Raw genomic sequence first — 56,226 nt, 5'->3', positions numbered from 1 at the left:
CCCAAGGCTCCTTCAGCAAACAGCCTTGTTCAGTCATGGACGTTCTTGGCCGGGACGATCCGCTCCTGCCGGGGACAGGAAGAACCGAGCGCGACGCTGGGACGCCGGATCTTCCCACGCCGCGGACCCGGTCATCAGGGCCGTTGTGCGACGCACTACACGCGACGGCGGCGCTTCGCAAGAAAGCGGCACCATTCGCGTGGCAGCGGAATGAAATCGCGTTCAGGCTTCGGACAGTATGACCGGCGCATCCATCTTTCGTTGAGGAACGCTGCTGCCTTGCGCAGAAGCTCTTCTGCCATGCCGCAGCGCACTCAACCAGCCGGTTACTTCAAGCCTGTCATGTGCCAGACAGAATGACTTTCAGGCAGCCCTGCCCCGCTGATTTAGCGTTCCTCCTTGCGGAACGGGAGAAGAAGGGCGGCCGGTGCCCGCGCATTGCGGGAGAACAGCGCCATCGCCACGATGGTCAGCAGGAAGGGCAGCATCAGCAGCACCTCATAAGGTAGGTGCAGCAGGCTGCTCGCCTGCAGCCGCAGCTGCAGCGTCTCCAGCGCGGCGAAGAGCAGCGCCGCCCCCGCGCTGCGCCAGGGCTGCCAATGGCCGAACACCACCAGCGCGATGCACACCCAGCCGCGCCCGGAGATCACCCCGAAGGTGAAGGCGTTGAACTGCGCCAGCGAGAGATAGGCCCCCGCCACCCCCATCAGCGCGCCCGAGAGCAGCAGCGCCTGGGTGCGCAGGCCCGCCACCCCCACCCCGGCGGCATCGGCGGCGCGCGGGTTCTCCCCCACCGTGCGCAGGTTCAGCCCCCAGCGCGTCCGGTACAGCGCCCAGGCCGCCACCGGCACCGCCAGCAGCGCCAGCCAGGTGAGCGCGGCCTGCCGGAACAGCGGACCCACCCCCGGCATCTCCGACAGCCAGGGCAGCGCGACCGGCGCGAAAGGCACCACCGAGGGCGGCACCGCCGGTTGCCCGAAGATCAGCCGGTAGAGAAAAAAGGCCAGCCCCGTGGCCAGCATGGTCAGCCCGATGCCCGCCACATGCTGGCTGACGCCCAGCCCCACCGTCAGCAGCGCCATCAGCAGCCCGGCCGCGGCGCCCGCCAGCGCCGCCGCCAGCACGCCCAGCCAGAGATCGCCGCTCAGATACCCCACCGTGAAACCCAGCATGGCGCCGAGCAGCATGGTGCCCTCGATGCCGAGATTGAGCACCCCCGCCCGCTCGGCGAACAATTCCCCGAGCGTGGCGAGCAGCAGCGGCGTGGCGATGCGCAGCAGCGCCGCCAGGAAACCGATATCGAGCAGGCCGAGATCGCCCAGGCCAGAGAGGGTGCCAGAAAACAGGTCAGCCATGGCGGCGCCACTCCAGCCGCAGGCGGTAGCTGGCGAAGAGCCGCAGCGACACCATGCAGAGCAGCGCCATGCCCTGGATGACATGCGCCAGATAGACCGGCACGCCCGTCGCCCGCGCCATCGCCTCCGCCCCCGTCAGCACCAGCGCGAAGAACAGCGCCGCCGGCACGACGCCGAGCGGGCTCAGCTCCGCCAGCGTGGCGATGACGATGCCGGCATAGCCATAGCCCGGCGAGATCTCGGCGGTGACGAGGAAATGCACGCCCCCCACCTCCCCCGCCCCGGCCAGCCCGGCCAGCGCGCCGGACAGCGCCGCGGCGGCCAGCAGGCTGCCCTCGACGCGGATGCCGGCATAGCGCGCCGCCTCCGCCCCCGCCCCCGTGGCGCGCAGCGCGAAGCCCAGCGTGGTGCGCGCCATCACCCAGGCCAGCAGCAGCGCCGCCGCCAGCGCCAGCGGCACCCCCAGATGCAGGCTGTTGCCCAGCAGCACCGGCAGTTCCGCCTCCGGCCGGATCGGCGCGGAATTGGGGTAGCCGCTCGCCGGGTCCTTCCACGGCCCGCCCAGCAGCGCCATCAGCCCGTAGAGCATGATGGCGTTGAGCAGCAGGCTGCTCACCACGTCATCCACCCTCAGCCGCACCCGCAGCAGGGCGGGCAGCAGCGCCCAGGCCGCCCCCGCCGCCGCCGCCGCCGCCAGCATCAGCGGCACCAGCAGCGGCCCCGGCAGGATCGCCCGCTGGCCGATGAAGCCGGCCGCCATGGCCCCGGCCAGCAGCTGCCCCTCGGCCCCGATATTCCAGAACCGCGCACGGAAGGCGACGGCCACGGCCAGCCCCGTCAGCACCAGCGGCGCCGTCTTCACCAGCGTCTCCTGCAGGGCGAAGCCGCTTTCCAGCCCGCTCAGCAGCAGCCGCTCATAGGCCAGGCCGACCGGCGCCCCGGCCAGCCGCACCAGCCCGGCGCAGAGCAGCAGCGCCAGCCCCACCGCCGCCAGCGGCAGGGCGAATTGCAGCCAGGAGGCGGCGCCCCGCCCCTCCATCCGGCGCTCCAGGCGCAGCGCGATCATGCCACCTCCCTCTGCCCGGCCATCAGCAGGCCAACCCGCTCGATGCTCGCCTGCGCCGCCGGCAGGATGTCCAGGATGCGCCCGCCCGACATCACCGCGATGCGGTCGGAAAGGGCGAAGATCTCCTCCAGGTCCTCGCTGATCAGCAGCACCGCCCCCCCGGCGCGGCGCAGCGCCAGGAAGGCCTCATGCACCGTCTGCGCCGCCCCCACATCGATGCCGCGCGTCGGCTGCGCCACCAGCAGCACGCGCGGGTCCCAGGCCAGTTCCCGCGCCAGCAGCGCCTTCTGCAGATTGCCGCCGGAGAGCGTGCCGCTGCGCGCCTGCGGCCCGCTGGCGCGGATGTCGAAACGCCGCATCTGCGCCTCGGCGAAGCGGCGGATGGCGCGGCGGTCCAGCAGCCCGTGGCGGCTGAACGGCGCCTCGCGGATGCGCGGCATGGCCATGCAGTCCTCCAGCGGCAGGCTGGCGATCATGCCCGTGCCCAGCCGGTCCTCCGGCACGCGGCCGAGGCCCAGCGCCTGCATCCGCCGGGGCTCCGGCACGGGCACGGGCTGATCCTCCACGCGGATCTCGCCGGCCTGCAGCGGCAGCACCCCGGCGATGACATCGGCCAGCTCCCGCTGGCCATTGCCGGAGACCCCGGCGATGCCGAGGATCTCCCCCGCCCGCAGCACCAGCGAGGCCTCGCGCAGCACCGCGCCGCCGCGCCGGGCGGAGACGCCGCGCAGCTCCAGCAGGGGGCGGCCCGGCGTCATCGGCTCGCGCCGGGGCGGGCGCGGTTCCTCGCCGCACATCAGCCGGGCGATCTCGCGGCGGGAGAGGCTGCCATCCGTGGCACGCTCCGCCACCACCCGGCCCTGCCGCAGCACGGTGATGCGGTCGGTGATCTCCAGCACCTCGCCCAGCTTGTGGCTGATGAAGATCACGCCCAGGCCGCGCGCCCGCATCGCCCGCAGCGCGGTGAAGAGGCCGGCGGCCTCGTCCGGCGTCAGCGTTGCCGTCGGCTCGTCCAGCACCAGCAGCCGGGCGCCGCGCACCAGCGCCTTGGCGATCTCCACCCGCTGCTGCTGGCCGACGGAGAGGTCCGCGACGCGCGCCGCCGGGTCCAGCGCCAGGCCATAGTCGCGGCCGATGGCGGCCAGCCGCTCCAGCACCACCGCGCGCGGCAGGGCGCCCCGGCGCGGGCCGACCATCAGGTTCTCCAGCACCGTGTGGCGCGGCACCAGCTGGAAATGCTGCTGCACCATGCCGATGCCCAGCGCCAGAGCATCGGCGGCGCTGCGGATGCGCACCGGGCGGCCCTCCACCAGGATGCGGCCGGCATCGGCGGCATAGGTGCCGAAGAGCACATTCATCAGGCTGGTCTTGCCAGCGCCATTCTCGCCCAGCAGGCCCAGCACCTCGCCCGCCGCGACATGCAGGTCCACGCCGTCGCAGGCGGTGACAGGGCCGAAGCGCTTCGTGATGCCCTGGAGGGCGATCAAAGGGGAGGACATCAAGCTTCTCCTGGGATGCGGTGGAGAGGGCGCAGCCCTCTCCACGCCGCACCCGCCGGGGTGGCGGGGCCACCCCATGCTCCCTGCGGGGAACCCGCCATCCGTCCGGCGCGCTTATTCGGAGCGCGGCGTGGTCTCGATGACGGGGACGCGGAAATCACCCGCCAGAATCGCCTCGCGCTTCTTCAGGACGAGGTCCCTCACCTCGGCGGGCAGCTTCTGCTCCCAGCCATGCAGCGGGGCGAGATCGGCGCCGCCCTTGGCCATGAAGGAGAAACTGCCCAGATCCTGCGCCGTGTAGACCCCGGCCTTCACCATCTTGATGGCGACATCGACCGTCGGCCACATATCCCAGACCGGGCCGGTGATCACCGTCTCCGGCGCCAGCGCGGACTGGTCGGACATGTTGGAAATGACCAGCCTGCCGCGCTCCTTCGCCGCCTCGATGACGCCGAACCGCTCGGCGAAGAGCACATCCGCCCCCGCCTCGATCTGCGCCAGCGCCGCCTCCTTCGCCTTCGGCGGGTCGAAGAAGCTGCCGATGAAGGTGACCTTGCCGCGCACCGCCGGGTTCACCTCCCGGGCGCCGGCGAAGAAGGCATTCACCAGCCGCGCCACCTCCGGAATGTCCATCGCCGCCACGGCGCCCACCACATTGGATTTGGTGAGCTTGCCGGCGATCATGCCGGAGAGATAGGCGGGCTCGTGAATCCAGTTGTCAAAGACGCTGAAATTGGGGTTGGCCGGGCCCTGGCCGGAGCCAAAGACGAAGGCCGTGCGCGGATATTGCCGCGCCACGCGGCGCGCCACGGTCTCGGCGGCGAAGGCATCGCCAAAGATCAGCGGCACGCCCTTCTCGGCATATTCGCGCAGCACACGGCCATAATCGGCGGCGGCCACATGCTCGGACCAGGTGTAGTCGATGCCGTGTTCCGCCTTGGCCTTGAGCAGCGCGTGGTGGATCTGCGTCACCCACGGCTCCTCGATCGGCGTCGAGAAGATGGCGGCGACCTTCATCGCCTCCGCCGCCCGCGCGCCGCGGGGGCCAGGCAGCCCGGCCGAGGCCAGCAGCCCCAGCGCGCCAAGACCCAGCGCGCGGCGGCCCAAGGCATGGCAGCCCATTGGCGCCGCGCCCGGCATCAGGGCGGGTTCGGAATCGGACATGGCGGTGCTCCCCTCGTCATGCGCGCCTCGCGCGGCATGGCCGAAACGAAGCAAACGGCATGCCACCCCCTGCCCCACGCGGCGCTCCCCCACCGAAACGCCTTGCCACGCCGCCGCCGCCGCCGCAGGCTCCGCGCGGATCGCGAGGGGAGCCGGACTTGGCCTTTGACCTGCTGCTGCGCAACGCCAGCCTGCCCGATGGCCGGCAGGGCATCGACATCGCCTGCCAGGGTGGCCGCATCGCCGCCGTGGAGGCGGGCATCACCGCCCCCGCCGGGTGGGTGATCGAGGCCGGCGGGCTGCTGGTCTCGCCCCCCTTCGTCGACAGCCATTTCCATATGGATGCCACCCTCTCCCTCGGCCTGCCGCGCCTCAACCGCTCCGGCACGCTGCTGGAGGGCATCGCGCTCTGGGGTGAGCTGAAGCCGCTGCTGACGCGCGCGGCGGTGGTGGAGCGCGCGTTGCGCTATTGCGACCTGGCCGTGGCGCAGGGGCTGCTGGCCATCCGCAGCCATGTCGATATCTGCGATGACCGCCTGCTGGCCGTCGAGGCGCTGCTGGAGGTGCGGGAGCGGGTGCGGCCCTATCTCGACCTGCAATTGGTGGCCTTCCCGCAGGATGGCTATCTGCGCGCGCCGGGCGCCGTGCGCAACCTGGAGCGCGCGCTGGATGCCGGGGTGGATGTCGTCGGCGGCATCCCGCATTTCGAGCGCAGCATGGCCGATGGCGCCACCTCGGTGCGCATGCTCTGCGAGATCGCCGCCGCGCGCGGCCTGCGCGTGGACATGCATTGCGACGAGAGCGACGACCCGCTCTCCCGCCATGTCGAGACACTGGCGTATGAGACGCAGCGCCTCGGCCTGCACGGGCGGGTGGCAGGCTCGCACCTGACCTCGATGCATTCGATGGACAATTACTACGTCTCCAAGCTGATCGCGCTGATGGCGGAGGCGGGGCTGGCGGCCATCGCCAATCCCCTCATCAACATCACCCTCCAGGGCCGGCACGACACCTATCCGAAGCGGCGCGGCATGACGCGGGTGCCGGAGCTGCGCGCGGCGGGGCTGACGGTCGCCTTCGGCCAGGATTGCGTGATGGACCCGTGGTATCCGCTGGGCGGGGCGGACATGCTGGATGTCGCCCATATGGGGCTGCATGTGGCGCAGATGACGGGCCTCGACGCCATGCGCGCCTGCTTCGACGCCGTCACCACCGATGCCGCGCGCATCCTGGGGCTGGAGGGCTATGGCCTGCACCCCGGCGCCCATGCGGATTTCGTGCTGCTGGAGGCACGCACGCCGGTCGAGGCCATCCGCCTGCGCGCCACCCGGCTGGCGGTGGTGCGGCGTGGCCGGGTGGTGGCCGAGACGGCGCCGCGCACCACGCGCCTCACCCTGCCCGGCCGGCCGGAGGCGCTCTCCCCCGCCGCCTATGCCCCGCCGGGTTAAAGACGACACGCGATCTTGAGAGGGGCTTCGCCCCTCTCAAACTCTCCCCACCAAAGGCCTGAGGCCTTTGGAAACCCATATGCCGGGCTTCTGGTACTGAAAGCGGGTGCTTCACGCACGCGCTGGCACACCGGTGGCAGGCAGCGGGCATTTACGCGAATTTCACCGCGCCTCGCCATATCAGCAGGGATATGCGCGAGGATCGAAGCATGCGGTCTGCCTGGAATCGTGTCGGGCTGACAGCCCGGCTCATCCTGACCAGTTCAGTGCTGATGCTGCTCAGCCTGCTGGTGACGCAGTTCATCTCCGTGCGGCACACCAGCACCGCCCTGCGCGCGCAGATCGAGACGGAGACGCGGCGCGAACTGGCCCTGCTGTTCGACCACATCCAGCGCGCCGGGCCGGTCCGCCGCCAGGGCACGGAGGTGATGGTGGGCAGCCTGCGGCTGCAGGATTTCAACGAGGTCCTGGACAATTACACGCGGGTGACGGGGGGCGGGGCGGCGCTGCTGGTGGGCGATGTCCGCGTGGCGACCAGCGCGCGCACGCCGGATGGGCAGCGCGCCGTGGGCGCCCGCCTGCCCGGCCCCTGGACCGGCCCGGTGCTCGGCCAGGGCCAGGAGTACATGCAGGAGATCGTGGCCGCCAGCGGGCGGGTGAACCTCGCCCTCTTCAAGCCGCTGCGCGACGAGGGCGGGCAGGTGGTGGCGGCCCTGGTGGTGGGCCGGGTGCTGGACGAGATCGATGCGCTGGTGGGCGATCAGCAGCGCATCGTGCTGATGATCGCGCCGGTGGTGGCGGTGTTCGGCGCGGTGCTGCTGTGGCTGCTGATCGGGCGGGCCATGCGGCCCTTGCTGGCGATGGCGCGGCTGCTGGAGCGGCTGGCCGGCGGGGATTGCAACATCCAGGTGCCGGGGCTGGAGCGGCGGGACCAGATCGGCATCATCGCGCGCGCCGTGCTGGCGCTGCGCGGGGCCTTGCAGCATAGCCAGGACCTGGAAGAGGAAGCGCGCCAGGCGCGCACCCAGGCCGAACAGGTCCGCCGCGCCGAGGCTGACCGGCTGACCGCCCTGTTCGAGCAGCGCATGCGCCAGGAGGTGGCCGCGCTGCAACAGGCCGCTGAAAGCCTCGCCGCTGCCGCGCGCAGCATTTCCGGCGCGGTGGACAGCACCTCGCGCGAGGCGCAGGGGGCGCTGGGCACGGCGGAAGGTGCCTCGCAGGCGGTGCAGACGGTCGCCGCGGCGGCGGAGGAGCTGATTGCCTCGGTCGGCGAGATCAACCGGCAGGTCAGTGCCTCAGCGAGCATCGCGCGCAGCGTCGCCGATTCCTCGCGCCGCTCGGACCAGGCGGTGGAGGCGCTCTCCGGCGCCGCGGTGCGCATCGGCGATGTGGTGAAGCTGATCGGCCAGATTGCCGGCCAGACCAACCTCCTCGCCCTCAATGCCACCATCGAGGCCGCGCGTGCCGGCGAGGCGGGCAAGGGCTTCGCCGTGGTGGCGTCCGAGGTCAAGAACCTCGCCAGCCAGACCGCCAAGGCCACCGAGGAAATCAGCGAGCAGATCGGGCAGATCCAGCAGGCGACGCGGGTGGTGGTGGATGCCATTCGCGGCATTGGCCAGCAGATCGAGGAGATGTCCGCCATGACCACCACCGTCTCCGCCGCGGTGGAGGAGCAGGGCATCGCGACGCGCGAGATCGTCGCCAGCGTGCAGCGCGCGGCGAGTGGCACGCAGGAGGTCTGTGCCTCCTTCGGCCGCGTCACTGGCGCGGCGGATCAGGCCGGCCATGCTGGCGAAGCCGTCCGTGGCGCCGCCGGCAGCATTGCCGAGCGCGCCACGAGCCTGCGCGCCGCCGCCGATGGCTTCGTGGCCGATATGCGCGCGGCATGAAAAAGCCCCGCCCAGCGGGCGGGGCTTCCGGACAAAGTCTTTTTGCTTCTTTTTCTTCAGAAAAAGAAGACTCTCCCCTCCCCTCTCCCGACGATGCCGGCCGGCCTGCCGATGGCCAGCCCTGGTGCGCACGCGGCGCAGCCATGGATTTCCTGGATAGGTCGGATCAGAAAAACAAACGTGACATCCTCCATTCGCGCGTTTTTATATTCAAAACGTCAAAACAATAATACCGAATAAAACGCCCCGATGGAGGATGTCCAATGAAGAAGAAATGGCGCGCTCCGCGCGCCTTTGCGCTGGGCTGCGCCCTGGTGCTGGCGCCGCTGCCGCTCCGGGCGGCGGAGAATGCCACCACCAATTACCCGCTCGGGACGGCCTCGGGCATGGTCCTTGCCGCCTTCCCGCCGATGCCGGGCCTGTTCGCGCTCAGCCAGAGCAATGTCACCACCTCCGCCGGGCTTTACGACGGCAGCGGCAACAAGGCCGCCAATCCGAGCTTCCGCCTGACGGGAGTGAGCGAGACGGTGCGTCTGCTGGCGAGTTGGCCGGCCGAGGCGCTGGGCGCACATCTCTATTCGATGCTGGTGGTGCCTTATGTCCATCTCGACAGCAAGGTTGCCGGCCATGGCGATTCCTCGACCGGCTTCAGCAACATCACCCTCACCCCGCTGCTGCTGAACTGGCGTCCCGCGGCCGGGCATTCCATCGGGCTGGGCTTCGATATCGCCACCCGCACGGGCCGCTACAAGGCCAGTGACGGGCTGAACACCGGCACCAACTACACCACCTACATGCCTGTCCTCACCTATCGCTACCGCGACCCTCAGGGGCCGGAAATGGCTGTGGGCGCGCGCTATCTCGTCAACAGCACGAATGATGACTCGCGCGACTTCCTCGGCAACCGGCAGAGCTACCGCAGCGGGCAGGCGCTGATGGTGGAATTCGACCTCGGCTATAATTTCGGGCGCTTCCGGCCGGCGCTGGCCGGCGGCTATCTGCGCCAGACGACGGGGGACCGCATCACCAATGCGGTGCTCGGCGATGGCCCGGCCTTTGGCATTTCCGGCCAGCGCGACGGCAACAAACTCGAGGAGCTGCGCCTCGGCCCCTCGCTCACCTATGATGCCGGCCCCTTCGCGGTGAACCTGAACTACCAGCGCACGGCCTATGTGCGCAATGGCAGCGAGGCGAATGCCTTCTGGTTCAACATCGCGCTGCCGCTGTGGGTGCCTGGCCATGCCGCGCCCTGACGCCACGCCCGGCCGCCGCGCCGATCTCGCGCGCGGCATCTTCCTGTGCCTGCTCTCCACGCTGTCGGTCGCGGCGGCGCTGCTGATCGCGCCGGTGCTGCCGCGCATCGTCGCGCATTTCGCGGGGCAGCCGCATGCGCAGGAGCTGGCCCTGCTTGCGCTGACGGCGCCGGCGCTGGTGGTGGCGCTCAGCGCGCCGCTGCTGGGCCGGCTGGCGGACCGCGCGGGGCGGCGGCCGCTGCTGCTGGCGGGGCTGCTGCTCTACGGCCTCTGCGGCGTGCTGCCGATGGTGCTGGATGATCTGGGCCTCATCCTGCTCTCGCGCCTCGGCGTCGGGCTGGCGGAAGCGGCGGTCATCACCGCCAGCACGACGCTGATCGGCGACCACTACCAGGGCGCCGAGCGGGAGGCGTGGCTGGTGCGGCAGACGGGGACGGCCTCGCTCTCCTCCATCCTCTTCCTGCTGCTGGGCGGTCTGCTCGGGGAAGAGAACTGGCGCCTGCCTTTCGCGCTCTATGCGCTGGCGCTGCCGGCCATTCCCGTGGCGCTGCTGCTGCTGCGCGAGCCTGCCGCGCCGCAGGCCGGCAAGCCGGCGCTGGCCGCACCGGTCGAAGGCCTGCCCTGGCGGCAGCTTGGCCCGCTTTATGGCGTGGCGCTGTTCGCCGCCATCCTGTTCTTCATGGCGCCGATCCAGTTGCCTTTCCTGCTGGCGGCACGGGGCGAGTCCTCGCCGCAGGTGGTCGGGCTGATGAATGCCGCCGGGGCTTTTGCCGTGCCGCTCGGCGGGCTGCTGTTCCGCTGGCTGGGCTGGTCCTCGCTGCGGGCGGTGCTGGGGCTGGCCTTCGCGCTGGCGGCGGCCGGGCTCGGGCTGCTGGCCGGGCCGGGCGGCATGGCGGTGCTGCTGGCGGGCGTGCTGGCCGCCGGGCTGGGCTGCGGCATCCTGCTGCCGGCGCTGCTCACCGCCATCATGGCGCTGCTGCCCTTTGCCCAGCGCGGGCGTGGGACGGGCGCATGGCAGACCGCCTTCTTCGCCGGAAATTTCCTCAGCCCCGTGCTGGTGATCGCCCTGACGGGCGCGCTGGGCGGGCTGGCCTCGGCCCTGCTGGCCGTGGCGGGGCTCAGCGCCCTGGCCGCGCTGCTGGGCCTGGTTCCCTTCTGGATCGCCCGCCCGCGGCCTGGCGCCGCGCGGGGCGAACCCTCCTGATCCACGTGCCGCGCGCCGCGGCCTCATGCTGGCGCGCCATGGAGAGATTGACGCATGTTCCGCTACTTCCCCACCAACTACATCTGGAATCTCTCGGTCGACCTGGCGATCGAGATGGGCGCCCGCATCGGCGAGATCGAGGTGATGTGCGCGCCGCTGCAAGAGGCGGCGAAGGCCCCTGACGCGGCGGGCACGGCGGCTTTCCGCGACACATGGTCGCATATGGCGGAGCGGCTGATCACCCTGGCGGAGGAGGATGAGGCGCAGGGCCGCCTGCTCTCGGCCGGGGAGAAGCTCAATCGCGCCGCGACCTATCTGATCACCTGCGAGCGGTTGCAGGGGCATGGGGCGCCGGGGCGGCTGGAGTTGTATCGCCGCTTCCTGTCCGTCTTCGAGAAGGGCCTGCGGCTCAGTGGCGAGAATGGCCAGCGCGTCGAGATCCCTTACGAAGGCAAGCATCTCTCGGCCCTCTATGTGGCGGCTGAGGGGGTGGAGGGTCCGGCGCCGTTGCTCGTGCAGGTCAATGGCCTGGATTCGACGAAGGAGATGAAATACCGCGTCGGGCTGCCGCACTGGCTGGCGCGGCGGGGCGTGGCCTCGCTGGTGGTGGACCAGCCCGGCACGGGCGAGGCGCTGCGCCTGCACGGCATGACCGCGCGCGTGGATTCCGAGCACTGGGCCAGCGCCATTCTCGACTGGCTGGAGCAGCAGCCGGGGATCGACCCGCGGCGCATCGGGCTGGAGGGGGTTTCGCTCGGCGGCTATTACTGCCCGCGCGCGGTGGCCTTCGAGCCGCGCTTCGCCTGCGGCGTGGTGTGGGGCGCGAATCACGACTGGCGCGCCGTGCAGAAGAAACGGCTGGAGCGCGAGGGCAACTTCCCTGTTCCTCACTACTGGGACCATGTCTGCTGGGTCTGGGGCGCGCGCGACATCCCGGACTTCATGCGCATCGCCGAGCAGGTGCATCTGGATGGCATCCTGGACCGTATCCGCGTGCCCTTTTTGGTCACGCATGGGGAGAAGGACAGCCAGATCCCCCTCGCCTATGCGCAGCGCACCTATGATCAGCTCACCAATAGCCCGAAGCGCACGCTGAAGATCTTCACCGACCGCGAAGGCGGCGTGCAGCACTCGAGCTTCGACAACAGCGCCAATGCCGGTCACTACATCGCCGACTGGGTCGCCGAGACCCTGGGCGGGCGTGTCTCCTGAGCCGGCGAGAAGGAAACACCTCCATGGATATCGTTGGACTCGACAGCCTGGTCTTCGGTGTCGATGACATCGGCGCCTGCGCCACCTTCCTGACGGATTTCGGCCTGACGGCGACTGCGGAGGCGGGCGTCTTCGAGGCGCTGGACGGCACCGCGATCCGTCTGCACCGTCGTGACGACCCGGCCCTGCCGCCCGCGCTGCCGAGCGGCTCGATGCTGCGCGAGACGGTCTATGCGGTTTCCTCCGCCGCCGTGCTGGAGGATATCCGCGCCGAGATATCGCGCGACCGGGTGGTGAGCGAAGGGGCGGATGGCAGCATCGGCTTCACTGACGATGCGGGCTTCGCGCTGCGCTTCCGCACCGACCGGCGCCGCCCCGTGACCCTGCCGGGGGAGCGGGTGAATATTCCCGGCCAGCCGCCGCTGCGCGGCGTGAACGAGCTGGGCGTTTCGCCTGAGGCCGATCTGACGCCGCGCACGCTCTCCCATGTCGTCTACTTCGTCCCGGATTTCGCGCGGGCCGAGGCGTTTTATGCCGAGCGGCTCGGCTTCCGGACGGTGGACCGCTTCACCGATGTCGGCCCCTTCATGCGGCCGGCGGGGACGACGGAGCACCACACGCTGTTCCTGATCCAGACGCCGCCGCAGATGACGGGCATCGAGCATTTCTCGTTCCACATGGCGGGGCCGACGGGCCTGATGCAGGCGGGCGCGCGGCTATCGGCCCGGGGATACCAGACCTTCTGGGGTCCGGGGCGGCACAATATGGGCAGCAACTGGTTCTGGTACTTCAACTGCCCGATGGGCTGCCATGCCGAGTATGACGCGGATATGGACCAGCATGACGACCAGTGGGTGCCGCGAGAGATGCCGCCCGGCCCGGAATCCTCGCAATCCTTCCTGATGCAGCTGCGGCAGAAATGGGCGCCGATGGGGCCGCGCCCGGCGCCGCGCGGCGAGGCCGGGGCAACGGCCCCGGCCGGGGCGGTGGCATGAGCCTGCGCCCGCTCTGCCATATCGGCGATCTCCCGGAAGGCGGCGCGCGGGGTTTCCTCGCCGATTCCATCGGGCAGGACAGCATCTTCCTGCTCCGGCTGGAGGAAAAGGTGGTCGCCTACCGCGATTCCTGCCCGCATATCGAGGGCGCGCGCATGGCGTGGCGCCGGCATGAATATCTCGACGCCGAAGGGCGCCATATCGTCTGCCACGGCCATGGCGCGCTGTTCGATCCGGCCAGCGGCCTCTGCCTGAAAGGCCCCTGCGAGGGCGCCTTTCTGTCGGCCGTGCCGCTCCACATCACCGAGGCGGGCGAGATCCTCGTGGACGCCAGCCATCTCGCCGAGGAGGTTCCATGACGCAGGTTCTCCGCAATGTCCTGATCATCGGCGGCGGCTTCTCCGGCATGGCCGCCGCGCTGGAACTGTCACGCATCGGCGTGGCGGTCGATCTGGTCGAGCTGGACCCGTCCTGGCGGCCCTATGGCGCGGGGATCAGCCTGGGCGGCGCGGCGCTGCGCGCCCTGGCGCGGCTCGGCGTGCTGGAGGATTTCCTGGCGCGGGCCCATGCCGCCGATGGGGTGGAACTGCGCGCGCCCCATGGCACGCCGCTGGCGATGCTGCCGACGCCCCGCCTCGCCGGGCCGGGCGTCCCGGGCGGGGCGGGGGTGATGCGGCCGGTGCTGGCCGGCATCCTGGCCGATGCCCTGCGCCGCAGCACGACGCGCCTCCGCCTCGGCTGCAGCTTCACCGCGCTGGAGGAAGAGGAGGATGGCGTACGGGTCCGCTTCACCGACGGCAGCACGGGCAAATATGATCTCGTGATCGGCGCGGACGGGCTTTACTCGGCGGTCCGCCAGGCGGTGTTCCCCGATGCGCCGAAGCCGCTCTATAGCGGCCAGGGTGTCTGGCGCGCGCTGCTGCCGCGCCTGCCCGGCATCGAGACCACGACGATGTGGATCGGCCCCCGCATCAAGCCGGGCGTGAACCCGGTCTCCGGTACGGAGATGTATCTCTTCATCACCGAGGACCGGGCCACGAATGCGTGGATGGAGCCACAGGGCTTTGTCGCGCATGTCCGTGGACTGCTCGGCGATTTTCCGGACCCCGTGCTGCAGGAGATCCGCGCGCGCCTGGACGAGAAGGCCCAGATCATCTACCGCCCGCTGGAAGGGCTGCTGATGCGCGGGCCCTGGCACAGGGGCCGGGTGGTGCTGATCGGCGATGCGGTGCATGCGACGACGCCGCATCTGGCCTCCGGCGCCTGCATCGGCCTGGAGGATGCCATCGTGCTGGCGGAGGAGGTCGGCCGGGGCGGCCCCCTGACAGAGCTTCTGGCGCGCTTCCAGGCGCGGCGCTGGGAACGCTGCCGCATGGTGGTGGAGAATTCCGCGCGCCTTGGCGAAATCGAGAAGACGGGCGGCGACAAGGCCGAGCATGCGCGCATCATGCGCGAAAGCCTGCACGCCCTGGCGGAGCCGATCTGAGATGGACTTCCCTTCCCCGCGCCGCTTCGTCGATCTCTCCATCTATCTGGAGAACGACATCCTCTCCGACCCCCCGCCCCTGGCGCCGCTCATCCGCTACCAGAGCCATGCCGAGACGGTGCCGGAATTCATGGCCCTGCTGCCCGGCACGAAGCCGGAGGACTTCCCCGAGGGCCAGGCGGCGGCCTCCGAGATCCTCCAGATCACCACGCATAACGGCACGCATCTGGACGCGCCGTATCACTACCACGCCACCATGGATGCGCGCTTCGGCCCGCCCAGGCCGGCGATGACGATCGACGAGGTTCCTCTCGAATGGTGCTTCCAGCCGGGCGTGAAGCTGGATTTCCGGCACCTGCCGGATGGCCATGTCGTCACGCCCGGCGAGGTGGAGGCGGAGCTGCGGCGCATCGGCCATGACCTGCAGCCGCTGGAGATCGTTCTCATCAACACCCGGGCCGGGGCGCGCTATGGCCAGCCGGATTATGTGCAGTCCGGCTGCGGCATGGGGCGGGCGGCGACGCTTTTCCTGCTGGAGCGCGGCGTGCGCGTCGTGGGGACGGATGCGTGGAGCTGGGATGCGCCCTTTTCCCATACCGCGCGGCGCATCGGCGAGACCGGCGATGTCTCGCTGATCTGGGAGGGCCACAAGGCGGGGCGTGAGATCGGCTATTGCCACCTGGAGAAGCTGCACAATCTGGAGGTGCTGCCGCCCGTCGGCTTCCTGGTTTCCTGTTTCCCGCACAAGGTCCGGCGCGGATCGGCCGGCTGGACGCGGGCCGTGGCGATCCTGGGATAGGCGCGCACCCTTGCCGGCCGGCGCGGCGGGCGCGATAGAAGACCCCGAGAAGCCCGCAGAGGGCCGCATCCCCGCCATGCCCGCGCATGGCGGGGTATTGGGGGAGGATCATCACAAACCATGCGCCTGCACAGGCTCGACCTCAATCTGCTGATCGTGCTCGATGCCATCCTGGAGAATGGCAGCGTCAGCCGCACCGCCGAGCAGCTCTTCCTGAGCCAGCCCGCCGTCAGCAACGCGCTGGGCCGGCTGCGCCAGCATTTCGGCGATGAGCTTTTCGTCATGGTCGGGCGGCGGCTGGTGCCCACGCCGATGGCCAGCCATCTGCGCGAGCCGGTGCGGCAATTCCTCGCCCTGTCGCGCGAGATCGCCGCGACACGGCCGCATTTTGATCCGGCCACGGCGGAGCGGCGCTTCACCTTCGTCTGCTCGGACTATATCGCCAGCCTCGTGCTGACGCGCCTCGTCCGCGAGCTGGCGCGGCGCGCGCCGGGGATGGAGGTGCACCACTTCTCCATCACCTCCGAAGCGCTCGCCAAATGCGCCGCCGGGGAATTCGACTTCCTCATCGCCCCCGACCATATCGGCGCCGCCAATCCGCGCTTCCAGCGCCTGTTCACGGAAGAATTCGTGATCATCGCCTGTGCCGGCAACACTGCCCTGCCCCCCCGCATCACCCTTGAGGATTTTCTCCAGCAGCGTCTGGTCAATGCGCGCTTCGGCAATTTCTCCCGCCTGAGCACGGCGGAGGAATTCCTGGCGCAGCACGGCTACCGCGCCCAGAACCGCGTCCTGTGCAGCGGCTTCACGCTGGCCGCGGAAATGGTGATCGGCACGCCGTATCTGGCGCTGGTGCACCGGCGCCACGCGCTCGACCGGATCCGCCACCTGCCGCTGCGCATCATCGAGCCGGACTTCCGGATTCCGCCGATCCACGAGAATCTCTACTGGCGCGCGCCCCTGGACAAGGAGCCCTCGGCGGTGTGGCTGCGGGATTTGATCGAGGAGGTGGCGGCGGAGTTGCGCGCCGTGCCTCTCCTCGCCTGACGGCCGGCGCCTTTTCAGGCCGCAGTGCGGGCACAGGCCTCGCCCAGGATCAGCAGGGCCGGGCCTTCCGTGATCCAGCCGCGCGCCTGGCGGACCACCTCGGAGAAGGGGCCGCGCAGCACGCGCTGCCGCGCCGTGCCGCCCGCCTCGACCAGGGCTGCCGGCCAGGAGGGCGAGCCCCCCGCGGCCACGAAGCCCTCGAACAGGGCCGGCATCGTCGCCAGGCCCATATAGACCGCGATGGTCTGGCCCGGGCGGGTCAGGCTGGCGAAATCGACCTCCAGGCGGCCCTCGCGGGTATGGCCGGTCAGCAGCAGCAGGCTGCGCGCGCAATCGCGGTGGGTCAGCGGCAGCCCCGCCCCCGCCGCGCAGGCCAGCGCGGCGGTGATGCCCGGCACCACGGCGCAGGCCACGCCGGCGGCCTCCAGCGCCTCCTTCTCCTCCCCGCCCCGGCCGAAGACGAAGGGGTCCCCACCCTTCAGCCGCACCACCCGCAACCCCTCCCGCGCGAGGCGGATGAGCAGGGCGTTGATCTCGGGCTGCGGGATGCTGTGGTGGCCCACCGCCTTGCCGACATCGATGCGCCGCGCGTCGCGCCGCGCCATGGCCAGCACCTCGGGCGCCACGAGGCGGTCATGCACCACCACATCGGCCTCCCCCAGCAGGCGCAGGGCGCGCAGGGTCAGCAGATCCGCCGCACCAGGGCCGGCGCCCACCAGATGCACCATGCCGGGCGGCGCCACCTCCGCCGCCGCCAGCGCGGCGTGGAAGGCGGCCTCCGCCTCCGCCTCGCGCCCCGCCTCGGCCAGCGCGGCGGGGGTGCCGGTCAGCACCCCGTCCAGGAAGCGCCGCCGCGCCGCCAGATCCGGCAGCCTCGCCCGCAGCGCCGCCTGGAAGCGCCCGGCCAGCGCCGCCACCCGGCCGAGCCCGGGCGAGAGCAGCGCCTCGATGCGCTGGCGGATCATCCGCGCCAGCACCGGCGCCGCCCCCCCGCTGCCAATGGCGATGGTGATCGGGTCACGGTCGACGATGGCGGGGGTGATGAAGCCGCACAGCTCCGGCCGGTCCACCACATTCACCGGGATGCCGCGGGCGCGGCAGGCCTCCGAGAGGGCGCGCAGATCCTCCTCCGGCGCCCCGGCGGCACAGGCCAGGGCGATGCCCTCCAGCAGCCCGGGCGTGAAGCGCGCCGCGTGGCGCGGCCGCGCCCCGGCCGAGGCGAGCAGCGCCGCCTTGGCCTCCAGCGCCTCACCGGCGCCGAGCAGCAGCACCGGGCGGTCGCGCAGGTCGAGGAAGATCGGGAAATGACGCATCAGCGTGGTTCATCCGGTACGACAAAGGCGTCATGGCTGTAGCGCACCAGCGCGGCCAGCGCCTCCTCCACGTTCAGCGCGGCGGTATCGACCACCAGCGCCGGCGCGGCCGGCACCTCATAGGGGGCGGAAATGCCGGTGAAATCGGCCAGCTGGTCGCGCCGCGCCTTGCGGTAGAGCCCCTTCGGGTCGCGCGCCTCGCAGGTGGCGAGATCAGCCTTCACATGCACCTCGTGGAAATCCTCGCCCACCACCTGCCGCGCCAGCGCCCGGTGGCTGGCCAGCGGCGAGATCAGCGCGACGATGACGATCAGCCCCGCATCGGCCAGCAGCCGCGCCACCTCCGCCGTGCGCCGCGTGTTCTCGCGCCGGTCCTCCTCGCGGAAGCCGAGGTCGCGGTTCAGCCCCTGGCGGATATTGTCGCCATCCAGCACATAGGCTTGGCGGCCCTGGTCGGTGAGGGCGCGCAGCAGCCGCATGGCCAGCGTGCTCTTGCCCGAGCCGGGCAGCCCCGTCAGCCACAGCACCCCGCCGCGATGGGCATTGGCGCGGGCGCGCTCGGCGCGCGTCACCGGCGCGTCCACGGCGGTCAGCTCCAGCGCCTGCTCCGGCAGCGCCTCGACGATGAAGCCGCCGGCCACGCGGTGGCCGCGCACCAGCACGCCCCGCCCGGTGCGCGGGCTGTCGGCATAGCTGTCGATCGCCAGTGGCCGGCGCGCGCGCAGCCGCGCCCGCCCCACCCCGTTCTGCGGCAGGAAGGTGGCGCTGCTCGCCGTCAGCGTCTGCACGTCGATCACCGCCTCGATCGCCTCGACGGTCACGCGCTGCTCGCTGGTGCCATGGCGCAGCGAGAGCCGGTCCCCCTCGCGCAGCGGCTCGCGGTCCAGCCAGAAGAGCTGCACCGTGGCCACATGGCTCTCGCGCGGGGCCGTGGCGGGATGCGCCGCCACCACGCCGCGCTCGACGAAGACATCCTCCGCGAAGCGCAGCGCCACGCTCTCCCCCGTGCCGGCGGAGAGGCGCGGCTGCCGGCCGTTCCAGACCTCGATGGCGGCGATGCGCGCCTCCTGCCCGCCGGGGGTGAAGCGCAGCCGCTCCCCCACCGCGAGCCGCCCGCTCTCGACGCGGCCGACGATGATGCGCTGCTCCCCCTGGCGGTAGACATCCTGCACCGGCAGGCGCAGCGGCGCCTCCGCCGCCGCCTCGCGCGGGCGGAAGGCATCCAGCGCCTCCACCAGCGTCGGGCCCTGGTACCAGCCGAGATGCGGGCCGCGCGCCAGGAGGTTGTCGCCATGCCGGGCGGAGAGCGGCAGGATGGCCGTGGGCGCCAGCCCGAGCCCGGCGAGCCAGCCGCGCAGCTCCGCCTCCAGCGCCGCGAAGCGCGCCGCGTCATGGCCCACGAGGTCGATCTTGTTGACGGCGACCGCCACCTGGCGCAGCCCGAGCAGGCTCAGCAGGTAGCCATGGCGGCGCGTCTGCTCGCAGATGCCGGCGCGGGCATCGACCACCAGCACCGCGGCCTCGGCCGCCGCCGCGCCGGTCACCATGTTGCGCAGGAACTCGGCATGGCCCGGCGCGTCGATGATGGCATAGCGCCGCAGCGCCGTGCTGAACCAGATCTGCGCCGCATCCACGGTGATGCCCTGGTCGCGCTCCACCTGGAGGCTGTCGAGCAGGAAGGAATATTCGAGATCCAGCCCGCGCCGCGCCGAGATGGCGCGCAGCTGGGCGATGCGCTCGGCCGGCAGCGCGCCGGTATCGTGCAGCAGCCGCCCGATCAGCGTGGACTTGCCGTGATCGACATGGCCGACCACGACGATGGGAAAGGCGCGCGCCGTGCCGCCCGGCGGGGCGCCCGCCGGCTCGCCCGGCATGTCACCGGGGTGGGGCGGGGGGATCAGGCCATCGGTCATCGCCGTGCCGCCCCCGCTCACAGATAGCCGCCGCTGCGCAGGCGCTCGAAGGCGTCCTCGCCTTCATGGTCCATCGCCCGGCCGGCGCGCTCCGGCGCGCGGGTGGCGCGCAGCTCGGCCAGGATGGCGGGGATGTCCGATGCCTCGCTGGCGATGGGGAAGGTGATGCCGATCTCGCCGAGCGAGCGGTAGCGCTGCCCCTGCCGCGCGAAATAGAGCGGGCAGACGGGGATGTTCTCGCGCTCGATGTAGCGCCACACATCGATTTCCGTCCAGTGCAGCAGCGGGTGGACGCGCACATGCGTCCCCGGCGGGAAGTCGAGGTTGAAGAGATCCCAGAATTCCGGCGGCTGCTCGCGCACGTCCCAGGCATTGTCCTCGCCGCGCGGGGAGAAGACGCGCTCCTTGGCGCGCGTCGCCTGCTCGTCGCGGCGGATGCCGGCGATCAGCCCGTTGAAGCCATAGCGGGTGACGGCCTGCTGCAGCCCGTGCGTCTTGCGCGCGGCCAGGCGTGAGGCGGGCGGCAGGGCGGGGTCCACCGCCTCGATCGGCGGGCAGGGGTCGTCGATCAGTGTCAGGCCCCATTCGCGCGCGTAGCGGTCGCGGAACTCATAGACCTCGGGGAATTCCAGGCCGGTGTCGAGATGCACCACGGGGAAGGGCACACGGCCGAGGAAGGCCTTGCGCGCCAGCCAGATCATCACGTTGGAATCCTTGCCCAGCGACCACAGCATGGCCAGCGGGCGCAGGCGGCTATAGGCCTCGCGCAGGATATAGAGGCTTTCGGCTTCAAGCTGGTCCAGATCGTCCATCAGACGGGATCTTTCCGTATCGGGCTGGGAGCGCGCGGCATCGCGGGGCGGTGGATGCCGCATTCGGTCTTGTCCTGTCCGCGCCAGCGCCCGGCGCGCTGGTCCTCGCCGGGGGCGACGCGGCTGGTACAGGGCTGGCAGCCGATCGAGGGATAGCCGCGCGCCACCAGCGGATGCGCCGGCAGGGCATGGGCGCGCCGGTAGGCCTCGATCCGCGCCGCGTCCCAGTCGGCCAGCGGGGCGATGCTCACCTTGCCGCCGGGCGTCGCCTCGGCCAGGGGCAGGGCCGCGCGGGTGGCGGACTGGAAGCGCTTGCGCCCGTTGATCCAGGCGGTGAAGCCGGCCAGGGCGGCATCGAGCGGCGCCACCTTGCGCAGGGCGCAGCAGCGGTCCGGCGCCGCCGCCCAGAGGCCGCCCAGCGCATCCTCCCGCGCCAGCGCCCGCGGATCGGGCCGCAGGCTGCGCAGGCCGCGCAGGCCGAGCCGCGCCGCCAGCGCGTCGCGATAGGCCAGGGTTTCCGGGAAGAGCCGCCCCGTCTCCAGGAAGAGCACCGGCAGGGCCGGGTCCAGCCCCGCCACCAGATGCAGCAGCACGGCCGAATCCGCCCCGAAGGAGGAGACCACCGCCAGCCGGCCGGGGAAGCGCGCCAGCAGCCAGGCGATGCGCCCCGCCGCATCGCGCGGGCGCAGCGCGGCCTCGGCCTCCGCCGCCAGACACTGCGCCTCCTGGTATGCCGCCTCCTGGCACAGCGCCGCCGGCCCCTGCGCATCCAGGGCGGGGGGTGGGGCGGCGGGGCAGCAGCCGGGGATGGTGGGGACGTCGGACATGGTGAGCCTGGGCAGGACTGCGCGGCAATTCACCCTCAGATAGACCCATAAAAATACAAAGCAACAATTTTTATGGTGAAAATGGGACGCGCGCCGCGCCCCTGTTGCCGCCATGCCACAGCGCGGCCCAGACCTAAACGGTGTGAGGGCGCGTGAAATGGGGATTGAAATGACGATAATTTTTAGTGTTTAAATGCCGCCCCTCTTTCCGCCCGCATGGACACCGTCATGGACGCCTCCCCCAAGCTTTCCGGCGCCGAGCACATCAAATCCGGCAGCCAGCGCCTGCGCGGCCGGATCGGCGAGGAGCTGGCGGCCGGGGCAGCGCCAGGGGGGGCGGCGCCGGGCGGGGTTTCGGAAGAAACCTACACGCTGCTGAAATTCCACGGCACTTATGAGCAGTATGACCGGGATACCGCCACTCCGCGCAAGCAGGCCGGGCTGGACAAGGAATGGGGCTTCATGGTGCGCGTCCGCTGCCCGGCCGGCCGGCTCACCGCCGCGCAATGGCTGGTGCTGGACGAACTGGCGGACCGCCATGGCGATGGCACGCTGCGCCTCACCACGCGCCAGGGCGTGCAGTTCCACGGCGTGGCGCGCGGCGCGGTCAAGCCGCTGATCGCCGCCATCAACCACGCGCTGATGACGACGCTCGCCGCCTGTGGCGATGTGGTGCGCAATGTCGTCACAAGCCCGGCGCCCCGGCATGACGCGGTGCAGGCGCGGCTGGAGGCGGAGGCCATCCGCCTCTCCTCCGCCCTGCTGCCGCGCAGCCGCGCCCATCACCAGATTTTCCTCGACGAGGAGAGCGCGGCCGGGTCCGCGCCGGAGGAGGAGCCGCTCTACGGCCCCACCTACCTGCCACGGAAGTTCAAGATCGGCCTCGCCCATCCCGGCGACAACACGCCCGACCTGCTGACGCATGATCTCGGCTTCCTCGCCGTGGTGGAGGGGGGCGAGGTCACCGGCTGGATCGTCACCGTGGGCGGTGGCATGGGCATGACGCACAACAAGCCCGCCACCTATCCGCGCCTCGCCGACCCCATCGCGCGGATCGGCCGGGACGAGGTGCTGGAGGTGGCGGAAGCCGTGGTCCGCCTCGCCCGCGACCATGGCGACCGCGCCGACCGCAAGCATGCCCGGCTGAAATACGTGGTGGCCGAGCGCGGGGTGGCATGGGTGCGGGAGAGGCTCTCGGCCGATCTCGGCCGCCCGCTGGAGGCGCCGGGGCCGCTGCCGCCGCTCGCCGTGCCGGAGCTGCTGGGTTGGCACCCGCAGGGCGATGGGCGGTGGTGGCTGGGCCTGCCCATCCCGGCCGGGCGGATCGCCGGCGGGCTGCGGCAGGTGCTGCGCGAGGCCATCCGCCGCTTCGGCGCCGACCCCGTGGCCACGCCGCAGCAGGACCTGCTGCTGACCAATATCGCCACGGCCGACCGCGCCGCGCTGGAGGCCCTGCTGCGCGAGGGCGGGGTGGTGCTGGCGGAGGATCTGACGCCGCTGGCGCGCTGGGCGCTGGCCTGCGTGGCGCTGCCCACCTGCGGCCAGGCCCTGGCCGAGGGCGAGCGGGTGCGGGGGCAGGTCGTGGCTGATCTGGAGCGCGTCCTGGCCCGGCACGGTCTGGCGGGGGAGCGGCTGAGCCTGCGCATCACCGGCTGCCCGAATGGCTGCGCCCGGCCTTATGGCGGGGAGATCGGCGTGGTGGGCCGCGCCCCGGGCCTTTACGTGCTGTATCTGGGCGGTGATTTCGAGGGGACGCGCCTGTCCTTCCCGGTGGCCGACAAGGTGCGGCTGGCCGAGGTGGCGGAGACGCTGGAGCCTGCCCTGGCCGCCTGGGCGCGGCAGCGCGGCGCGGGGGAAGGGTTCGGGGATTTCTGCCTTCGCCTCGGGCAGGCGCCGTTGCAGGCGCTGCTGCGCGGCGTGCCGGCCTGAGCGCCGCCATGCCTCCCGCCCTGTTGTGGCGGCACCGGCTGCGGCGCTGGCGGCGGGATGCGGATCTCGCCCTGTGGCTGGCGGCGTTGCTCAGCCTCGCCCTGCTGGGGCTGGTGGCCAGCCTGCCCTGGCTGGCGGGGCGGTGAGAGGGAACCTCGCCCGCAAACGCCCCGGCCAGAAGGAGTCCCCCTGCCCCCACCACCCAAAACGGGTTTCCAAAGGCCTCAGGCCTTTGGTGGGGAGAGTTTGAGAGGGGCAAAGCCCCTCTCAAGACGCGGCCTTAGCGGTCGCGGAAGGCGTAGGGGCGGAAGAACGCTGCGCCCAGCCAGTCCGGCAGGGTGACGGCGCCGAGCGGCGGGCCGCGGTGGTAGCTGGCGGCGCTGTTGACGTCCCTCCGCCCGTCATGGGCGGCGACGAAGGGATAGGGATAGACTGGCCGCGTCCGGTCCGGCGCCACGGCCATATCCGGGGCGCCCTGTGGCGGCAGGCCGGCGGGGGGCTGGCCCATCATGCCACTGTGAATCATGCCACTGGGCCGGCCCGGAGGCGGCGGCATCATCCCGCCCGCCATGCCCTGGGGCGGCGGCCCGGCCGGAGGCGCGCCGCCCGGGCCGCCCGGCATCCCCCCCGGCTGGCCGAAGCTGTTGCGCTGGCCGGGCTGCGCCTGCCGCGTGACGAGGGCATCCGGCGCCTGCCCGCGCTCCACCCAGGCCATCATCGGGGTCAGCAGGTCGAGCAGGCTCGGCCCCTCCCCACCCGAGCAGTGGTAGACGCCGGGCAGCAGATAGAGCCGCTCGAAGCCCTCCGCCTTCTCCTCGCCCAGGAAGCCGCGCAGCGCCTGATGATAGGCGATGCTGTTGAGCGGCGAGATATGCGGGTCCGCGAGGCCGTGCCAGAGGATCAGCTTGCCGCCCCGCGCGGCGAAGGCGGAGAGATCCGGGTTGGTCGCGTCATACAGCGCATGGCGCGGGCGCAGCCGGTCGAAGGTGGCGCGGTCGAAGCGCAGATCGGAGAGCTGGAAGCCCGCCGGCGGGTTCACCTCAAAGGCGAGGTCGCGCAGCACGCCGAGGGAAATCATCGGGCTCATCGTGAAGGGCCGTTCGGCCGAGACCGGCACATAGACCCCCGCCCAGGCGAGTTCCGAGCCCGGCAGCGGGCCGCCGACCGTCAGGCGCTGCCCCGTCGCGGGGTCGCGCGGGCCTTCGTAGAATTTGCGCGCCACCTCGGCCTCGGCGGCGGTCAGGCAGGTGTTGTCCCCCTGGCGCTGCCCCGGCGGGCAGAGCAGCAGGGTGGGATCGACATGGCAGAGCGCGGGGGCGGAGACCAGCCCGTCCTCCTGCCCGTCCAGCGCATCGCATTGCGCCAGCACGGCCCTGTGCAGCACCGGCAGCCGCGCGGCGGTCAGGATGGGCTTGCCATCGGCGCCGGTATTGGCGCGCGCCTGCCAGGCGTGGAAAATGGCGTTCTGCAGCTGGAAGTTCAGCGCGGCGGCGCCGGCGATGATGCCGTCGAAATCCTCCGGGAAGCGCTGCGCCTCCATCAGCGCCTCGCGCCCGCCATCGGAGCAGCCGCTGAAATAGGAATAGGCCGGGCCACGGCCATAGAAGGCGGCGGTGATCTGCTTCGCCGCCAGGGCCGTCAGGTGCTGGGCGCGCCAGGCGAAATCGGCGCGCTGCTGCGGGTCGCGGCCAAAGGCGCTGTCATTGCCCTGGTGCCCCATATCCGTGGCGGCGATGACGAAGCCGCCGGCCTGAAGGGTCGCGCAGCCATCGGCGGCACCCACCATCGTGCCAGCCCGGCCACAGAGGCCGCCACAGCCGATCTGCAGATAGCGCTGCGTCCAGCTGCGCAGCGGCAGCGTCACCTGGAAGCCGATGGCGGGCGCCAGCACGCCCTGCACCGCGCAGACCGCGACGCCATCGCGCAGTGCCTCGCTCACCGTGGCGACATGGCTGCCGGCGCCGCCGATACCGGTGAGATCCACCTGCCCCAGCGCGGCGCAGCCCTGCTGCGGCGTGAGCACCGCGAGATCGGCGATGGGCGGCGTGACCTGCACGTTGGCGCTGGCAGAGGCGCTGGCGGCGGGCGCCGGCGGCGCGCAGGCCAGCAGGGACGGGAGGAGGAGAAACGGCGCGAGGCGCCGGATTCCCCAGTTCAGGAAAGGCATGTTGCGCACCCTGGAAAGACGGTGGGTGGGATGGGGGCCGCGCCTTAGCATGCCGCCCGTGGCGGGCTGAAGCCGCCGTAACACTTGCTTGCACAAGGCCGGCCGGCGCGGCGGGCCTTGTCTTCATTGCAGTCCTGCTCAGGAACCCGTGGCGGCGACCTGCCGTGGCGCTGCCGGGGCGCCGCCCGCCGGATAGAAGAATTGCTTGGCCAGCAGGGCACTTCCCGCGATCAGGCCGGGAATGGCGACCACCCAGAAAATACCGGTCAGCGACATCTGCGCCCGCGCCAGCTCGGCCACCAGGAAGGAGCCGGCGATGCCGCCGAAGCGCCCGAGGCCCAGCATCCAGCTCACCCCCGTGGCGCGGCCCTCGGTGGGGTAGAATTCCGCGGCGAGGGCCGGCAGCGAGGACTGCGCCGCGTTCACCAGCGTGCCGGCCGAGAAAACGGCGCAGACCAGCAGCGTGAGATGGCCGGTGACCATGCCCACCACGGCCACCGCCGCAGCCGCCAGGGCGAAGCCCGCGGCGACGATGCGGTTGGGGTTGAAACGGTCCATCAGCCAGCCGACGAAGATGGCGCCGATGCCGCCGAGCTGGAACAGCGCCGCCACCATCGCCGCCGTCGCCGGCTGCATCCCGGCATCGCCGAACAGCACGGGCATCCAGTTGACCAGCGCGTAGATGATGACCAGCCCCATGAAATAGGCCAGCCAGAGCGAGACCGAGCCGAGCGCGTAGCGGCGCGACAGCACGAGGCGGATGCCGCCCGAGGCGGCGGGCCCGGCCTCGGCGAGGACGAAGCGCGTGGCCTGCCGCGCCTCGGGCCCGATACGGCCGAGGATGGCGCGGATGGCCTCCGCCGGCTTCTGCTTCAGCACCATGTAGCGGATGGATTCCGGCAGCGCGGCGATCATGACGAGCACCAGCGCGAGCGGCGCCACCCCGCCCAGCACGAAGACGCTGCGCCAGCCCCATTGCGGGATCATCCAGGCCGCCAGGAAGCCGCCCAGCGCGCTGCCCAGCGGGAAGCCGCAGAACATCGAATTGACGATGAAGGCGCGGCGCGGGCGGGGCGCATACTCGCTCATCAGCGTCGCCGCGTTCGGCATCGCCGCGCCGAGGCCGACGCCGGTGATGAAGCGCCAGAGGACGAGATGCTCAATCGTGCCCGACCAGGCGCTGAGCAGGCTGGCGAGGCCGAAGATGCCGACGGCCAGGATGAGGATCATCCGCCGCCCGATGCGGTCCGCCACGGGGCCCGACAGCAGCGCGCCGCAGGCGAGGCCGAACAGCGCGGCGCTCAGCACCGGCGCCAGGGCGGGGCGCGCGATGCCCCATTCCTTCACCAGCGAGGGCGCGACGAAACCGATCATCGCCGTGTCGAAACCGTCGAGCAGGACGATGCAGAAGCACAGGACGAAAACCAGCTTCTGCAGCGCCGAGAACGGCCTGGTGTCGACGAAGCCCTGGATCTCCAGGTGCCGTCCCACTTCCATGGATGCTTCTCCCACACGGCCCGTTCCCGCGCCTTCCCGCATGGGGGGAGGCGCATGCCGTGGCCAGATGGCAGCCATGTAGCGTGCCGGGGGGCGCGGCGATTTATACAAATTTCCCGGCCACTCATAGCTTCCCGGCATAGCTCGGGCGGCGGCGCGGGCGTAGATCTCTCCCGCCCCGCAGCCCTTGCCCCGGCCGCGGATGCCCCAGCCAGGACGGACGCCCCGCCATGCGACGCACCGAGCACATGATCCCCTGCCGCGACGGCGTGCGGCTGGCCACCGATGTCTATCTGCCCGAAGGCGCCGGGCCTTTCCCCGTCATTCTGGAGCGCACGCCTTATGGCAAGCGCGAGGCCTCGCGCTCCGAGCGCACGGCGGCCGATCCACGCCCGGCTTCGCGCGAGGCGATCGCCGCCGGCTTCACCGAGGCCGGCTATGCCGTCGTCTACCAGGATTGCCGGGGCCGCTACGGCAGCGAGGGCCAGTTCGAGAAATACCTGGCCGATGGCGCGGATGGCTATGACTGCTGTGCCTGGCTCGTCGCCCAGCCCTGGTGCAATGGGCGGATCGGCACCATGGGCCTGTCCTACGCCGCGCATACCCAGGCGGCGATGGGCTGCCTCGCCCCGCCCGGCCTCGCCGCGCAGATCCTCGATTCCGGCGGCTTTTCCGATGCCTGGAATGGTGGCATCCGGCGCGGCGGCGCCTTCGAACTGAAGCAGGCCACATGGGCCTTCAACCAGGGCCGCCTCGCCCCGGAGACGCGGGCGGACCCGGTGCGCGCCGCCGCCTTCGCGGCGGAGGATCTGGCGGGCTGGTTCACCCGCTTCCCCTGGAAGCCCGGCCATTCCCCGGTGCGCCACGCGCCCGATTACGAGGCCTATCTCTTCGAGCAGTGGCAGGCGGGGGAATTCGGACCGAACTGGCAGCGCCTCGGCCTTTATGCGCGCGGCTGGCACGACCGCTATGCGGATGTGCCGATGGTCCACATGTCCTCCTGGTACGACCCCTATCCGCGCACGGCCACGGAGAATTTCCTTGGCCTGCGGGCGGCGGGGCGGGGGCGGCCCTCGCTGATCCTCGGGCCCTGGACGCATGGCAACCGCAGCCAGACGGCCTTTGGCGAGGTGGAGTTCGGCCCCGCCGCCACGATCGATTCCTGGGCCGGGGACTGGCGCGCCTTCCGCCGCCGCTTCTTCGACCACTGGCTGAAGGGCATCGCCAATGGCGTGGGGGAGGAGCCGCGCGTGCGCGTCTTCGTCATGGGCGGCGGCTCGGGGCGGAAGAATGCCGAGGGCCGGCTGGAGCATGGCGGCTCCTGGCGGGAGGCGGAGGACTGGCCCCTGCCGGGCACGCGCTTCACCGCGCTGCACCTGCATGGCGATGGCCGGCTGGACGCCGCCCCGCCGCCGGGCAGCGCCGCGCCGCTGCGCTGGCTCTCCGACCCGGCGCGGCCGGTGCCGACGGTTGGCGGCGCCATCACCTCGATGGAGCCGCTGCTCGGCGGCGGCCCTTACGACCAGCGCGAAAGGGAGGGCATGTTCGGCCATCGCCCGCCTTATCTGCCGCTGGCCTCACGCGCCGATGTGCTGGTCTTTGAAACCGCGCCGCTGGCGCGCGACCTCACCGTGATCGGCCCTGTCACCGCCGTGCTTTACGTGGCCTCGGATGCGCCGGACACCGACATCACCGCGAAGCTGATCGATGTGCACCCGCCCAGTACCGACTACCCGCATGGCTTCGCGATGAATCTGTGCGAGGGCATCCTGCGCCTGCGCTACCGGCGCGACCCCGCCACCCCCGTGCCGATGGTGCCGGGCCAGGTGGAGAGGATCACTGTCGAGCTGTTCCCGACGGCCAATCTGTTCAAGGCCGGGCACCGGCTGCGGCTGGACATCGCGTCCAGCGAGTTCCCGCATTACGACCTCAACCCCCAGACCTATGAGCTGGAGGGGGCGTGGCGGCGGATGCGGGTGGCGGAGAACACGCTGTGCGTCGATGCCGCGCACCCCTCCCAGGTGATCCTGCCCGTGCTCGCATAATCTTCTAAAATTATATTTTACTGTAAAAGTTTTTTGGTTCTTTTTTCCAAAAAAGAACCCTTCTTTTTCTCTATCCGTCCGCCAGTGACTCCAACCACCGCCGCTTCCCCCCCAGGGCGACATGGGCTTCCCCCAGGGCGCGGGCGCGGGGCGCATCCCCGGCGGTGATGGCGGCGAGCATGGCGGCGTGCTCGGCATTGCTCTCGCGCATCCGCTCCGGGCGGGTGAGGGAGCGCTGCCGCGCCAGATGGCTTTCCTTCAGCAGCAGCCCGTAGAGCGTGGCGGCGCGCTGGTGCCCGGCGGCTTCCCGGAGCGCCTCATGAAAGGCGAGGTTGAGCGCGTAATAGCCGGCGGCATCCCCCGCCGTGGCGGCCGCGTCCATCGCCGCCACCTGGGCCGCGAGGCGTTGCAGCAGCGCGGCGGGCAGGGTGCCGGCGGCCTGCCGCTCCGCCAGCCGGGCGAGGATGAAGCCCTGGAGCAGGGCGCGCATGTCGTAGAGCTCGGCCAGTTCCACGGGGTCCGGCCGGCGGACGCTCATGCCCTGGCCGGCGGGGCCGGCGGTGACCAGCCCGTCCCGCTCCAGCGCGCGCAGCGCCTCGCGCAGCGGCCCGCGCGAGAGGCCGAGCCGGGCGGCCAGGGCCACTTCATTCAACCGGCTGCCCGGCGCCAGCTCGCCCGAGAGGATGAGGTTTTCCAGCGCCGCGCGCGCGCGGTCGGAGAGGGAGGGCTGGGGGGTGGCGCTGTCCATGCGGGGGTTTCCCTACACCGTGCGGCGCGGGGGCGGCAAGAACTGTCAACAGCCTGTTGACAGCATGATTGACAGATTGGCCGGGCAGGACCAGCCTGCGCCCGCGGAGGAGAACCCAATGACCGACCAGCCCGGCCCGGAGGCGCCCCACGGCGCCCTGTCCCGCTTCACCGTGCTCGACCTCACCCGCGTCCGCTCCGGCCCCACCTGCGTGCGGCAGCTGGCGGATTGGGGCGCGCGGGTCATCAAGATCGAAATGCCGGAAGGGCTGGACCAGGGCGACCCGATGGGCGGCCCGCGCGAGGGGCCGGATTTCCAGAACCTCCACCGCAACAAGCGCGGCCTGACGCTCAACCTCAAATCGCCGGAGGGGGTGGCGCTGCTGAAGGCCCTGGCCCGCCAGGCCGATGTGGTGGTGGAGAATTTCCGCCCCGATGTGAAGGACCGGCTGGGCATCGGCTATGCCGCGCTCGCGGCGGAGAATCCGCGCCTCGTCTATGCCTCCATCTCCGGCTTCGGGCAGGATGGGCCCTATGCCCAGCGCCCGGGCTTCGACCAGATCGCCCAGGGCATGGGCGGGCTGATGTCGATCACCGGCCTGCCGGGGCAGGGTCCGGTGCGCGTGGGCATTCCCATCGCCGATCTCTGCGCCGGGCTGTTCGCCGCGCAGGGCATCCTGGTGGCGCTGCTGGAGCGCGCGGTGTCGGGCCAGGGACAATGGGTGCAGACCTCGCTGCTCCAGGCCCAGGCCTTCATGCTGGATTTCCAGGCGGCGCGCTGGCTCCAGGCGGGGGAGGTGCCGCGGCAGGCCGGCAACAACCACCCCACCAGCATCCCCACCGGCGTCTTCCGCACGGCGGATGGGCATATCAACATCGCCGCCACGGGGGATGCCATCTGGCGCCGCTTCGCCCTGGCCGTCGGCGCGCCGGAATGGCTGGAGGATCCGCGCTTCCAGGGCACCGCCGCGCGCTCGGCCAACCGCGACGCGCTGAATGCGCTGATCGACGCGAAGATCGCCGCGCGCGGCAGCGCGGAATGGGTGGCGGCGCTCAACGAGGCCGGTGTCCCGGCCGGGCCGATCTATGCCATCGACGAGATGTTCGCGGACCCGCAGGTGCGCCATCTCGGCATCGCCACCACGCTGGATGATGGCGCCCGCCGGCAGAGCTATGTGGCCCAGCCCATGACGCTCTCGCGCACGCCGAGCCGCATCGCCAGCCATCCCCCCGGCCTCGGCGAGCATTCCGCCGAGATCCTGCGCGAGGCCGGCTATTCGGATGAGGCGATCGCGGGCCTGCGGGCCCGCCAGGTGATCTAGCCCCGCCCCCGCGACGGATGCCCCAGGAGAGAGACCCATGCCCGACGCCCAGGCCCTGCCCGGCCTGCCCCCGCCCGACCCGGCCCTTGGCACCGACAAGATGCTCAGCCACGCGGAGGGCGGCATCGGCTGGATGATCTTCAACAACCCCGCGCGCCACAACGCCGTCTCCCTGGAGATGTGGGTGGCGGCGGAGCGCATCCTGGCGGGCTTCGCGGCCGATCCGGCGGTGCGCGTGCTCATCGTCACCGGCGCGGGGGGCAAGGCCTTCGTCTCCGGCGCGGATATCTCGAAATTCGAGAGCGAGCGCGGCTCGAAGGAGGCGGTGGAGGCGTATCAGGCGCAGACGGCGCGGGTCTATGAGGCGCTGGCCGCTTTCCCGAAGCCGACGCTGGCGGCCATCCGCGGCCATTGCATCGGCGGCGGCGCGGCGCTCGCCGTCTGCTGCGACCTGCGCTTCTGCACGGAGGCCTCCACCTTCGGCATTCCGGCGGCGAAGCTCGGGCTGGGCTATCCGCTGGCGGGGATCCGGCGGCTGGTGCAGCTGGTCGGGCCGTCCTTCACCCAGGAGATGTTCTTCACCGCCCGCCGCTTCTCCGCCGCCGAGGCGCAGGGCATGGGGCTGGTCAACCGCGTCGTGGCCGATGCGGCGCTGGAGGGGGCGGTGCTCGACTATGCCACCACCATCGCCGGCAACGCGCCCCTGACCGTTGCCGCCGTCAAGGCCATCGTCGCCGAGGCGCTGAAGGCGGCGCCGGACGAGGCGCTGTGCGAGCGCCTCGTGCTCGGTTGCTTCGCCAGCGAGGATTACGCGGAGGGGCGGCGCGCCTTCCTGGAGAAGCGGCCGCCGTGCTTCCAGGGGCGGTGACGCGGGCGGGAGGGTTCGCGGGGGGAGAGCGGAAGCCTTCCTTTCCCCTCCCCCGCTCTTGCCTCTATGACGTCGCCGCATGAGCGACCCCGCAACGCCCCGCATTCTCGTCATCGATGACGAGCCGCAGATCCACCGTTTCCTCGGCCCGGCGCTGGAGGCCACGGGCCATGCGCCGCTGCGGGCGGAGACGGCGGCGGAGGGGCTGCGGCTGGCGGCGAGCCAGTCCCCGGCGCTGATCCTGCTGGATCTGGGCCTGCCCGACCTGGATGGCCAGCAGGTGCTGCCCCGCCTGCGGGCTTTCTGCGCCGTGCCGATCCTGGTGCTCTCCGCCCGCGACCGGGAGGCGGAGAAGATCGCCGCGCTGGATGCCGGGGCGGATGACTATATCGAGAAGCCCTTCGGCCTGGGCGAATTGCTGGCGCGCATCCGCGCGGCGCTGCGCCGGAGGGGCACGCCAGCGGGCGCCGCGCCGGAGCCGGTGCTGCGCTTCGGCCCGCTGGAAATCGACCTCGCCGGGCGGCTGGCGCGGGTGGAGGGCGGCGAGCCCCTGCGGCTGACCCCGCGCGAATGGGAGGTGCTGGCGGCGCTGGCGCGGGCGGGCTCGGGGCGCGTCATCACCCAGCGGCAATTGCTGGCCAGCATCTGGGGCCCGGCCCATGCGGAGGATGCGCAGTATCTGCGCGTCTATATCGGCCATCTGCGGCAGAAGCTCGGCCCCGCCGCCGGGCTGATCCGCACGGAGCCGGGCATCGGCTACCGCTTCGGGGAGATGGAATGAAGGGCGGCGCGCGCGCCTGAGAGGGGCTTCGCCCCTCTCAGACTCTCCCCACCAAAGGCCTGAGGCCTTTGGAAACCCATTCGGCGGGCGCCGCCTCAGCGCCAGCCGCGCGCCGCCTTTTCCTGGCGCGCCAGGGCGAGGAAACGGGCCAGCGCGCCCATGGGCTGTGACTCCCTCCAGGCCAGGAAGAGCGGCGCGCGCGGCGCCACCCCGGCGGCAAGGCGGCGATAGGCGATGCCCTCCGTCTGCAGATGCGCCATGGAGCGCGGCACGATGGACAGGCCCAGCCCCGCCGCCACGAGGCTGAGCGTGGAGACGAGGCGCGGCGCCTCCTGCCCCACGCGCGGGCTGAAGCCGGCGGCGCGGCAGGCGGCGATGATGCTGTCATAAAGGCCGGGGCCAGAAGGGCGGCGGGGCAGGATGAAGGTCTCGCCGGCCAGGGCGGCCAGGGGGATGGGGTGCTCCGCCGCTCCTGGCGCCCAGGCGCGCGCCGGGGGGTAGGGGTCCGGCAGGGCCAGCAGCATCTCCTCCTCCAGCAGGCGCTCGGCGCAGAGGCCGCTCTCCTCCTCGGCGGAGGCGCGCAGGAAGGCGGCATCCAGCCGGCCCTCGCGCAGGGTGGCGGCGAGCTCGGCGCTGGTGCCCTCCTCCAGCACCAGGGCGATGCCGGGGGCGGCCTGGCGCATGCCGCGCACCACCGCCGCCACCAGCGGGTGGAAGGCGGCGGAATGAGTGAAGCCGATGGCGAGGCGGCCTTCCTCACCCCGGGCGGCGCGGCGGGCGGCCTCCAGCGCCAGGGGCACGTCGCGCAGGATGGGGCGGGCGCGTTCCAGCAGGGCGGCGCCGGCCTCGGTCAGGGTGACGCCACGCGGGCGGCGGTGGAAGAGGCGGGCGCCCACCGCCTCCTCCAGGGCGCGGATCTGCTGGCTGAGCGGGGGCTGCTGCAGGCCGAGGCGCTGGGCGGCGCGGGTCATGTGCCCTTCCTCGGCGACGGCGACGAAGTAGCGGAGATGGCGCAGCTCGATCACGTCATATCTCAAAGCTATGGATTGCCCGGAAAACATATATTGGACGCGGGGGCGGCAGGCGCCTAGGCCTGGGGCGGCGGCGCTTCGTGCCGCGCTGGACGGACCTTCCGCGATGACCCCTTCCCCCCTTCCTCCCCCGGCCGAGGGCGGCCCGCCGCCGCGCACGGCGGAATTGTTCACCGGCTTCCTGCTGCTGGGCCTGAGCGGCTTCGGCGGCGTGCTGCCGATGGCGCGGCACATGATGGTGGAGCGGCGGCGCTGGCTGAGCGCCGCCGAGTTCCTCGACCTGCTGGGCCTGTGCCAGTTCCTGCCGGGCGGCAACATCATCAACATGTCGGTGGCTGTCGGGCTGCGCTTCCGCGGGGTGCGCGGGGCGGCGGCGGCGCTGGTCGGGCTGATCTCGGCGCCGACGGTGATCGTGGTGGCCCTCGGCACGCTCTACACGCGCTTCCAGGACGCGCCGGCGATGGGCCACATGTTCGCCGGGCTGGCCGCCGCCGCCTCGGCGCTGCTGGTGACGATGGCGCTGAAGCTGCTGCGGCCGCTGCGCGGGCAGCCGCTGGCGCTCGGCATCGTGGCGCTGGCGGTGGTGGCGATCGCGCTGCTGCGGCTGCCGCTGCTGCCCACCATGCTGGTGCTGGCGCCGGCCGGCATCCTGCTGGCGCGGGGGAGGGCGGCATGAACCCGGTGCTGGGGCAGCTCGCACTGATCTTCGCGCAGCTTTCGCTGCTGGCCTTTGGCGGCGGCAACACCATCCTGCCGGAGATGCAGCGGCAGGTGGTGGAGGTGCATCGCTGGATGTCGGCGCAGGAGTTCGGCGCGCTCTTCGCCCTGGCGCAGGCGGCGCCAGGGCCGAACATGATGGTGGTGCCGCTGGTGGGCTGGCAGGTGGCGGGATGGAGCGGGCTGCTGGTCAGCGCCGTGGCCAAGTTCCTGCCCTGCTCGCTGGTGACGGGGCTGACCCTGGCGGCGTGGGAGCGCTTCCGGGACCGGCCCTGGCGCCGCACGGTGCAGATGGGGCTGGCGCCGGTGACGGTGGGGCTGGCCACCGCCAGCGCCCTGGTGATGGCCGAGGCGACGGCGCAGAGCCTGGTGCTGGCCGGCATCACCCTGGCCGGCACGGCGGCGATGCTGCTGACACGGGCGCACCCGCTGCTGGTGCTGGCGGCGGGGGCGCTGGTCGGCCTGACCGGCCTCGGCCAGCCTTGATTTCTTCAGTCTAGCCTCGCGCCGCGACGCCGGAGGCGGGACGCCAGCGCGAGCGGAGGTCCGGCGCCCCGCCTCTGGCCCTGGGCGGACCGCCAGACTGAACAACAGACTCACTGAACAACAGACTCAGGCGGCGAGGGCAGCGTCGGCGGGGCCGAAGGTCTCGAAATGCAGGCGGGCCGGGTCCAGCCCCGCCTGCCGCAGCGCGCCGAGCATCGCCGCCATGAAGGGCTTCGGGCCGCAGAGATAGACATCCGCCGCCGCGAGCGGCGCGTGGGCCTGCAGCCACGCGGCGGAGATCAGGCCCGTCTCGTCATGCGTGGTGCCTGCACGGTCCGCGGGCAGGGGGTCGCTGTAGAAGGTGGTGACGCGCATCCGGCCATGCCGCGCCGCGAGGCCGCGCAGATGCTCGCCCATGGCGTGGGTGCCGCTGTTCAGCGCGGCATGGATGAAATGCGTCTCCAGCCCCGGATGCCGCGCGGCGATGGTCTCGGCCATGCTGACCATCGGCGTCAGCCCGACGCCGCCGGAGAGCAACACCACCGGGCGCGGCGGCGCCTCGGGCAGCACGAAATCCCCCGCCGGCGGCGTGGCGTGCAGCAGCGTGCCGACCAGCGCGGCATCGTGCAGGAAGCGGGAGCCGCCCTGCCCCGCCGCCTCGCGCTTCACCGAGATGCGGTAATGCCGCTCATTCGGCGCGCAGGAGATGGAGTAGTTGCGCACCAGCGTGCCACCCCCCGGCAGTTCCAGGCGGAAGGTGAGGTATTGCCCCGGCCGGTGCGGCAGCACCACGCCGCCATCGGCCGGCTCCAGCACGAAGGAGGTGATGACGCTGCTCTCCTGCCGGCGGGCGGCGACGCGGAAGGCCCGCCACCCCTCCCAGCCACCGGGGCGCGCGGCGAGGCCCCGGCGGATCTCGCCCTCCCGCCCCGTCAGGATCTCCGCCAGGAACCAGTAGGCCTCGCCCCAGGCGGCGAGGATCGCGGGCGTCGCCGCCGCGCCCAGCACCTCGGAAATGGCGCCGAGCAGCGCCTCGGCCACGATGGGGTAGTGCTCCGGCAGGATGTGGTGGCCGACATGCTTCTGGGCGATGCGCTCCACCGCCGGGGCCAGGGCGGCGGGGTTCTCGATATGCCGGGCATAGGCCAGCACGGCCGCCGCCAGGGCACGCACCTGGGTGCCTTCCTCGCCGCCCTGGTGGGCGTGGTTGAAGAGGGCGCGCACCCCGGCATCGGCGAAGAGGCGGCGATACATGGCGGCGGTGATGGCCGTGCCGTGCTCGGCCAGGGCCGGGATGGTGGCCTTGACCAGGGCGATGGTGGCGGGGCTCAGGGGTTGCGGCATGGGCGGAGCGTCCGGGTGCGGGATGGAGCGGGCAGCGGCGGATGGCCGCCATAAAGATGCATGCAAAGAGCATCTAAAAGAGCGCCCAAAAAGATGCAACAAGAAAGAATGTTTATGGCGTGCCCGCGCGGATGCGTTCCGCTTTACGGCGCGGCGGGTTGTGCTATCGTTTGCTCAAGGCCAGAAACCAACGCGCAGGACTGACGCCCGGAACCGACGCGCAGAGACCACGCGCCCGGCCATGACGTCGCCCGCCGGGAGGGAGGAGAAAGCCCATGCCACAGCCCGGAACAGGGCCATGACGGCCCGCGCCATCGCTGAGAAAATCCTCGCCGCCCATGCGGTGGAAGGCCATGCCGAGCCCGGCGCCATCATCACCCTCCGCCCCGATGTGGTGCTGCTGAACGACGTCTCCGGCCCCCTCGCCTTCGAGCAGTTCGCGGCCATGGGCGCCACCCGCCCCTTCGACCCCGCGCGCATCGTGCTGGTGGCGGACCACTTCGCCCCCGCGCCCGATGTCACCGCCGCCGGCGCCATCGCCCTGACGCGCGACTTCGCCCGGCGCCACGGCATCGCCCATTTCTACGAGCCGGGGCGCGGCGGCATCGAGCACACGCTGCTGGCGGAACTCGGGCTGGTCGGGCATGGCCAGATCGTCTTCGGCGCCGACAGCCACACCTGCACCGCCGGGGCCTTCAACGCGCTCGGCATCGGCTTCGGCTCCACCGACCTCGCCGCCGCCCTGGCCCTCGGCCAGCTGTGGATGCGCGTGCCGGAGAGCATCCGCGTCGAGCTGACCGGCAGGCCCGGCCCCTATGTCACCGGCAAGGACGTGATCCTGGAGCTGATCCGCCGCATCGGCTCCGATGGCGCGGCGGATGCGGCGCTGGAATTCGGCGGCCCGGGCCTCGCCGCCCTGCCGGTGGATGCGCGCATGGCCATCGCCAACATGGCGGTGGAGGCGGGGGCGGATACCTGCGTCTTCGAGGGCGACACCCTCTCCGCCGCCGACATGGCCCGGCGCGGCATGGCCCCCGCCCCCGCCGTGATGCCCGACCCCGGCGCCCCCTACCGCGCCCGCATCGCCATCGACCTCGGCAGCCTCTCGCCGCTGGTGGCGCGCCCGCCCTCCCCGGCCGGCGGCGTTCCGGTGGAGGCGCTGCGCGGGCAGCGCGTCGATCAGGTCTATGTCGGCAACTGCTCCAACGGCACGCTGACCGACCTGCGCCAGGTGGCCGAGATGCTGCGCGGCCGCCGCATCGCCCCCGGCGTGCGCATGGTGGTGGTGCCGGCCACGCAGAAGATCTGGCGGCAGGCCCTGGCCGAGGGGCTGCTGGACTGCATCGCCGAGGCCGGGGCGGCCATCTCAACCCCCACCTGCGGCGCCTGCTTCGGCGGGCATATGGGCATCCTGGCGGCGGGGGAGACGGCCATCGCCACCACCAACCGCAATTACCGCGGCCGCATGGGCCACCCGGACAGCCAGGTCTTCCTCGCCAATGCCTGGGTGGCCGCCGCCGCCGCCCTGGCCGGCGAGATCATCCACCCGGCCGAGGCCCTCGCCCCGCAGGAGAGCGCCGCATGAGCCCCCTCCGTGAAGGCCCAATCTTTGAAGGCCGCATCCACCGCTTCGGCGACGAGGTGAACACGGATGTCATCCTGCCCGGCCGCTACCTCGCCCTGCGCCGGCCGGAGGAACTGGGCCGGCATTGCCTGGAGGGGCTGGACCCCGGCTTCGTCGGCCGCGTCCGGCCCGGCGACATCCTGGCCGCCGGGCGCAATTTCGGCTGTGGCTCCTCGCGCGAGCATGCGGTGATCGCGCTGAAGGCGGCGGGGGTCGCGGCCATCGTCGCCACCAGCGTGGCGCGTATTTTCTTCCGCAATGCCGTCAATCTCGGCCTGCCGGTGCTGCTCTGCCCCGAGGCGGCGGCGGCCCTGGCCGAGGGCGAGACGGCGCGCATCACGCTCGATGACCTGATGATACGCCAGGGAACACGGCACTGGCAGGCGCAGCCGCTGGGCGGGGAGGTGCGCGCCATCCTCGCCGCCGGCGGGCTGGTGCCGCGCGTACGCCAGGCCCTCGCGTCCTGAAGCCCCTGGCCCGCTGACTTTCCTTTTCCTGACAGGAGATTTTCCGCCATGGCCGATCCCCGCCTGAAGGCCGCGCTGGATGCCCGGCGCTTCATCGTCGCCCCCGGCATTTTCGACATGATTTCCGCCCGCATCGCGGACCGCATGGGCTTCCATGCGCTCTATGCCACGGGCTATGGCACGGTGGCCTCGCATCTCGGCATCCCCGATGCCGGGGTGGCCACCTATACCGACATGGTCGGCCGCATGGGCCGCTTCGCGCAGATGAGCCGCACGCCGGTGATCGCCGATGCCGATACGGGCTATGGCGGGCTGCTGAATGTGCGCCACACCGTCATGGGCTACGAGGCCGCCGGCATCACCGCCATCCAGCTGGAGGACCAGGAGGTGCCGAAGAAATGCGGCCACACCCCGGGCCGCCGCGTCATCCCCGCCGAGGACATGGCGCTGAAGATCGAGGTGGCGGTGGAGGCGCGGAAGGACCCGAACTTCCTCATCATCGCCCGCACCGATGCGCGCACCAGCCTGGGGCTGGACGAGGCCATCCGGCGCGGCAAGCTCTACCGCCGCGCCGGGGCGGACATCGTCTTCATCGAGAGCCCCGAGACGGCGGAGGAGATGCAGCGCATCGGCCAGGAGATCGACGCGCCGCTGCTGGCCAACAATGTCGATGGCGGCGGCCGCACGCCGATCCTGCCGGCGGAGACGCTGGCGTCTTATGGCTACAGCATCGCGATCTATCCGGCGCTGGGCTTCCTGGCGATGACCGCGGCGCTGGAGGGGGCCTATGCCCACCTGCTGCGCGCGGGCGACACCCAGGCCCTGCCCGCCGGCACCCTGGCCGATTTCGGCGCCATGAACACGCTGATGGGCTTCCCCGAGGTGTGGGAGTTCGACAAGCGCTGGGCGCGCGAGCCGGCCAGCCAGGCCGCGGAGTAAGTTTTGGCAGCAGGGTTCTTTTTTGAAAAAAAGAACCAAAAAACTTTTTCAGACAGCGTCCCGCCTCAGGCCTGAAGCGGGACGCCAGACTTGAAAAGTCTTTTTGCTTCTTTTTCTTCAGAAAAAGAAGATAATAAAAAATATAAAATAATATCAAACCCTCTGGGAACGTCCAAGATGAGCATCACAGCAACCCTCACCCGCCGGGCGCTCGGCGGGGTGGCGGCCGGCCTGCTGGCTTGCCCTGCCGTCGCGCGTGCCGCCACCTGGCCGGACCGCCCGGTGCGGGTGATCGTGCCCTTCGGCGCGGGCGGCGCGGTGGATACGCTGACCCGCGCCTTCGCCCAGCGCTTTTCCGAATTCGCCAATGGCCAGACGCTGGTGGTGGAAAACCGCTCCGGCGCGGGCGGGCTGGTGGCGGGGGCCTATGTCGCCACCCAGCCGGCGGATGGCTACACGCTGATGGCCGCCGATATCGGCGCCAATGTCGTCGGGCGGGAATTGAACCCGAAGATCGGCTACGACCCGATGACCAGCTTCACGCCGCTGATGCAGTTCGTGAACCTGCATGCCGTGCTGGTGGCCAATCCCGGCCTGGCGCCGCGCGGCGTGGCCAATATCATCGCGGAGGCCAGGAAAAAACCGGACGGCCTCGTCTATTCCTCCGCCGGCATCGGCAATGGCAGCCACCTCTTCATGGCGCTGATCGCGCGTGAGGCGGGCATCCGCATGCTGCACGCCCCCTATCGCAGCGGGGCGGAGACGGTGACGGCGGTGATGCGCGGCGATGCGCAGCTGTGCTTCCCCTCGCTCGCCTCCGCCCTGCCGATGATCCGTGGCGGGCAGGTGCGGCCAGTGGCCCTGGGCGCCGGCCCCTCCCCCCTGCTGCCGGAGACGCCGCTGATGCGCGATACCCTGCCGGGCTTCGAGGTTTCCATCTGGTATGGCCTCGCCGCGCCGGCCGGAATGGAGCCGGGGCTGGCGGACCGCATCAACGCCACCTTCGCCCGCATCGCCGCCCTGCCCGAGATCCGGCGCATGGTGGAGGAGGTGCAGGGCGGCAGCGTCGTGGGCGGCTCGCGGCAGGATTTCGCCGCCTTCCTCCAGCGCGAGCATGAGCGCTGGGCGCCGGTGATCCGTGAAGGCGGGATCCGGATAGATTAAAAGAGAGGTTATAAGAAATAAAAGAATCTTCTTTTTCTGAAGAAAAAGAAGCAAAAAGACTTTTCCGGTTGGGCGTTCCGCCTCAGAAGCGGGGCGGGCGCCCGGGAAACGCCTTCAGGGGCCGCCCAGGCTGCGGCAGAGCCGCGCCGCCGCCTCGGTGACCAGGGCCGCCAGACGCTCCGGCTGCTCCCCCTCGAAACGGCCGCGCGGGCCGATGATGCCGAGCGCCCCGATGAAAGCCCGCCCGCGCCCGAACACCGGCGCGGCGACCGCCGCCACCTCCGGGTCCCGCTCACCCAGCGAGAGCACCCAGCCCTGCGCCCGCGCGGCGGCCAGCGGCGCCTCCTCCCCGGTGCTGGTATGGGCCATCAGCACCCAGGCACTGGCGCCACGGTCCAGCGGCAGGACCGTGCCCTCCTCGATATGATGGCGGATCAGCCGCGCGGAATGATGGCGGTAGAGGCAGATCCGCCGCGCCCCATCGCGCACATAGAAGGCGGCGGTCTCCCCCGTGGCCTCGGCGAGCCAGGCCAGGACGGGGCGGACATGCTCGGCCAGGTCGAAGGAATCGCGGTAGAGCATGCCCAGGCGCAGCGGCGTCGGCCCCAGGCGGAACAGGCCATCCGCGCCGCGATGCAGATAACCGAAGCGATCGAGCGAAGCCGCCAGCCGCAGCACCGTGCTGGGATAGAAGCCGGTGCGCGCGGCGATCTCCGCCAGGGACAGGCGGGGCGGGCCATCGGCGAAGGCGTCGAGGATGCTCAGCGCCCGCTCCACCGCCTCGACCCGTGCCGCGCAGGCGGGTTCCGCCACGCGCGAGGCGGCGGGGGGACGGCCGCGGCGCCGGGGGGGCGGGGCCTGGTCATCGGCGGACATGCGGGGGCGTCTCCAGGGCGGCGGAACGGCGGCACGGAATGGGCCGCCGGAGGGAAAGAAGAAAGGGAGCGCCAGACGCAAGGCTGTCGGGCAGGGCGGTCGCAGGCAGGGTGGTCTCGGGCAGATTCGGGCGGGAACAGGGGGTGCGGACCCAGGATGGCGGATTTCCGCCATACAGAAAACACCACCCGGCCCGGCACCCTGCCCCTGGAAGATGACAAGACGGCCATGCCCCGTCCAGCATCCGGGCAAAGGGTTGCTCCTACAAGACAGGCCAGGGCCGTTGCGGCCTCCCTTCCCGCCCGCGGCGCCGGAGCCTGCCATCCGCGCAAGCCCCGGGAAGCAAGACCAGTCCAGGGACCATGCTGAATGCGAACAAGCGAAAAGTCACGCGGTGAACAGGCGAAGGCCGTTCTGCGCGTCGCCTCCGGCAACTTCCTGGAGATGTATGACTTCATCGTCTATGGCTATTACGCTGCTGCCATCGGCCATAGCTTCTTTCCCGGCGACAGTGACTTCGCCTCGCTCCTGGCCTCTCTGGCCACCTTCGGCGCCGGCTTCCTGATGCGCCCGCTGGGCGCGCTGGTGCTCGGCACCTTCACCGACCGGCATGGCCGCCGCGCCGGGCTGCTCGTCACCCTCGGGCTGATGGGGCTCGGCACCCTCACCCTGGCGCTGACGCCGGGCTATGGCACCATCGGCGTGCTGGCCCCGGTCATCGTGCTGCTCGGGCGGCTGCTTCAGGGTTTCTCGGCCGGGGCGGAGCTCGGGGGCGTCTCGGTCTATCTCTCGGAAATGGCGACGCCGGGGAACAAGGGCTTCTATGTCTCCTGGCAATCGGGCAGCCAGCAGGTGGCGGTGGTCTTCACCGCCCTGGTCGGCGTCGCGCTCACCGCGCTGCTGGAGCCGGCGGCGATGGATGCCTGGGGCTGGCGCATCCCGCTGCTGATCGGCTGCCTGATCGTGCCGCTGCTGTTCTGGATCCGCCGCTCCCTGACCGAGACGGAGGAATTCGCCCGCCGCGCCCAGCCTTCGGTGCCGCAGATCCTGGCCTCGCTGCGGCGCAATGCCGGGCTGATCCTGCTCGGCATGATGCTGGTCACCATGACCACCGTCTCCTTCTACCTGATCACCGCCTATACGCCGACCTATGGCCGGCAGGTGCTGCACCTGGGCAGCAGCGAGGTGCTGGTGGTGACGCTCTGCGTCGGCCTGTCCAACCTGGTCTGGCTGCCGGTGGGGGGCGCGCTGTCGGACCGCATCGGGCGCTTCCCGCTGCTGGCGGCCTGCTGCACCCTGGCGCTGCTCACCGCCTATCCGGCGATGTCCTGGCTGGTGGGCGCGCCGTCCTTCGCGCGGCTGCTGCTGTCGCTGCTGTGGCTCTCCTGCCTCTACGGGCTCTACAACGGCGCCATGGTGGTCTGCCTGACGGAGATCATGCCGGCCGAGGTGCGCACCACCGGCTTCTCCCTCGCCTACAGCCTGGCCACGGCGCTGTTCGGCGGCTTCACGCCGCTGATCTGCACCTGGCTGATCGGTGAGACGGGCAACCGCGCCATCCCCGGCCTGTGGCTGTCCCTGGCCGCGCTGCTCGGCCTGGTGGCGACGCTGGTGCTGCGCCGGCAGGGCCGCCTCGCGCGCTGAGCCGGCAGGGGCGCGGTGTCCGGGCCGCGCCCCGCCCCGCCGCCCAGCATGCCGGTCGTGCCACAAGGAGACACGGCCAGGCCGATGCTGGACTGGAAGGCCTGCCGCCAGCGGCTCCTCGCCGGGGTTGGGCATCTGGATGCCCGGACGCGCGAACTGATCGCCCTGGCGGCGGCCATCAGCCTGCGCTGTGATGGCGGCATCACGCTGCATGCCGAGGCGGCGCACAGGGCGGGGGCGACGGAGGCGGAACTGGCCGAGGCGCTGGGCGCCGCGATCAACCTCAATGCCGGCGCCGCCATCGCCTTCACCACCCGCGCGCTGGAAGCCTTCGCCGCCGCCGGCGCGCCATAAGGCGCTTTCGCGCCCGGGCCTCCCTTTCTCCCTTCACGACCCTGCCGGGTTCCCGCCCCGGAGCATCGCGCCCCGCGCGAACGCCCCCCGCGTATACGAAAGTTAGAGGTTTATCCCTTAACCGAGAATACGCGGCGGCGGCGAGGAGCGCAGATGGACCAGGTGGATGAGGATCGGCGGGAGGCCGAGGACACCTGCCTGGTGCTCACCGGCGAGCTGACGCTGCGGGAGGCCGAGGCGCAGCATGCGCGCCTGCTGGGCGCCCTTCAGGAGCAGGCCACGCTGGAACTCGACCTGTCGGCGGTGACCGAGGTGGATCTGTGCGGGCTGCAGCTGCTGCTTTCGGCGGGCAGCAGCGGCCGGCGCCTGGGCCGGCCGGTGCGGGTGCGCGGCACCCTGCCCGAGGCCCTGCGCGCCGCCCTGCCGCGGGCGGGCTTCCCCGTCGGCGCGGGCACCGATGCCGAGGCCCTTTCCCTCTGGATGCAAGGCGAGAAGCAGCAGTGAGCAAAACGATCCTGGCCGTCGATGATTCGGCCAGCCTGCGGCAGATGGTCCGCATGACCCTGGCGGGCGCCGGCTACACGGTGGTCGAGGCCGAGGATGGCGTGGACGGTCTGGCCAAGGCCAATGCCCGCACCGTCGACATGGTGGTGACCGACCTCAACATGCCGCGGATGAACGGCCTCGCCCTCATCACCGAGCTGCGCAAGCTGCCGGCCTATCGCGGCGTGCCGATCCTGTTCCTGACCACCGAGTCGGATGCGGGGATGAAGGCGCAGGCCAAGGCCGCCGGCGCCACCGGCTGGATCACCAAGCCCTTCCAGCAGGAGCAATTGCTGGCCGTCGTCAAGAAGGTGCTGGGATGAGCAGCGGGCCGGATCCGGTCGAGACCTTCCGCCAGGAATCCCAGGAGCTGCTGGAGCACCTGGAGCAGGCGCTGCTGGACCTGGAGCACCGGCCCGGCGACATGGAGCTGATCGACAGCGCCTTCCGCGCGCTGCACACGATCAAGGGCTCCGGCGCGATGTTCGGCTTCGATGTGGTGGCGGGCTTCACCCACCATGTCGAGAACGCCTTCGACGAGGTGCGCAAGGGCCGCCTGCCGGCCAGCGACACGCTGGTGTCCCTGGCGCTGCGGGCGAAGGACCATCTGCGCATCCTGCTGACCCGGCCGGAGACGGCCGACAGCGCCGCCGGCGCCGCCATCCTGGAAGGCTTCCGCGCCATCACCGGCACGGCCGCGGGCGAGGCGCCGGCCGAGGCCGCCCCCGGCGTCTCTCCTCCAGGCGCACCCCCTCCTGGCGCGGCGGCGGAACAGGCCGGCTGGCGCCTGCGCTTCCGGCTGGCGCGCGATGCCATGGCCATGGGCAGCAACCCGCTGCTGCTGCTCGACGAATTGCGGAGCCTCGGCCCGGCCGAGGTGGTGGCGCTGGCCGATGTCCCGCCGCTCGACGCGCTGGACCCCACGGCGCTGCACACCGCCTGGGAGATCATGCTGCACGCCCCCGTGCCGCGCGCGCGGATCGAGGAGGTCTTCCTCTTCGTCATCGACGACATGGAACTGGCGCTGGAGCCACTGGGCGAGCCATTGGGCGGGGCAGCCGAGCCCGCGCCACCGGCCCACGCCCCCGCCGGCGCGCCCCAGGCGGGCGCACCCCAGGCAGGCGCATCACAAACGGGCGCATCCCAGCCGGGCAAATCCCCTGCGGGCACGCCCCAGGCCGCGCTATCACAGGCCTCGCACCCCCCCGCGGCCGGCAAGCGCGATGCCGCCCAGGCGGCCGAGAGCGTGCGCGTCCCCGCCTTCAAGCTGGATGAGCTGATGGACCGGGTGGGGGAGCTGGTGATCGCCCAGTCCCGCCTGCGGCAGGTGGCGCATGCCAGCAGCGACCTCGGCCTGCGCTCCGTGGCGGAGGAGATCGAGCGGCTGGCGCTCGAACTGCGCGACACCACCATGGGCATCCGCACCGTGCCCATCGTGCAGCTCTTCGGCCGCTTCCGCCGGCTGGTGCACGATATCAGCCGCGACCTCGGCAAGGAGGTCGAGCTGCTGATGCAGGGCGAGGAGACGGAGCTCGACAAGACCGTCATCGAGCGGCTGAACGACCCGCTGGTCCACCTCATCCGCAACTCGCTCGACCACGGGCTGGAGCGGCCGGAGGAGCGGGGCGACAAGCCCCGCCGCGGCAGGCTGCTGCTGCAGGCGCGCCATGCCGGGGCGCAGGTCTGCGTCTCCATCCGCGATGACGGGCGCGGGCTGGACTGCGCCCGCATCCGCGCCCGCGCCGAGGAACGCGGCCTCGTCACGCCCGAGCAGGTGCTGGGCGAGCAGGAGATCTTCCAGCTCATCTTCGAACCCGGCTTCTCCACCGCGACGGAGGTGACGAGCCTTTCCGGCCGTGGCGTCGGCATGGATGTGGTCAAGCGCACCATCGAGGCGCTGCGCGGCACCATCGAGATCAGCAGCAGCCCGGGCCTTGGCACGGAGGTGACGCTCTGCCTGCCGCTGACGCTGGCCATCATCGACGGGCTGCTGGTGCGCGTGGGCCAGGGCCGCTACGTCATTCCGCTGACCGCCGTCGAGGAATGCGTGGAGCTGGAGGGCGAGACGCCGTCAAGCGGCTCGCGCAGCAGCTTCCTCAACCTGCGCGGCAGCCTGATCCCCTTCCTGCGGCTGGCCGAGCTGTTCCAGACCCCGGCCGATGCCGACCCGCTGAAGAAGGTGGTGATCGTCTCCACCGGCGACCAGCGCGTGGGCCTCGTGGTTGACCAGGTGATCGGCGACCACCAGACCGTCATCAAGTCGATGTCCAAGCTGCATGCCGATATCGACATCTTCTCCGGCGCCACCATCCTGGGCGATGGCAGCGTGGCGCTGATCCTCGACATCGCCCCCCTCGTCGCCTTCGGCCAGGCGCATGAGGACCGGCTGGTGCCGGTGCGCTGAGGAGAGCGGGCATGCCCAACACCGAGCCCCCCGCCAGCCTGCGCGTCGTCACCATCGACCTCCAGGGCGAGCGCTTCGCGCTGGAGGCGCGGCATGTGCGCGAAATCCTCGACCCCGGGCCGACGACGCTGGTGCCCAATGCGCCGCGCTTCCTCAACCGGCTGATCAATGTGCGCGGGCGCGTCGTGCCGCTGGCCGACCTGCGCCTGAAGCTCGGGCTGGAGCAGCGCGCGGCCACCATCGACACCCGCGTCATCGTCATCGAGGTGCCGCTGGCGGATGAGCCCGTCACCGTCGCCGTGCTGGCGGACAAGGTGCACGAGGTGCGCGACATCGCGACGCTGGGCAGCGTGCATTCGCCCAAATTCGGGCTGTGCTGCCCGAGCGAATATGTCCGCTGCATCGGGCGCCAGGGCGAGGACTTCGTCATCGTCCTCGACCCCGTGCCGATCTTCGCCCCGGCGCCGACACGCCGTGGCGATCCCCACCCCGACCAGTCTGCCGCCCCCTAGGGCGGAGCGAGGCTCCCATGCGCATCACCATCAGGACCAAGCTGGTCCTGACCTTCGCCGGCATCCTGTTGCTGTCCGCAGGGTCGACCATCCTGGGAATCGCCAAGCTGGCCAGCTTCAACGACCAGATCGACAGCATGTTCGAGGGGCCGATGCGGCGTGTCGAGCTGGCGCGTGATCTTGGCCAGAGCTTCCGGGACCTCGTGCGCAACGAGAAGGACATGATCCTCGCGCAGGAGGCCGAGAAGACCCAGGCCGCCGAGCGGGAGATGCTGCGGCTGCGCCAAACCATCGAGGCCACGCGCAACAGCATGATGGGGGTAGTGACCGCCGCGGGGCGGCGCGACCTGGAGGAATTCGCCCAGATCTGGCAGCGCTACGTGACGGTGCAGGACAAGGTCCGCCAGTTCGCCAGCCGCGACACGCTGAACGAGGCCACGCTGCTGTCGCAGGACCGTGCCATCCCGGCGCTGGAGCCGGGGATGCGGGCGTTGCAGCAGCTGGTCCAGCGCCTCGCCGCCGCCGGCAATGCCCAGGCCCTCGGCCTCGCCGCCGAGTTGCAGGGCAAGATGCTGCAAATCCTGCGCGCCGAGGCCGACCTGATCATGACGCGCCTCCCGGCGCAGATGGACCGCTACGCCGCGCTGGACGCCCAGCTGATGCGCGAGGCCGGCACGGCGCGGGAGCGGCTCCTCGGGCTGCTGGAGGGCGAGAACAAGGCCCTGCTGGAAGAATATATCCGTGCCCTCGACGCCTGGCGCCCGCTGCACCAGCAGGTGATGGTGCTGGGCCGCGAGGATTCGATCAATGCCGCGCAGACCCTCTCCAACAAGGAGGGACAGGCACTGGTCGAGCAGAGCCTGCGCGTGCTCGGCACCATCATCACCCGCAACGAAGGCATCCTGAAGAGCACCCAGGGCGAGCTGCTCGAGGAATATGCCGCCGCGCGCCTGCTGCTGATCGTCTCCTTCGCCCTCGTGGTGGTCATCGCCACCGGCGCCGGGGCCTTCATCTCGATCGGCATTTCCAGCGGGCTGCAAAAGGCGGTGAGCCTGGCCCGCGCCGTCGCCGATGGCGATCTCGACCAGAGCATCGAGGTCAAGAGCGATGACGAGATCAAAGATCTCGTCACCGTGCTGACCGCCATGACGGCCAACCTGAAATACATGGCGGCCATCGCCGACTCCATCGCCGATGGTGACCTGACGGTGAAGGCGAAGCTCAATTCCGAACGCGACCAGCTCGGCATGGCGCAGGAGCGCATGCTGACCCGCCTGCGCGAGGTGGTGCAGGATGCCGTGGTGGCGGCCGAGAATGTCTCCGCCGGCAGCCAGGAGCTGTCCTCCTCGGCCGAGGAACTGTCGCAGGGCGCGACGGAACAGGCTTCCTCCACCGAGGAAGCCTCCGCCTCGATGGAGCAGATGGCGGCGAACATCAAGCAGACCGCCGACAATGCCGCGCAGACCGAGAAGATCGCCCGGCAATCCGCCTCCGATGCCGAGGTGGGCGGCGAGGCGGTGGGGCGCGCGGTGCAGGCGATGCAGACCATCGCCGAGAAGATCACCATCGTGCAGGAAATCGCCCGGCAGACGGACCTGCTGGCACTGAACGCGGCGGTGGAGGCGGCGCGCGCCGGCGAGCATGGCCGCGGCTTCGCCGTGGTGGCCTCGGAAGTGCGCAAGCTGGCCGAGCGCAGCCAGACGGCGGCGGCCGAGATCATCGGCCTGTCCTCGCAGTCGGTGAAGGTGGCGCAGGAGGCGGGGGCCATGCTCTCGCGCCTCGTGCCCGACATCAAGCGCACGGCGGAGCTGGTGGAGGAGATCAGCGCCGCCTGCCGGGAGCAGGATATCGGCGGCGGGCAGGTCAACCAGGCCATCCAGCAGCTCGACAAGGTAACGCAGCAGAACGCCGCCGCGGCGGAGGAAATGTCCGCCACCTCCGAGGAGCTGGCGGCGCAGGCGGAGAAGCTGCAGGCCAGCATCTCCTATTTCCGTACCGGCACGCAGAACGAGGCGCGCCCGGTCTCCCTGGGCGCCGCGCCGCGCCGGCAGGGCGCCGCCCGCCCGGCCGCCATGAAGCGCGCCACGGCCCGGCCCATGGCCGCGCGGACGCGGCCCCGCGCCACCGGTGTCGATCTCGACATGACCGGCGGCCCGGATTCCCGTGACAGCGAATTCGAACGGTACTGACAGCATGTCCGCAGCCGAAGGGCATCTCGACCACCTGCATGAGGCGGATTTCCTCCGGCTGGCCAGCTTCATCGAGGAGTATAGCGGCATCAAAATGCCGCCCAGCAAACGCACCATGCTGGAGGGGCGGCTGCGCAAGCGCGTGATGGCCACGGGCTGCCAGGATCTGCGCGAATACTGCCACTACCTCTTCAAGGGCGGCGGGCTGGAGCAGGAAACCGTCTCGCTGATCGATGCCGTCACCACCAACAAGACGGAATTCTTCCGTGAGGTGGAGCATTTCCGCATCCTGGCCGGGCAGGTGCTGCCGCAACTGCTCAAGAGCGCCCCGCCCGGGCGCCGCGCCACGCTGCGGCTGTGGAGCGTCGCCGCCTCGATCGGGGCGGAGGCCTATACCATGGCGATGGTGATGGACAATGCCGCCGCCCAGGGCCGCTTCGACACCAGCATCCTGGGCACCGATATCAGCACCCGCGTGCTGCAGACCGCCGCCCTCGGCATCTATCCCGAGGAGATGGCGGCCCCGGTGCCGGAGGCCATGCGCCGCCGCTACCTGATGCGCGGCCAGGGGCGTTCCACCGGGCTGGTGCGCGTGGTGCCCGAGCTGCGCGCCATGGTGCGCTACCGGCGCCTGAACCTGATGGACGCGCATTACCCGCTGGAGGAGGCGGTGGACGTGGCCTTCTGCCGCAATGTCCTGATCTATTTCGACAAGCCCACGCAGCAGGCGGTGCTGGAACGCGTCTGCACCCATCTGCGCCCGGGTGGCTTCCTGTTCCTCGGCCATTCGGAGACCCTCGCCGGCTTTGGCCTGCCGGTGAAGCCCACCCCGGCCGCCACGGTCTTCCAGAAGGTCTGATGCCATGACGGGCAAGATCCGTGTCCTCATCGTCGACGATTCCGCCGTCGTGCGGCAGGCGCTGACCGAGATCCTGCAATCCGACCCGGAGATCAGCGTCATCGCCGCCGTGGCGGACCCTTTCGCCGCCGCCCGCCGCCTGCAACAGGAGGTGCCCGACGTCATCACCCTGGATGTCGAGATGCCGCGCATGGACGGCATCACTTTCCTGCGCAAGATCATGACGCAGCGGCCCATCCCGGTGGTGATGTGCTCCTCCCTGGTCGAGCCGCGCTCCGAGACGCTGATGCAAGCACTGGAGGCCGGCGCGGTGGATATCCTGCTGAAGCCGCGGATGGACACCAAGCAGGGCCTGCTCGAAGCCCGCATCCATATCTGCGACACCGTCAAGGCGGCGGCCCGCGCGCGCCTCGGCCGCCAGGCGGCGCGCGCCGCCACGGGGGGCAGGGTGGTCGAGAAGAAGCTGACCGCCGACGCCATCCTGCCGCCACCGAGCCCGCGCAGCGCCATGGCGCGCACCACGGAAACCGTGGTCTGCATCGGCGCCTCCACCGGCGGGACGGAGGCGCTGCGCGAGGTGCTGGAGGCACTGCCGGCGGATTGCCCGGGCACCGTCATCGTCCAGCACATGCCGGAGCATTTCACCAGCGCCTTCGCCCGCCGCCTGAACGACCTCTGCGCCGTCGAGGTGCGCGAGGCGGCCGATGGGGACAGCGTGCTGCGCGGGCATGTGCTGATCGCGCCCGGCAACCGCCATATGCTGCTGCGCCGCAGCGGCGCGCGCTATTACGTCGAGATCAAGGAAGGCCCGCTGGTCTCGCGCCACCGGCCTTCGGTGGATGTGCTGTTCCGCTCGGCGGCGCAATATGCCGGGGGCAATGCCACCGGCATCATCATGACCGGCATGGGGGATGATGGGGCGCGCGGCCTGCTGGAAATGCGCCGCGCCGGGGCGCGCACCATCGCGCAGGACGAGGCCACCTCGGTGGTGTTCGGCATGCCACGGGAAGCCATCGCCCTCGGCGCCGCCGAGCGGGTGCTGCCCCTGGAGGCCCTGGCGGGCGAGATCCTCCGTGCCGGACTCTCTTGATCCCTCCCTGCCGCGCATCTTCCTCTCGGCCGGGGAACTGGCCTGCCCGGAGCGGCCGAGCATCATCACCACCGTGCTGGGCTCCTGCGTCTCGCTCTGCCTGTGGGACAGGGTGCGCTGCGCCGGCGGCATGAACCATTATGCCCTCCCCTACCCCTTCACCGCCGATGAGGAGCCGAATGCCCGCTATGGCGCCTGGGCCATCGAGGGGCTTTACGAATGCCTGCTGGAGCAGGGCAGCCGCCCGGCCCATCTGGAAGCGAAGCTGTTCGGCGGCGCCGCGCTGATCCCCGCCCCGCAGGCGCAGCTGGATATTGGCGGGCGCAACGTGGCGCTCGGCCTGTCGGAGTTGCGGCGGCTCGGCGTGCCGCTGAAAGCCCGCCGCACGGGCGGCCAGCACGGGCTCCTGCTGCATTTCCGCACCGATACGGCCGAAGTCCTGCTCCGCCGCGCCGGCGGCTGAGGGTTCCAGCCCCGGGCGCGGGCGATCCCGCTGGCATCACCACGCGCGCGCCGATGGGCGGCGCGTGGCGGATCCCCTCGGCACGCCTCAGGAAGGAAAGTCAGACCCTTGCCCGTGGTGCCCCTGAAGGCGGGTGCAGGGGACCCTGTCCCCTGCCCAAGGGAAAGAAAGGGGGGGAGCTTGAGGGGGCAAGGCCCCCTCAAGGCCAGGCGCGGCTTCCACGATGCGCACCGGTTAGAACAGAATATCCTCCAGCGTATTGGTCGGCGCCGGCGTGGGATAGGCGGTCTGGCCGCTGAGCCGCGCCTGCACCGCCCTTTCGCTCTCCATCGTGTAGCGGCTGGACAGCGAGGCGGGCAGCAGGGGCCGGATGCGCGAGAGTTCTTCCTCCGAGAGGGAGCCGCCGCCCGCCTGCCCGTCCAGCTCGCCGGCCACGCGGTGGAGAATGGCCGCGATGCCCGCCGCCGCGAGGCGCTCCCGCGCCTGGGCCAGGGCGCCGGCCGCGCCGCTGCCGCCCTGCTCCAGCGAGGCCAGGGCGGTGCCGATCTGCCGCCCGACGCCCCCCAGCGCGTCCATGGCGCCGGCCATCAGCGTGTTGAGATCGGCCAGGGCGCGCTCTTCCGCCGTCTGGCCGCGCTGGGCATGGTTCTGGGCGAGTTCGGTGACGCTGGTGAGATCGCGCGTGATCAGGCCGACGATCTGCGTCGTCTGGTCGGCGCAGCTGCGCAATTCGCGCGCGATGGTGTGGAGGGTGCGGCCCGCATCGTGCAGGCGGCCGGATTTGAGCGTCATGTTGAGGCTCATCAGGCGCAGATCCGTCTCCAGCGCGCGCACCAGGCCGATATGCTCGGAGAGTTGCAGGACGGAGGCGGTGATGTCCTGCGCCACGGCGGCGACCTCGGCCTGGGCGGTGCGGAAATCGCGCACGAGGCCGAGGGCATGGCGCACGCTGGTTTCCACGGCGGCGAGGAAGTTGCCGCGGCGCTCGCCACCCTGGCCATACGCCTCGGTGCCGATCTGCAGGACGGCGCGGGCCTCCTGCGAAAGACGGTCGAGCGCGCCATCGACGCGGCCGGCATGGGCCTCGTATTCCTCGGCGGCGTGGCGCAGCAGCGCGGCCTGGAGGTGGCAGACATGGGCGCGCACAAGCGGGCGGTCCGCCTCCGGCATGGCGGGGCCGCTGAGCAGGCTGGGCAGGCCGCCGATCACCTCCTCCACATGCTGGATGCGCTGGCGCGTGGCATCGGCCACCTGCAGGGCCATGATGGCCTCGGACACGGCCTGGGCCATGGCGGCGGAGCGGGCGCGCACCTCGCCCGAGGCGGCGGCGCCGGCCTGCATGCGCTGCTGCAGCGCGGCGGTGCTCTGCGACAGGGTGGCGGGGATGTTCTGGATGGCATCGCCCTGCTGGCGCGCGAAATTATCCTGGCGCGACAGCCCGGCCTGGAGCTTTTCCTGCAACCGCGTCACCACCTGGAGGAATTCGGCGAGGCTGGTGCGGGAGAGGTCGAAGAGCCGGGTGATTTCGCGCGTGAAGGCCGAGAAATCCTCCCCCAGCGCGCCGAGGCCGGAGGCGCAGACCTTGGCCGTCACCGTCAGCATGCCGACGGCGCGGACCGTGCCGTCCAGATGGCCGAGATGCCCGGCTATGGCCTGGAGCAGGGCAAAGATCCGGTCCAGCACCTGCCGTTCGGCACGGATGATGCCATCGATGTTGCGGACGCTGTCCGCCGCCTGGTCCAGCTGCGCCAGGGCCGTGACGAGGGCGGGGCCACGCAGATCCTGTTCCAGCCCCTCGAAGCAGTTGACGAGGCCACCGAGTGCCGTCGCGGCACGCTCAAGATCCTGCCCCGCGAGGCTGAAGCTGCGCTCCAGCGGCGTATAGGACGCGCCCAGCGTCGTCGCCATTGTCAGGAAACCCGCGGTGGATTGCATGGGGCGCACAGTCCTTCCGCCATGATTGTGATCGATTGGCAACCTCGCAGATCAAAATGCACAAATGGTGAAGAATACTCTTCATGATTTCAGTAATTTTTTTCTGTTTTTTGAGATTTACCCGCTCCCCGGCTCCAGGCTGATCCGCGCCCCCAGCAGCTGCCCCGTCCGCTCATAATGCTCCGCCAGCAGCGCGCAGGCCGCGCCGGCATCACGCCGCAGCGCGGCCTGGGCAATGGCCGCATGCTCCGCCGCCACATGCCGCCCCGGATAGGCGCGCAGATTGGCCAGGGCACGGTAGCGCCCCGCCTCCTCCCGCAGCCGGTCGCAGAAGGCCAGCAGCGCCGGCGCCTCGCAGGCGGCCAGCAGCGCCCGGTGGAAGGCGCGGTGGCAGGCCTCCCACGCCGGATTGGCCAGGAAGCGCTGCGGATCCAGCGAGCGGTCCAGCCGCGCCAGGCGGTGCTCCGCCAGCAGGATGCCCTCTTCCCAGGCCGCGCCGCCACGCCGGATCGATTCCTGCAGCGCCGCGCCCTCCGCCAGGATGCGGCTGCGAATCAGCCCCGCCAGCTCCCCCGCCGGTGCCCCGGCGACCCGGAAGCCACGATGCTCCAGCCGCTCCGCCCAGCCTTCCGCCGCCAGCTGCGACAAAGCCTCGCGCAGGGGCGAGGCGCCGGCGCCGTAACGGGCGGCGAGGTCGCGCAGCTTCAGCTTCAGCCCCGGCGGCAGGTGGCCGGCCAGGATGTCCTCCCGCAGGCGGCGGTGCAGGCGGGTGGCCAGGGTGGAATCACCCCCGGCATCGGGAGAAGGATCGGCGGGCATGGGGGTCCGGGGCAAGGGTTGGCCTTTTTATCGATAAAATTAATTGACGCTGCAAGAATTCCGATAAAACCTCCGGCCGGAAACGGGAGAGGAAGCGCGCATGCGCCTGATCACATACGAGCAGGAAGGGCGCGCCGTGCTGGGCGCGCGGGTGGGGGAGGAGGTGGTGGCTCTCTCCACCGTGGTGCCGGGCCTGCCAGAGGAGGTGAATGCCGCCCTCGCGGCGCTCGGCCTGCCAGACAGCGCCCCGGCCCTGGCGGCGCGGCTGGCGGATGCGCCGCGCCTGCCGCTGGCCGGGCTGCGCCTGCTGCCGGTGGTGCCGCGCCCAGGCAAGATCATCTGCATCGGCCTGAACTATGTCGAGCATGCGCGGGAGGGGAACAACCCCATCCCCGACTACCCGGCGGTGTTCTTCCGCGGCCCCACCTCGCTCGCCGCGCATGGCGCGCCGCTGCTGCGCCCGCGCGTCTCAGGGAAATTCGACTACGAGGCGGAACTGGCCATCATCATCGGCCGCCGCGCCCGCCACCTGACGGAGGCGGAAGCCCTCTCCTGCGTCGCCGGCTACAGCTGCATGAATGAAGGCTCGGTGCGCGACTATCAGCGCAAATCGACGCAATGGGGCATGGGCAAGAATTTCGACCGCACCGGCGGCCTCGGCCCCGAGATCGTCACGCCCGATGAACTGCCGCAGGGGCCCAACGCGCTGCGCATCACCTCCCGCATCAACGGGCAGACCCTGCAGGACAGCACGACGGCGGACATGATCTTCTCCGTGCCGCGCATCCTCGCCATCCTCTCGGAAGTGATGACGCTGGAGCCGGGCGATGTCATCGCCACCGGCACGCCGAGCGGCGTCGGCTATCCGCGCCAGCCGCCGGTCTTCATGAAGGCCGGGGACCGGGTGGAGATCGAGATCGAGGGGATCGGGACTCTCGTCAATTCAGTGGAAGACGAAGCGTGAGAGACGTTCTTTTTTGAAAAAAAGAACCAAAAAACTTTTTCAGTTCAGCGTCCCGCCTCTGGCCTGAGGTGGGACGCCAGACTGAAAAAAATTACTTCGCGGGCACTTTGCTGGCGAAGAGCGTGGCGAAATCGGCGACGATGCCCGTCAGCTTCTCCACCAGCAGGGCGCCCGTCTCAGCGGAGCAGAGCTTAGGATCGCCACGGCCGACACCCTGGTGATAGGTGTCGTCATACTCCATGGGCAGGCCGACCTCGGCGCCCTGGAAGCTGGCGGTGCCAAGGCCGGTATAGGGCAGGCCCAGCAGGCTGTCATTCTTCAGCGGCTTGCCCTCGGGGATCAGGTCCTCGCGGATCAGCTCGGGGAAGAGGTGCAGGCCGATGCTGGTCAGCGGGTCGGCGCCGTGGCCGGAGACGGCCTTGGCCTTCTCCGCCCCGATCAGGCCGGGCAGCAGGCCATAGCTGATCTTCCACAGGTAGAGGCTGGGCAGGACGATCTTGCGGTCGATGTAGAGGCGGCGCGCCACCTCGGCGATCGGGCCGACATTGCCGCCATGGCCGTTGATGACGATCAGCCGCGTCAGGCCGTTGCGGTGCAGGCTCTCGACCATGTCGGAAATCACCTGCGTCAGCGTCGCCTGGCTGATGGCGATGCCGCCGATCATCGGGCCGAACCAGTCGGCACCGCCGAAGGGCAGGACGGGGGCGACATAGGTGGGCGTGCCGGCCTCGGTGGCACGGATGGCGGCGAGTTCGGCCACCTTCTCGGCCAGCAGGTAGTCGCCCATCGGCGCATGCGGCCCCTGGTCCTCATGGCTGCCCATGGGCAGGAGGATGATGGGGTTGCTGGCGAAAACCTCGCGCCCCTCGCCCCCCGTCAGCGTGCCCATATGCACCTTGGGCTTCGTCAATGCGGCCACGTCGTATCACTCCGGCTGGAGACGGGGCAGGCAGACTCGCCAGCCCCGGGGCGTGGCGGCCTCCCGCCGCGCCCAGCCGTTTTGCAGCACCGACGCGCGCCGCGCGCAACCCGCCCCCCGCCATTCTCCCACGCGCGGCGGAGGATGCCGGGGCGGGGCCTCAGGCCAGGGTGGAGGAGGAGGTGGTGGTCGAGGCGGGTGCGGGGCGCGCCCGGCGCGGCAGGAGGCCGGGCTCGGCCGTGGCC

50 protein-coding genes are annotated in these 56,226 nt (G+C 71.1%); 33 read left to right on the top strand and 17 right to left on the bottom strand.

Features of this window, described 5'->3' with window-relative positions:
- Positions 1 to 386 precede the first annotated feature (386 nt).
- The 4 genes from NON00_RS06080 to NON00_RS06065 all read right to left on the bottom strand — a co-directional run bounded on the left by NON00_RS06080 (position 387) and on the right by NON00_RS06065 (position 5,084).
- On the bottom strand, positions 387 to 1,355 hold the full coding sequence (locus NON00_RS06080; protein ID WP_256018540.1) for an ABC transporter permease: 969 nt from the start codon (positions 1,353 to 1,355) through the stop codon (positions 387 to 389).
- The gene (locus tag NON00_RS06075; RefSeq protein ID WP_256018538.1) at positions 1,348 to 2,421 is read right to left on the bottom strand and encodes an ABC transporter permease; all 1,074 of its coding nucleotides are present in this window, start codon (positions 2,419 to 2,421) and stop codon (positions 1,348 to 1,350) included. The genes NON00_RS06080 and NON00_RS06075 overlap by 8 nt, the downstream gene beginning before the upstream one ends.
- Positions 2,418 to 3,920, bottom strand: a complete 1,503-nt coding sequence (locus tag NON00_RS06070) for an ABC transporter ATP-binding protein (protein ID WP_256018535.1) — start codon at positions 3,918 to 3,920, stop codon at positions 2,418 to 2,420. Before NON00_RS06070 ends, NON00_RS06075 begins: the two co-directional genes overlap by 4 nt.
- 114 nt (positions 3,921 to 4,034) lie before the next feature.
- Positions 4,035 to 5,084 carry a BMP family protein gene (locus NON00_RS06065; RefSeq protein ID WP_256018532.1) on the bottom strand — a complete coding sequence of 350 codons (1,050 nt, stop codon included), beginning with the start codon at positions 5,082 to 5,084 and terminating at the stop codon, positions 4,035 to 4,037.
- Between the two features lie 158 nt (positions 5,085 to 5,242).
- Here NON00_RS06065 and NON00_RS06060 point away from each other — a divergent pair, with 158 nt between their 5' ends.
- The 10 genes from NON00_RS06060 to NON00_RS06015 all read left to right on the top strand — a co-directional run bounded on the left by NON00_RS06060 (position 5,243) and on the right by NON00_RS06015 (position 16,417).
- Entirely contained in the window at positions 5,243 to 6,532 is a 1,290-nt protein-coding gene (locus NON00_RS06060; protein WP_256018530.1) for an amidohydrolase family protein, read from the top strand.
- Between the two features lie 209 nt (positions 6,533 to 6,741).
- Positions 6,742 to 8,421: a methyl-accepting chemotaxis protein gene (locus NON00_RS06055; protein ID WP_256018528.1), complete on the top strand. Its 1,680-nt coding sequence runs from the start codon at positions 6,742 to 6,744 to the stop codon at positions 8,419 to 8,421.
- A gap of 263 nt (positions 8,422 to 8,684) precedes the next feature.
- A complete protein-coding gene (locus NON00_RS06050) occupies positions 8,685 to 9,674 on the top strand; it encodes a transporter (RefSeq protein ID WP_256018525.1) in 990 nt (329 codons plus the stop codon).
- Positions 9,661 to 10,878, top strand: coding sequence for an MFS transporter (locus NON00_RS06045; RefSeq protein ID WP_256018523.1), 1,218 nt, complete (start codon positions 9,661 to 9,663; stop codon positions 10,876 to 10,878). The genes NON00_RS06050 and NON00_RS06045 overlap by 14 nt, the downstream gene beginning before the upstream one ends.
- 54 nt (positions 10,879 to 10,932) lie before the next feature.
- Positions 10,933 to 12,090 carry a S9 family peptidase gene (locus tag NON00_RS06040; RefSeq protein ID WP_256018521.1) on the top strand — a complete coding sequence of 386 codons (1,158 nt, stop codon included), beginning with the start codon at positions 10,933 to 10,935 and terminating at the stop codon, positions 12,088 to 12,090.
- Positions 12,091 to 12,113: 23 nt separating this feature from the next.
- A complete protein-coding gene (locus NON00_RS06035) occupies positions 12,114 to 13,085 on the top strand; it encodes a VOC family protein (protein WP_256018519.1) in 972 nt (323 codons plus the stop codon).
- Positions 13,082 to 13,444 (top strand): Rieske 2Fe-2S domain-containing protein, encoded by a 363-nt coding sequence (locus NON00_RS06030; RefSeq protein ID WP_256018516.1) that lies wholly within the window; start codon positions 13,082 to 13,084, stop codon positions 13,442 to 13,444. The genes NON00_RS06035 and NON00_RS06030 overlap by 4 nt, the downstream gene beginning before the upstream one ends.
- A complete protein-coding gene (locus tag NON00_RS06025) occupies positions 13,441 to 14,571 on the top strand; it encodes an FAD-dependent oxidoreductase (protein WP_256018514.1) in 1,131 nt (376 codons plus the stop codon). The genes NON00_RS06030 and NON00_RS06025 overlap by 4 nt, the downstream gene beginning before the upstream one ends.
- Before the next feature lies 1 nt (position 14,572).
- Positions 14,573 to 15,370, top strand: a complete 798-nt coding sequence (locus NON00_RS06020) for a cyclase family protein (protein ID WP_256018512.1) — start codon at positions 14,573 to 14,575, stop codon at positions 15,368 to 15,370.
- A 120-nt stretch (positions 15,371 to 15,490) separates the two neighbouring features.
- Positions 15,491 to 16,417 carry a LysR family transcriptional regulator gene (locus NON00_RS06015; protein ID WP_256018510.1) on the top strand — a complete coding sequence of 309 codons (927 nt, stop codon included), beginning with the start codon at positions 15,491 to 15,493 and terminating at the stop codon, positions 16,415 to 16,417.
- A gap of 14 nt (positions 16,418 to 16,431) precedes the next feature.
- Here NON00_RS06015 and cysG read toward each other — a convergent pair whose 3' ends face one another.
- The 4 genes from cysG to NON00_RS05995 are packed head-to-tail and all read right to left on the bottom strand — an operon-like array spanning position 16,432 to position 21,282.
- Entirely contained in the window at positions 16,432 to 17,730 is a 1,299-nt protein-coding gene (gene cysG, locus NON00_RS06010) for a siroheme synthase CysG (protein WP_256018508.1), read from the bottom strand.
- Positions 17,730 to 19,643 (bottom strand): adenylyl-sulfate kinase, encoded by a 1,914-nt coding sequence (cysC, locus tag NON00_RS06005; RefSeq protein WP_256018506.1) that lies wholly within the window; start codon positions 19,641 to 19,643, stop codon positions 17,730 to 17,732. Before cysC ends, cysG begins: the two co-directional genes overlap by 1 nt.
- A 17-nt stretch (positions 19,644 to 19,660) precedes the next feature.
- Positions 19,661 to 20,455 (bottom strand): sulfate adenylyltransferase subunit CysD, encoded by a 795-nt coding sequence (gene cysD, locus NON00_RS06000; protein WP_256018504.1) that lies wholly within the window; start codon positions 20,453 to 20,455, stop codon positions 19,661 to 19,663.
- Positions 20,455 to 21,282 carry a phosphoadenylyl-sulfate reductase gene (locus NON00_RS05995; protein WP_256018502.1) on the bottom strand — a complete coding sequence of 276 codons (828 nt, stop codon included), beginning with the start codon at positions 21,280 to 21,282 and terminating at the stop codon, positions 20,455 to 20,457. Before NON00_RS05995 ends, cysD begins: the two co-directional genes overlap by 1 nt.
- 228 nt (positions 21,283 to 21,510) lie before the next feature.
- Here NON00_RS05995 and NON00_RS05990 point away from each other — a divergent pair, with 228 nt between their 5' ends.
- A complete protein-coding gene (locus tag NON00_RS05990) occupies positions 21,511 to 23,211 on the top strand; it encodes an NADPH-dependent assimilatory sulfite reductase hemoprotein subunit (protein ID WP_256018500.1) in 1,701 nt (566 codons plus the stop codon).
- Between the two features lie 8 nt (positions 23,212 to 23,219).
- A complete protein-coding gene (locus NON00_RS05985) occupies positions 23,220 to 23,357 on the top strand; it encodes a hypothetical protein (protein WP_256018498.1) in 138 nt (45 codons plus the stop codon).
- Between the two features lie 134 nt (positions 23,358 to 23,491).
- On the opposite strand, the gene NON00_RS05980 is transcribed toward NON00_RS05985, so the two are convergent.
- Together NON00_RS05980 and NON00_RS05975 are read right to left on the bottom strand one after the other, a co-directional pair.
- Entirely contained in the window at positions 23,492 to 25,378 is a 1,887-nt protein-coding gene (locus NON00_RS05980) for a tannase/feruloyl esterase family alpha/beta hydrolase (RefSeq protein ID WP_256018496.1), read from the bottom strand.
- Between the two features lie 138 nt (positions 25,379 to 25,516).
- On the bottom strand, positions 25,517 to 26,875 hold the full coding sequence (locus NON00_RS05975) for an MFS transporter (protein WP_256018494.1): 1,359 nt from the start codon (positions 26,873 to 26,875) through the stop codon (positions 25,517 to 25,519).
- Between the two features lie 230 nt (positions 26,876 to 27,105).
- On the opposite strand from NON00_RS05975, the gene NON00_RS05970 reads away from it, so the two are divergent.
- Positions 27,106 to 28,920 (top strand): CocE/NonD family hydrolase, encoded by a 1,815-nt coding sequence (locus tag NON00_RS05970; protein WP_256018492.1) that lies wholly within the window; start codon positions 27,106 to 27,108, stop codon positions 28,918 to 28,920.
- Between the two features lie 70 nt (positions 28,921 to 28,990).
- Here NON00_RS05970 and NON00_RS05965 read toward each other — a convergent pair whose 3' ends face one another.
- The gene (locus tag NON00_RS05965) at positions 28,991 to 29,668 is read right to left on the bottom strand and encodes a GntR family transcriptional regulator (RefSeq protein WP_256018491.1); all 678 of its coding nucleotides are present in this window, start codon (positions 29,666 to 29,668) and stop codon (positions 28,991 to 28,993) included.
- Positions 29,669 to 29,786: 118 nt separating this feature from the next.
- Here NON00_RS05965 and NON00_RS05960 point away from each other — a divergent pair, with 118 nt between their 5' ends.
- The 3 genes from NON00_RS05960 to NON00_RS05950 all read left to right on the top strand — a co-directional run bounded on the left by NON00_RS05960 (position 29,787) and on the right by NON00_RS05950 (position 32,638).
- Positions 29,787 to 30,989 carry a CaiB/BaiF CoA-transferase family protein gene (locus NON00_RS05960; protein ID WP_256018489.1) on the top strand — a complete coding sequence of 401 codons (1,203 nt, stop codon included), beginning with the start codon at positions 29,787 to 29,789 and terminating at the stop codon, positions 30,987 to 30,989.
- 37 nt (positions 30,990 to 31,026) lie between these two features.
- Complete coding sequence (locus tag NON00_RS05955) at positions 31,027 to 31,857, top strand: enoyl-CoA hydratase (RefSeq protein WP_256018486.1); 831 nt, start codon at positions 31,027 to 31,029, stop codon at positions 31,855 to 31,857.
- A 79-nt stretch (positions 31,858 to 31,936) separates the two neighbouring features.
- Positions 31,937 to 32,638 (top strand): response regulator, encoded by a 702-nt coding sequence (locus tag NON00_RS05950; RefSeq protein WP_256018483.1) that lies wholly within the window; start codon positions 31,937 to 31,939, stop codon positions 32,636 to 32,638.
- Between the two features lie 95 nt (positions 32,639 to 32,733).
- Here the strand turns inward: NON00_RS05950 and NON00_RS05945 are convergent, their stop codons facing one another.
- Positions 32,734 to 33,663 carry a LysR family transcriptional regulator gene (locus NON00_RS05945; RefSeq protein WP_256018481.1) on the bottom strand — a complete coding sequence of 310 codons (930 nt, stop codon included), beginning with the start codon at positions 33,661 to 33,663 and terminating at the stop codon, positions 32,734 to 32,736.
- A gap of 112 nt (positions 33,664 to 33,775) precedes the next feature.
- Here NON00_RS05945 and NON00_RS05940 point away from each other — a divergent pair, with 112 nt between their 5' ends.
- Together NON00_RS05940 and NON00_RS05935 are read left to right on the top strand one after the other, a co-directional pair.
- Positions 33,776 to 34,345, top strand: a complete 570-nt coding sequence (locus NON00_RS05940; protein ID WP_256018478.1) for a chromate transporter — start codon at positions 33,776 to 33,778, stop codon at positions 34,343 to 34,345.
- Positions 34,342 to 34,872 carry a chromate transporter gene (locus tag NON00_RS05935; protein ID WP_256018475.1) on the top strand — a complete coding sequence of 177 codons (531 nt, stop codon included), beginning with the start codon at positions 34,342 to 34,344 and terminating at the stop codon, positions 34,870 to 34,872. Before NON00_RS05940 ends, NON00_RS05935 begins: the two co-directional genes overlap by 4 nt.
- Before the next feature lie 126 nt (positions 34,873 to 34,998).
- On the opposite strand, the gene hmpA is transcribed toward NON00_RS05935, so the two are convergent.
- Complete coding sequence (gene hmpA / locus NON00_RS05930) at positions 34,999 to 36,216, bottom strand: NO-inducible flavohemoprotein (protein WP_256018472.1); 1,218 nt, start codon at positions 36,214 to 36,216, stop codon at positions 34,999 to 35,001.
- Between the two features lie 298 nt (positions 36,217 to 36,514).
- On the opposite strand from hmpA, the gene NON00_RS05925 reads away from it, so the two are divergent.
- The 4 genes from NON00_RS05925 to NON00_RS05910 all read left to right on the top strand — a co-directional run bounded on the left by NON00_RS05925 (position 36,515) and on the right by NON00_RS05910 (position 40,410).
- Positions 36,515 to 37,801: an aconitase/3-isopropylmalate dehydratase large subunit family protein gene (locus NON00_RS05925; protein WP_256018470.1), complete on the top strand. Its 1,287-nt coding sequence runs from the start codon at positions 36,515 to 36,517 to the stop codon at positions 37,799 to 37,801.
- Positions 37,798 to 38,307, top strand: a complete 510-nt coding sequence (locus NON00_RS05920) for a 3-isopropylmalate dehydratase small subunit (protein WP_256018468.1) — start codon at positions 37,798 to 37,800, stop codon at positions 38,305 to 38,307. Before NON00_RS05925 ends, NON00_RS05920 begins: the two co-directional genes overlap by 4 nt.
- A gap of 48 nt (positions 38,308 to 38,355) precedes the next feature.
- Positions 38,356 to 39,246: an oxaloacetate decarboxylase gene (locus NON00_RS05915; RefSeq protein WP_256018465.1), complete on the top strand. Its 891-nt coding sequence runs from the start codon at positions 38,356 to 38,358 to the stop codon at positions 39,244 to 39,246.
- A 177-nt stretch (positions 39,247 to 39,423) separates the two neighbouring features.
- Positions 39,424 to 40,410, top strand: coding sequence for a tripartite tricarboxylate transporter substrate binding protein (locus NON00_RS05910; RefSeq protein WP_256018464.1), 987 nt, complete (start codon positions 39,424 to 39,426; stop codon positions 40,408 to 40,410).
- 114 nt (positions 40,411 to 40,524) lie between these two features.
- Here the strand turns inward: NON00_RS05910 and NON00_RS05905 are convergent, their stop codons facing one another.
- Positions 40,525 to 41,286, bottom strand: a complete 762-nt coding sequence (locus NON00_RS05905) for an IclR family transcriptional regulator (protein ID WP_256018458.1) — start codon at positions 41,284 to 41,286, stop codon at positions 40,525 to 40,527.
- A 369-nt stretch (positions 41,287 to 41,655) separates the two neighbouring features.
- Here NON00_RS05905 and NON00_RS05900 point away from each other — a divergent pair, with 369 nt between their 5' ends.
- The 10 genes from NON00_RS05900 to NON00_RS05855 all read left to right on the top strand — a co-directional run bounded on the left by NON00_RS05900 (position 41,656) and on the right by NON00_RS05855 (position 51,344).
- A complete protein-coding gene (locus NON00_RS05900) occupies positions 41,656 to 42,930 on the top strand; it encodes an MFS transporter (protein ID WP_256018455.1) in 1,275 nt (424 codons plus the stop codon).
- Between the two features lie 84 nt (positions 42,931 to 43,014).
- Positions 43,015 to 43,284 (top strand): carboxymuconolactone decarboxylase family protein, encoded by a 270-nt coding sequence (locus NON00_RS05895; RefSeq protein ID WP_256018453.1) that lies wholly within the window; start codon positions 43,015 to 43,017, stop codon positions 43,282 to 43,284.
- Between the two features lie 153 nt (positions 43,285 to 43,437).
- Positions 43,438 to 43,788 (top strand): lipid asymmetry maintenance protein MlaB, encoded by a 351-nt coding sequence (locus NON00_RS05890; protein ID WP_256018450.1) that lies wholly within the window; start codon positions 43,438 to 43,440, stop codon positions 43,786 to 43,788.
- Entirely contained in the window at positions 43,785 to 44,150 is a 366-nt protein-coding gene (locus tag NON00_RS05885; protein WP_256018448.1) for a response regulator, read from the top strand. Before NON00_RS05890 ends, NON00_RS05885 begins: the two co-directional genes overlap by 4 nt.
- On the top strand, positions 44,147 to 46,231 hold the full coding sequence (locus NON00_RS05880; RefSeq protein ID WP_256018446.1) for a chemotaxis protein CheA: 2,085 nt from the start codon (positions 44,147 to 44,149) through the stop codon (positions 46,229 to 46,231). The genes NON00_RS05885 and NON00_RS05880 overlap by 4 nt, the downstream gene beginning before the upstream one ends.
- A gap of 11 nt (positions 46,232 to 46,242) precedes the next feature.
- Positions 46,243 to 46,743: a chemotaxis protein CheW gene (locus NON00_RS05875; protein WP_256018443.1), complete on the top strand. Its 501-nt coding sequence runs from the start codon at positions 46,243 to 46,245 to the stop codon at positions 46,741 to 46,743.
- A 17-nt stretch (positions 46,744 to 46,760) separates the two neighbouring features.
- On the top strand, positions 46,761 to 48,932 hold the full coding sequence (locus NON00_RS05870; RefSeq protein ID WP_256018440.1) for a methyl-accepting chemotaxis protein: 2,172 nt from the start codon (positions 46,761 to 46,763) through the stop codon (positions 48,930 to 48,932).
- A 4-nt stretch (positions 48,933 to 48,936) separates the two neighbouring features.
- Positions 48,937 to 49,791, top strand: coding sequence for a protein-glutamate O-methyltransferase CheR (locus NON00_RS05865; RefSeq protein WP_256018438.1), 855 nt, complete (start codon positions 48,937 to 48,939; stop codon positions 49,789 to 49,791).
- 4 nt (positions 49,792 to 49,795) lie between these two features.
- A complete protein-coding gene (locus NON00_RS05860) occupies positions 49,796 to 50,881 on the top strand; it encodes a chemotaxis response regulator protein-glutamate methylesterase (RefSeq protein ID WP_256018435.1) in 1,086 nt (361 codons plus the stop codon).
- Positions 50,865 to 51,344, top strand: coding sequence for a chemotaxis protein CheD (locus NON00_RS05855; protein WP_256018432.1), 480 nt, complete (start codon positions 50,865 to 50,867; stop codon positions 51,342 to 51,344). Before NON00_RS05860 ends, NON00_RS05855 begins: the two co-directional genes overlap by 17 nt.
- A gap of 234 nt (positions 51,345 to 51,578) precedes the next feature.
- Here the strand turns inward: NON00_RS05855 and NON00_RS05850 are convergent, their stop codons facing one another.
- Positions 51,579 to 53,279, bottom strand: coding sequence for a hypothetical protein (locus tag NON00_RS05850; protein WP_256018429.1), 1,701 nt, complete (start codon positions 53,277 to 53,279; stop codon positions 51,579 to 51,581).
- Positions 53,280 to 53,396: 117 nt separating this feature from the next.
- Positions 53,397 to 54,098, bottom strand: a complete 702-nt coding sequence (locus tag NON00_RS05845; protein WP_256018427.1) for a GntR family transcriptional regulator — start codon at positions 54,096 to 54,098, stop codon at positions 53,397 to 53,399.
- A 100-nt stretch (positions 54,099 to 54,198) separates the two neighbouring features.
- On the opposite strand from NON00_RS05845, the gene NON00_RS05840 reads away from it, so the two are divergent.
- Complete coding sequence (locus tag NON00_RS05840; protein WP_256018426.1) at positions 54,199 to 55,062, top strand: fumarylacetoacetate hydrolase family protein; 864 nt, start codon at positions 54,199 to 54,201, stop codon at positions 55,060 to 55,062.
- 91 nt (positions 55,063 to 55,153) lie between these two features.
- Here the strand turns inward: NON00_RS05840 and NON00_RS05835 are convergent, their stop codons facing one another.
- Positions 55,154 to 55,981, bottom strand: coding sequence for a creatininase family protein (locus NON00_RS05835; RefSeq protein WP_256018425.1), 828 nt, complete (start codon positions 55,979 to 55,981; stop codon positions 55,154 to 55,156).
- Positions 55,982 to 56,226: the final 245 nt, after the last annotated feature.

Source organism: Roseomonas sp. GC11 (assembly GCF_024437745.1).
Lineage (GTDB): Bacteria > Pseudomonadota > Alphaproteobacteria > Acetobacterales > Acetobacteraceae > Pseudoroseomonas.
This window is presented reverse-complemented; position numbering and strand designations above follow the sequence as displayed.

Coding starts and splice junctions, on each gene's coding strand:
- NON00_RS06080 (WP_256018540.1), bottom strand. CDS start 1,355: ATGGCTGACCTGTTTTCTGGCACCCTCTCTGGCCTGGGCGATCTCGGC.
- NON00_RS06075 (WP_256018538.1), bottom strand. CDS start 2,421: ATGATCGCGCTGCGCCTGGAGCGCCGGATGGAGGGGCGGGGCGCCGCC.
- NON00_RS06070 (WP_256018535.1), bottom strand. CDS start 3,920: ATGTCCTCCCCTTTGATCGCCCTCCAGGGCATCACGAAGCGCTTCGGC.
- NON00_RS06065 (WP_256018532.1), bottom strand. CDS start 5,084: ATGTCCGATTCCGAACCCGCCCTGATGCCGGGCGCGGCGCCAATGGGC.
- NON00_RS06055 (WP_256018528.1), top strand. CDS start 6,742: ATGCGGTCTGCCTGGAATCGTGTCGGGCTGACAGCCCGGCTCATCCTG.
- NON00_RS06050 (WP_256018525.1), top strand. CDS start 8,685: ATGAAGAAGAAATGGCGCGCTCCGCGCGCCTTTGCGCTGGGCTGCGCC.
- NON00_RS06045 (WP_256018523.1), top strand. CDS start 9,661: ATGCCGCGCCCTGACGCCACGCCCGGCCGCCGCGCCGATCTCGCGCGC.
- NON00_RS06040 (WP_256018521.1), top strand. CDS start 10,933: ATGTTCCGCTACTTCCCCACCAACTACATCTGGAATCTCTCGGTCGAC.
- NON00_RS06035 (WP_256018519.1), top strand. CDS start 12,114: ATGGATATCGTTGGACTCGACAGCCTGGTCTTCGGTGTCGATGACATC.
- NON00_RS06030 (WP_256018516.1), top strand. CDS start 13,082: ATGAGCCTGCGCCCGCTCTGCCATATCGGCGATCTCCCGGAAGGCGGC.
- NON00_RS06025 (WP_256018514.1), top strand. CDS start 13,441: ATGACGCAGGTTCTCCGCAATGTCCTGATCATCGGCGGCGGCTTCTCC.
- NON00_RS06020 (WP_256018512.1), top strand. CDS start 14,573: ATGGACTTCCCTTCCCCGCGCCGCTTCGTCGATCTCTCCATCTATCTG.
- NON00_RS06015 (WP_256018510.1), top strand. CDS start 15,491: ATGCGCCTGCACAGGCTCGACCTCAATCTGCTGATCGTGCTCGATGCC.
- cysG (WP_256018508.1), bottom strand. CDS start 17,730: ATGCGTCATTTCCCGATCTTCCTCGACCTGCGCGACCGCCCGGTGCTG.
- cysC (WP_256018506.1), bottom strand. CDS start 19,643: ATGACCGATGGCCTGATCCCCCCGCCCCACCCCGGTGACATGCCGGGC.
- cysD (WP_256018504.1), bottom strand. CDS start 20,455: ATGGACGATCTGGACCAGCTTGAAGCCGAAAGCCTCTATATCCTGCGC.
- NON00_RS05995 (WP_256018502.1), bottom strand. CDS start 21,282: ATGTCCGACGTCCCCACCATCCCCGGCTGCTGCCCCGCCGCCCCACCC.
- NON00_RS05990 (WP_256018500.1), top strand. CDS start 21,511: ATGGACGCCTCCCCCAAGCTTTCCGGCGCCGAGCACATCAAATCCGGC.
- NON00_RS05985 (WP_256018498.1), top strand. CDS start 23,220: ATGCCTCCCGCCCTGTTGTGGCGGCACCGGCTGCGGCGCTGGCGGCGG.
- NON00_RS05980 (WP_256018496.1), bottom strand. CDS start 25,378: ATGCCTTTCCTGAACTGGGGAATCCGGCGCCTCGCGCCGTTTCTCCTC.
- NON00_RS05975 (WP_256018494.1), bottom strand. CDS start 26,875: ATGGAAGTGGGACGGCACCTGGAGATCCAGGGCTTCGTCGACACCAGG.
- NON00_RS05970 (WP_256018492.1), top strand. CDS start 27,106: ATGCGACGCACCGAGCACATGATCCCCTGCCGCGACGGCGTGCGGCTG.
- NON00_RS05965 (WP_256018491.1), bottom strand. CDS start 29,668: ATGGACAGCGCCACCCCCCAGCCCTCCCTCTCCGACCGCGCGCGCGCG.
- NON00_RS05960 (WP_256018489.1), top strand. CDS start 29,787: ATGACCGACCAGCCCGGCCCGGAGGCGCCCCACGGCGCCCTGTCCCGC.
- NON00_RS05955 (WP_256018486.1), top strand. CDS start 31,027: ATGCCCGACGCCCAGGCCCTGCCCGGCCTGCCCCCGCCCGACCCGGCC.
- NON00_RS05950 (WP_256018483.1), top strand. CDS start 31,937: ATGAGCGACCCCGCAACGCCCCGCATTCTCGTCATCGATGACGAGCCG.
- NON00_RS05940 (WP_256018478.1), top strand. CDS start 33,776: ATGACCCCTTCCCCCCTTCCTCCCCCGGCCGAGGGCGGCCCGCCGCCG.
- NON00_RS05935 (WP_256018475.1), top strand. CDS start 34,342: ATGAACCCGGTGCTGGGGCAGCTCGCACTGATCTTCGCGCAGCTTTCG.
- hmpA (WP_256018472.1), bottom strand. CDS start 36,216: ATGCCGCAACCCCTGAGCCCCGCCACCATCGCCCTGGTCAAGGCCACC.
- NON00_RS05925 (WP_256018470.1), top strand. CDS start 36,515: ATGACGGCCCGCGCCATCGCTGAGAAAATCCTCGCCGCCCATGCGGTG.
- NON00_RS05920 (WP_256018468.1), top strand. CDS start 37,798: ATGAGCCCCCTCCGTGAAGGCCCAATCTTTGAAGGCCGCATCCACCGC.
- NON00_RS05915 (WP_256018465.1), top strand. CDS start 38,356: ATGGCCGATCCCCGCCTGAAGGCCGCGCTGGATGCCCGGCGCTTCATC.
- NON00_RS05910 (WP_256018464.1), top strand. CDS start 39,424: ATGAGCATCACAGCAACCCTCACCCGCCGGGCGCTCGGCGGGGTGGCG.
- NON00_RS05905 (WP_256018458.1), bottom strand. CDS start 41,286: ATGTCCGCCGATGACCAGGCCCCGCCCCCCCGGCGCCGCGGCCGTCCC.
- NON00_RS05900 (WP_256018455.1), top strand. CDS start 41,656: ATGCGAACAAGCGAAAAGTCACGCGGTGAACAGGCGAAGGCCGTTCTG.
- NON00_RS05895 (WP_256018453.1), top strand. CDS start 43,015: ATGCTGGACTGGAAGGCCTGCCGCCAGCGGCTCCTCGCCGGGGTTGGG.
- NON00_RS05890 (WP_256018450.1), top strand. CDS start 43,438: ATGGACCAGGTGGATGAGGATCGGCGGGAGGCCGAGGACACCTGCCTG.
- NON00_RS05880 (WP_256018446.1), top strand. CDS start 44,147: ATGAGCAGCGGGCCGGATCCGGTCGAGACCTTCCGCCAGGAATCCCAG.
- NON00_RS05875 (WP_256018443.1), top strand. CDS start 46,243: ATGCCCAACACCGAGCCCCCCGCCAGCCTGCGCGTCGTCACCATCGAC.
- NON00_RS05870 (WP_256018440.1), top strand. CDS start 46,761: ATGCGCATCACCATCAGGACCAAGCTGGTCCTGACCTTCGCCGGCATC.
- NON00_RS05865 (WP_256018438.1), top strand. CDS start 48,937: ATGTCCGCAGCCGAAGGGCATCTCGACCACCTGCATGAGGCGGATTTC.
- NON00_RS05860 (WP_256018435.1), top strand. CDS start 49,796: ATGACGGGCAAGATCCGTGTCCTCATCGTCGACGATTCCGCCGTCGTG.
- NON00_RS05850 (WP_256018429.1), bottom strand. CDS start 53,279: ATGCAATCCACCGCGGGTTTCCTGACAATGGCGACGACGCTGGGCGCG.
- NON00_RS05845 (WP_256018427.1), bottom strand. CDS start 54,098: ATGCCCGCCGATCCTTCTCCCGATGCCGGGGGTGATTCCACCCTGGCC.
- NON00_RS05840 (WP_256018426.1), top strand. CDS start 54,199: ATGCGCCTGATCACATACGAGCAGGAAGGGCGCGCCGTGCTGGGCGCG.